The 55,706-nt window shown below is 71.1% G+C and carries 53 protein-coding genes (1 of these 53 running past the window's edge); 29 read left to right on the top strand and 24 right to left on the bottom strand.

Going from position 1 to position 55,706, the window contains the following annotated elements:
- The 3 genes from NGB36_RS17890 to NGB36_RS17880 all read left to right on the top strand — a co-directional run.
- Positions 1 to 500, top strand: the 3' portion of a protein-coding gene (locus tag NGB36_RS17890) for an enoyl-CoA hydratase/isomerase family protein (RefSeq protein ID WP_255921315.1). It extends 289 nt beyond the left edge of the window; the window shows 500 of its 789 coding nt (coding positions 290–789); its start codon lies beyond the left edge, outside the window; the stop codon is at positions 498 to 500.
- 11 nt (positions 501 to 511) lie between these two features.
- Positions 512 to 1,375, top strand: a complete 864-nt coding sequence (locus tag NGB36_RS17885) for an SCO6745 family protein (protein ID WP_255921314.1) — start codon at positions 512 to 514, stop codon at positions 1,373 to 1,375.
- 178 nt (positions 1,376 to 1,553) lie between these two features.
- Positions 1,554 to 3,068, top strand: coding sequence for a glycosyltransferase family 39 protein (locus tag NGB36_RS17880; protein WP_255921313.1), 1,515 nt, complete (start codon positions 1,554 to 1,556; stop codon positions 3,066 to 3,068).
- Here NGB36_RS17880 and NGB36_RS17875 read toward each other — a convergent pair.
- The 3 genes from NGB36_RS17875 to NGB36_RS17865 form a co-directional block, all read right to left on the bottom strand.
- Positions 3,047 to 3,958, bottom strand: coding sequence for a DMT family transporter (locus NGB36_RS17875; RefSeq protein WP_255921312.1), 912 nt, complete (start codon positions 3,956 to 3,958; stop codon positions 3,047 to 3,049). The two genes, NGB36_RS17880 and NGB36_RS17875, sit on opposite strands and share 22 nt — an antisense overlap.
- A gap of 144 nt (positions 3,959 to 4,102) precedes the next feature.
- Complete coding sequence (locus tag NGB36_RS17870; RefSeq protein ID WP_255921311.1) at positions 4,103 to 4,870, bottom strand: TSUP family transporter; 768 nt, start codon at positions 4,868 to 4,870, stop codon at positions 4,103 to 4,105.
- 143 nt (positions 4,871 to 5,013) lie between these two features.
- The gene (locus tag NGB36_RS17865; RefSeq protein WP_255921310.1) at positions 5,014 to 6,651 is read right to left on the bottom strand and encodes an ABC-F family ATP-binding cassette domain-containing protein; all 1,638 of its coding nucleotides are present in this window, start codon (positions 6,649 to 6,651) and stop codon (positions 5,014 to 5,016) included.
- Positions 6,652 to 6,722: 71 nt separating this feature from the next.
- Here NGB36_RS17865 and NGB36_RS17860 point away from each other — a divergent pair, with 71 nt between their 5' ends.
- Positions 6,723 to 6,992, top strand: a complete 270-nt coding sequence (locus NGB36_RS17860) for a DUF6343 family protein (RefSeq protein WP_255921397.1) — start codon at positions 6,723 to 6,725, stop codon at positions 6,990 to 6,992.
- 16 nt (positions 6,993 to 7,008) lie between these two features.
- On the opposite strand, the gene paaK is transcribed toward NGB36_RS17860, so the two are convergent.
- Positions 7,009 to 8,331 carry a phenylacetate--CoA ligase PaaK gene (gene paaK, locus NGB36_RS17855; RefSeq protein ID WP_255921309.1) on the bottom strand — a complete coding sequence of 441 codons (1,323 nt, stop codon included), beginning with the start codon at positions 8,329 to 8,331 and terminating at the stop codon, positions 7,009 to 7,011.
- 202 nt (positions 8,332 to 8,533) lie between these two features.
- Here paaK and NGB36_RS17850 point away from each other — a divergent pair, with 202 nt between their 5' ends.
- The 6 genes from NGB36_RS17850 to paaE all read left to right on the top strand — a co-directional run bounded on the left by NGB36_RS17850 (position 8,534) and on the right by paaE (position 13,427).
- Positions 8,534 to 9,391, top strand: coding sequence for a 3-hydroxyacyl-CoA dehydrogenase family protein (locus NGB36_RS17850; protein ID WP_255921308.1), 858 nt, complete (start codon positions 8,534 to 8,536; stop codon positions 9,389 to 9,391).
- A 184-nt stretch (positions 9,392 to 9,575) separates the two neighbouring features.
- Positions 9,576 to 10,592, top strand: coding sequence for a 1,2-phenylacetyl-CoA epoxidase subunit PaaA (gene paaA / locus NGB36_RS17845; protein ID WP_372509472.1), 1,017 nt, complete (start codon positions 9,576 to 9,578; stop codon positions 10,590 to 10,592).
- Complete coding sequence (gene paaB / locus NGB36_RS17840) at positions 10,589 to 10,882, top strand: 1,2-phenylacetyl-CoA epoxidase subunit PaaB (protein WP_255921306.1); 294 nt, start codon at positions 10,589 to 10,591, stop codon at positions 10,880 to 10,882. Before paaA ends, paaB begins: the two co-directional genes overlap by 4 nt.
- An 8-nt stretch (positions 10,883 to 10,890) precedes the next feature.
- Positions 10,891 to 11,775 (top strand): 1,2-phenylacetyl-CoA epoxidase subunit PaaC, encoded by an 885-nt coding sequence (gene paaC / locus NGB36_RS17835; RefSeq protein WP_255921305.1) that lies wholly within the window; start codon positions 10,891 to 10,893, stop codon positions 11,773 to 11,775.
- The gene (gene paaD, locus NGB36_RS17830) at positions 11,769 to 12,308 is read left to right on the top strand and encodes a 1,2-phenylacetyl-CoA epoxidase subunit PaaD (protein WP_255921304.1); all 540 of its coding nucleotides are present in this window, start codon (positions 11,769 to 11,771) and stop codon (positions 12,306 to 12,308) included. The genes paaC and paaD overlap by 7 nt, the downstream gene beginning before the upstream one ends.
- Positions 12,309 to 13,427 carry a 1,2-phenylacetyl-CoA epoxidase subunit PaaE gene (paaE, locus tag NGB36_RS17825; RefSeq protein WP_255921303.1) on the top strand — a complete coding sequence of 373 codons (1,119 nt, stop codon included), beginning with the start codon at positions 12,309 to 12,311 and terminating at the stop codon, positions 13,425 to 13,427.
- Here the strand turns inward: paaE and NGB36_RS17820 are convergent.
- Positions 13,415 to 14,974: a purple acid phosphatase family protein gene (locus tag NGB36_RS17820; RefSeq protein WP_255921302.1), complete on the bottom strand. Its 1,560-nt coding sequence runs from the start codon at positions 14,972 to 14,974 to the stop codon at positions 13,415 to 13,417. The two genes, paaE and NGB36_RS17820, sit on opposite strands and share 13 nt — an antisense overlap.
- A 204-nt stretch (positions 14,975 to 15,178) precedes the next feature.
- Between NGB36_RS17820 and NGB36_RS17815 the strand changes: the two genes are divergently transcribed.
- Entirely contained in the window at positions 15,179 to 16,660 is a 1,482-nt protein-coding gene (locus NGB36_RS17815) for a purine-cytosine permease family protein (protein WP_255921301.1), read from the top strand.
- Between the two features lie 24 nt (positions 16,661 to 16,684).
- Here NGB36_RS17815 and NGB36_RS17810 read toward each other — a convergent pair whose 3' ends face one another.
- Positions 16,685 to 17,953: a PucR family transcriptional regulator gene (locus NGB36_RS17810; RefSeq protein ID WP_255921300.1), complete on the bottom strand. Its 1,269-nt coding sequence runs from the start codon at positions 17,951 to 17,953 to the stop codon at positions 16,685 to 16,687.
- 120 nt (positions 17,954 to 18,073) lie between these two features.
- On the opposite strand from NGB36_RS17810, the gene NGB36_RS17805 reads away from it, so the two are divergent.
- From NGB36_RS17805 to NGB36_RS17790, 4 genes are all read left to right on the top strand, one after another.
- Positions 18,074 to 18,517, top strand: coding sequence for a nucleoside deaminase (locus NGB36_RS17805; protein WP_255921299.1), 444 nt, complete (start codon positions 18,074 to 18,076; stop codon positions 18,515 to 18,517).
- A 95-nt stretch (positions 18,518 to 18,612) separates the two neighbouring features.
- A complete protein-coding gene (locus NGB36_RS17800) occupies positions 18,613 to 19,596 on the top strand; it encodes an isopenicillin N synthase family dioxygenase (protein WP_255921298.1) in 984 nt (327 codons plus the stop codon).
- A gap of 10 nt (positions 19,597 to 19,606) precedes the next feature.
- On the top strand, positions 19,607 to 20,821 hold the full coding sequence (locus NGB36_RS17795; RefSeq protein WP_255921297.1) for a saccharopine dehydrogenase family protein: 1,215 nt from the start codon (positions 19,607 to 19,609) through the stop codon (positions 20,819 to 20,821).
- Between the two features lie 125 nt (positions 20,822 to 20,946).
- On the top strand, positions 20,947 to 22,839 hold the full coding sequence (locus NGB36_RS17790; protein ID WP_255921296.1) for an ArnT family glycosyltransferase: 1,893 nt from the start codon (positions 20,947 to 20,949) through the stop codon (positions 22,837 to 22,839).
- On the opposite strand, the gene NGB36_RS17785 is transcribed toward NGB36_RS17790, so the two are convergent.
- From NGB36_RS17785 to NGB36_RS17775, 3 genes are all read right to left on the bottom strand, one after another.
- Positions 22,812 to 24,266 carry a sodium:solute symporter family protein gene (locus tag NGB36_RS17785; RefSeq protein WP_255921295.1) on the bottom strand — a complete coding sequence of 485 codons (1,455 nt, stop codon included), beginning with the start codon at positions 24,264 to 24,266 and terminating at the stop codon, positions 22,812 to 22,814. The two genes, NGB36_RS17790 and NGB36_RS17785, sit on opposite strands and share 28 nt — an antisense overlap.
- A complete protein-coding gene (locus NGB36_RS17780; protein ID WP_255921294.1) occupies positions 24,263 to 24,496 on the bottom strand; it encodes a hypothetical protein in 234 nt (77 codons plus the stop codon). The genes NGB36_RS17785 and NGB36_RS17780 overlap by 4 nt, the downstream gene beginning before the upstream one ends.
- A gap of 77 nt (positions 24,497 to 24,573) precedes the next feature.
- Positions 24,574 to 25,761 (bottom strand): M20 metallopeptidase family protein, encoded by a 1,188-nt coding sequence (locus NGB36_RS17775; RefSeq protein ID WP_255921293.1) that lies wholly within the window; start codon positions 25,759 to 25,761, stop codon positions 24,574 to 24,576.
- Positions 25,762 to 25,916: 155 nt separating this feature from the next.
- On the opposite strand from NGB36_RS17775, the gene NGB36_RS17770 reads away from it, so the two are divergent.
- From NGB36_RS17770 to NGB36_RS17740, 7 genes are all read left to right on the top strand, one after another.
- Complete coding sequence (locus NGB36_RS17770) at positions 25,917 to 26,930, top strand: Lrp/AsnC family transcriptional regulator (protein WP_255921292.1); 1,014 nt, start codon at positions 25,917 to 25,919, stop codon at positions 26,928 to 26,930.
- 317 nt (positions 26,931 to 27,247) lie between these two features.
- Complete coding sequence (locus NGB36_RS17765) at positions 27,248 to 27,568, top strand: hypothetical protein (protein ID WP_255921291.1); 321 nt, start codon at positions 27,248 to 27,250, stop codon at positions 27,566 to 27,568.
- A gap of 78 nt (positions 27,569 to 27,646) precedes the next feature.
- Positions 27,647 to 28,399, top strand: coding sequence for a 3-hydroxybutyrate dehydrogenase (locus tag NGB36_RS17760; RefSeq protein WP_255921290.1), 753 nt, complete (start codon positions 27,647 to 27,649; stop codon positions 28,397 to 28,399).
- Between the two features lie 104 nt (positions 28,400 to 28,503).
- Positions 28,504 to 29,901, top strand: coding sequence for an MFS transporter (locus tag NGB36_RS17755; RefSeq protein WP_255921289.1), 1,398 nt, complete (start codon positions 28,504 to 28,506; stop codon positions 29,899 to 29,901).
- Between the two features lie 98 nt (positions 29,902 to 29,999).
- Complete coding sequence (locus NGB36_RS17750; RefSeq protein WP_255921288.1) at positions 30,000 to 31,574, top strand: alpha-amylase family glycosyl hydrolase; 1,575 nt, start codon at positions 30,000 to 30,002, stop codon at positions 31,572 to 31,574.
- 68 nt (positions 31,575 to 31,642) lie between these two features.
- The gene (locus NGB36_RS17745; RefSeq protein ID WP_372509468.1) at positions 31,643 to 31,948 is read left to right on the top strand and encodes a 2Fe-2S iron-sulfur cluster-binding protein; all 306 of its coding nucleotides are present in this window, start codon (positions 31,643 to 31,645) and stop codon (positions 31,946 to 31,948) included.
- 185 nt (positions 31,949 to 32,133) lie between these two features.
- Positions 32,134 to 34,212, top strand: coding sequence for a SpoIIE family protein phosphatase (locus NGB36_RS17740; protein ID WP_255921287.1), 2,079 nt, complete (start codon positions 32,134 to 32,136; stop codon positions 34,210 to 34,212).
- On the opposite strand, the gene NGB36_RS17735 is transcribed toward NGB36_RS17740, so the two are convergent.
- From NGB36_RS17735 to NGB36_RS17720, 4 genes are all read right to left on the bottom strand, one after another.
- Positions 34,196 to 35,533, bottom strand: a complete 1,338-nt coding sequence (locus NGB36_RS17735; RefSeq protein ID WP_255921286.1) for a glycoside hydrolase family 3 N-terminal domain-containing protein — start codon at positions 35,531 to 35,533, stop codon at positions 34,196 to 34,198. The two genes, NGB36_RS17740 and NGB36_RS17735, sit on opposite strands and share 17 nt — an antisense overlap.
- 198 nt (positions 35,534 to 35,731) lie before the next feature.
- Complete coding sequence (locus tag NGB36_RS17730; RefSeq protein ID WP_255921285.1) at positions 35,732 to 36,679, bottom strand: MvdC/MvdD family ATP grasp protein; 948 nt, start codon at positions 36,677 to 36,679, stop codon at positions 35,732 to 35,734.
- The gene (tgmA, locus tag NGB36_RS17725; RefSeq protein WP_255921396.1) at positions 36,679 to 36,867 is read right to left on the bottom strand and encodes a putative ATP-grasp-modified RiPP; all 189 of its coding nucleotides are present in this window, start codon (positions 36,865 to 36,867) and stop codon (positions 36,679 to 36,681) included. The genes NGB36_RS17730 and tgmA overlap by 1 nt, the downstream gene beginning before the upstream one ends.
- Positions 36,868 to 36,935: 68 nt before the next feature.
- Complete coding sequence (locus NGB36_RS17720) at positions 36,936 to 37,364, bottom strand: serine integrase family protein (RefSeq protein ID WP_255921284.1); 429 nt, start codon at positions 37,362 to 37,364, stop codon at positions 36,936 to 36,938.
- A 297-nt stretch (positions 37,365 to 37,661) separates the two neighbouring features.
- Between NGB36_RS17720 and NGB36_RS17715 the strand changes: the two genes are divergently transcribed.
- Both NGB36_RS17715 and NGB36_RS17710 read left to right on the top strand, forming a co-directional pair.
- Positions 37,662 to 38,483 (top strand): ferric reductase-like transmembrane domain-containing protein, encoded by an 822-nt coding sequence (locus NGB36_RS17715; RefSeq protein WP_255921283.1) that lies wholly within the window; start codon positions 37,662 to 37,664, stop codon positions 38,481 to 38,483.
- Complete coding sequence (locus NGB36_RS17710) at positions 38,480 to 39,988, top strand: NADH-ubiquinone oxidoreductase-F iron-sulfur binding region domain-containing protein (protein WP_255921282.1); 1,509 nt, start codon at positions 38,480 to 38,482, stop codon at positions 39,986 to 39,988. The genes NGB36_RS17715 and NGB36_RS17710 overlap by 4 nt, the downstream gene beginning before the upstream one ends.
- A gap of 40 nt (positions 39,989 to 40,028) precedes the next feature.
- Here NGB36_RS17710 and NGB36_RS17705 read toward each other — a convergent pair whose 3' ends face one another.
- Positions 40,029 to 40,592 carry an RICIN domain-containing protein gene (locus NGB36_RS17705; protein WP_255921281.1) on the bottom strand — a complete coding sequence of 188 codons (564 nt, stop codon included), beginning with the start codon at positions 40,590 to 40,592 and terminating at the stop codon, positions 40,029 to 40,031.
- A 167-nt stretch (positions 40,593 to 40,759) separates the two neighbouring features.
- Positions 40,760 to 41,866: a baeRF2 domain-containing protein gene (locus tag NGB36_RS17700; protein WP_255921280.1), complete on the bottom strand. Its 1,107-nt coding sequence runs from the start codon at positions 41,864 to 41,866 to the stop codon at positions 40,760 to 40,762.
- A 225-nt stretch (positions 41,867 to 42,091) separates the two neighbouring features.
- On the opposite strand from NGB36_RS17700, the gene NGB36_RS17695 reads away from it, so the two are divergent.
- Together NGB36_RS17695 and NGB36_RS17690 are read left to right on the top strand one after the other, a co-directional pair.
- A complete protein-coding gene (locus NGB36_RS17695; RefSeq protein WP_255921279.1) occupies positions 42,092 to 42,295 on the top strand; it encodes a hypothetical protein in 204 nt (67 codons plus the stop codon).
- Positions 42,296 to 42,342: 47 nt separating this feature from the next.
- Positions 42,343 to 43,008, top strand: coding sequence for a protein-L-isoaspartate(D-aspartate) O-methyltransferase (locus NGB36_RS17690; protein WP_255921278.1), 666 nt, complete (start codon positions 42,343 to 42,345; stop codon positions 43,006 to 43,008).
- Positions 43,009 to 43,014: 6 nt separating this feature from the next.
- On the opposite strand, the gene NGB36_RS17685 is transcribed toward NGB36_RS17690, so the two are convergent.
- Positions 43,015 to 44,853 carry an AMP-dependent synthetase/ligase gene (locus tag NGB36_RS17685; RefSeq protein WP_255921277.1) on the bottom strand — a complete coding sequence of 613 codons (1,839 nt, stop codon included), beginning with the start codon at positions 44,851 to 44,853 and terminating at the stop codon, positions 43,015 to 43,017.
- Between the two features lie 206 nt (positions 44,854 to 45,059).
- Positions 45,060 to 45,263, bottom strand: coding sequence for a cold-shock protein (locus NGB36_RS17680; RefSeq protein ID WP_255921276.1), 204 nt, complete (start codon positions 45,261 to 45,263; stop codon positions 45,060 to 45,062).
- Between the two features lie 284 nt (positions 45,264 to 45,547).
- Here NGB36_RS17680 and NGB36_RS17675 point away from each other — a divergent pair, with 284 nt between their 5' ends.
- Positions 45,548 to 46,675: a VIT1/CCC1 transporter family protein gene (locus NGB36_RS17675; protein ID WP_255921275.1), complete on the top strand. Its 1,128-nt coding sequence runs from the start codon at positions 45,548 to 45,550 to the stop codon at positions 46,673 to 46,675.
- Positions 46,676 to 46,682: 7 nt separating this feature from the next.
- Here the strand turns inward: NGB36_RS17675 and NGB36_RS17670 are convergent, their stop codons facing one another.
- From NGB36_RS17670 to NGB36_RS17655, 4 genes are all read right to left on the bottom strand, one after another.
- Entirely contained in the window at positions 46,683 to 47,015 is a 333-nt protein-coding gene (locus tag NGB36_RS17670; RefSeq protein ID WP_255921274.1) for a DUF4387 domain-containing protein, read from the bottom strand.
- A complete protein-coding gene (locus NGB36_RS17665) occupies positions 47,012 to 47,416 on the bottom strand; it encodes a hypothetical protein (RefSeq protein WP_255921273.1) in 405 nt (134 codons plus the stop codon). The genes NGB36_RS17670 and NGB36_RS17665 overlap by 4 nt, the downstream gene beginning before the upstream one ends.
- Positions 47,417 to 48,533: 1,117 nt before the next feature.
- Positions 48,534 to 49,181 carry a DedA family protein gene (locus NGB36_RS17660; protein WP_255921272.1) on the bottom strand — a complete coding sequence of 216 codons (648 nt, stop codon included), beginning with the start codon at positions 49,179 to 49,181 and terminating at the stop codon, positions 48,534 to 48,536.
- 324 nt (positions 49,182 to 49,505) lie between these two features.
- On the bottom strand, positions 49,506 to 50,645 hold the full coding sequence (locus NGB36_RS17655; protein ID WP_255921271.1) for an alpha/beta hydrolase: 1,140 nt from the start codon (positions 50,643 to 50,645) through the stop codon (positions 49,506 to 49,508).
- Between the two features lie 300 nt (positions 50,646 to 50,945).
- Between NGB36_RS17655 and NGB36_RS17650 the strand changes: the two genes are divergently transcribed.
- Positions 50,946 to 51,875: a hypothetical protein gene (locus NGB36_RS17650; protein WP_255921270.1), complete on the top strand. Its 930-nt coding sequence runs from the start codon at positions 50,946 to 50,948 to the stop codon at positions 51,873 to 51,875.
- Here NGB36_RS17650 and NGB36_RS17645 read toward each other — a convergent pair.
- Positions 51,865 to 52,278 (bottom strand): (2Fe-2S) ferredoxin domain-containing protein, encoded by a 414-nt coding sequence (locus NGB36_RS17645; RefSeq protein WP_255921269.1) that lies wholly within the window; start codon positions 52,276 to 52,278, stop codon positions 51,865 to 51,867. The genes NGB36_RS17650 and NGB36_RS17645 overlap by 11 nt on opposite strands.
- Complete coding sequence (locus NGB36_RS17640) at positions 52,275 to 54,254, bottom strand: heavy metal translocating P-type ATPase (RefSeq protein WP_255921268.1); 1,980 nt, start codon at positions 54,252 to 54,254, stop codon at positions 52,275 to 52,277. The genes NGB36_RS17645 and NGB36_RS17640 overlap by 4 nt, the downstream gene beginning before the upstream one ends.
- A gap of 111 nt (positions 54,255 to 54,365) precedes the next feature.
- Here NGB36_RS17640 and NGB36_RS17635 point away from each other — a divergent pair, with 111 nt between their 5' ends.
- Entirely contained in the window at positions 54,366 to 54,773 is a 408-nt protein-coding gene (locus tag NGB36_RS17635; protein WP_255921267.1) for an ArsR/SmtB family transcription factor, read from the top strand.
- Between the two features lie 45 nt (positions 54,774 to 54,818).
- Here the strand turns inward: NGB36_RS17635 and NGB36_RS17630 are convergent, their stop codons facing one another.
- A complete protein-coding gene (locus NGB36_RS17630) occupies positions 54,819 to 55,547 on the bottom strand; it encodes an MgtC/SapB family protein (RefSeq protein WP_255921266.1) in 729 nt (242 codons plus the stop codon).
- Between the last annotated feature and the right edge of the window lie 159 nt (positions 55,548 to 55,706).

Genomic DNA, 55,706 nt, shown 5'->3' with positions numbered 1-55,706 from the left:
AGCCGACGATCGCGGCGATCCGGGGTTTCTGCGTGGGCGGCGGCTGCCAGCTGGCGGCGGCATGCGATCTGAGGTTCGCGGCACGGGGTGCACGTTTCGGCGTGACGCCGGCCAAGCTCGGGATCGTCTACCCGGCCACGTCGACGCAGCGACTCGTCGGTCTCGTCGGGCCGTCCGCCGCCAAGTACCTGCTGTTCTCCGGTGAGTTGATCGACGACGAACGAGCCCTGCGCTCCGGGCTCGTCGACGAGTTGCTCGACGACGAGCAGCTCGACGCGCGGGTGACGGCCTTCGCCCGTACCCTGGCCGACCGCTCGCAGCTCACCCAGGCCGCGGCCAAGGAGTTCGCGGGGATGGCCGTCGAAGGCCGCACCGATCCGGCACGGCTGGCCCACTGGGAGCGGCAGGCGCGGCAGAGCGCGGACCGCGCCGAGGGCGTCGCTGCCTTCCTCGAGCGCCGTGCGCCGCGCTTCACATGGACCGTCTCTACCGACCGGTAACGTAAGAGGGTATGACGACCCTCACACTGCGCGCGGCCCGCAACTGCCACCACGCGCTCAATCCGCTGCACTCGGCGATCTACTTCGCGCCCGAGTACGACGAGCAGTTCGCCGCCATCGGCCTGGAGCGCGGTCCCATGGCCTACTTCGCCGGACGGGCGGCGCCGCTCGGCGCCGTGGGCGCCGGCACCGTCATCGCCACCTTCTACAACTTCCATCCCGATCTCGTCGCCCAGCACATCCCGGCGGCATGGAGTTCCGCCTCGCCGCAGCAGGTGCTCGAAACCCGGCTGCTGGTCACCGATGCCTGCATGACCCGCATCCTCGGCCCGGAGGCGATCGCGTCGAAGGAGATGACCGTCGCCGCCGAGCTCGCCCTCCACGCCAGCGAGGCATGCGAACGCCCCGGCCGGGTGCTGTACGCGGCCAACGCCGACCTGCCGGTGCCCGACGCGCCGCATCTGGCGCTGTGGCACGCGGCCACGCTGCTGCGTGAGCACCGCGGCGACGGCCATCTGATCGCGCTCGCCGAAGCGGAGCTCGACGGTCTCGAAGCGCTGGTCACGCACACGGCGACGGGCAAGGGCTTCACGCCGTACTTCGTGCAGACCACGCGCGGCTGGTCGGCGCAGGAGTGGGCCGACGCCCAGAAACGGCTGCGCGAGCGCGGGCTGCTCGACGCGGACGGCGAGCTGACCGAGCGCGGTGCGGAGCTGCGGCGCGCCATCGAGGACGACACCGACAGGCTCGCCTTCGCCCCCTACAAGCACCTCGGCGCGGCGGGCGCGGAGCGGCTCACGGAGCTCGCCGGGGCGTTCACCAAGGCGGTGCTCGACGGCGAGGGGCTCCCGGTCGAGCACATGGGCAAGGGCTGAGCGCCGGGCCGGGCCGCCGAGAGCGGGCAGGCAGCACCGGATGCAGGCAGGCGGCACCGGGCGCGGCTTCCGGCCCCGGGGTGCTGCGTTCCCCTCACAGGATGCGGCCCCATGATTGGCCTGCATAGGTGACAATGCAGGGTCGGCAGGCCGGGTCCGCACCGATGAGGAGACGCCTATGACCACAGCCGGTATAGCGTCGGCCCGCGCCACCCCCCGGGTCGCCGGCGCCGCAGCGCAGCTGCGCGGCCGCGACCTGCGACTGGCCCTGGTCGCCGTTGTCTACACCGTGCTGCAACTGGTGCTCGTCTCGCCCGGGCACCCGCTCGCCTGGGACGAGTCGATCTACTTCTCCCAGGTGGATCCCCGCTCCCCGGCCGCCTTCTTCAGCGCCCCGCGCTCACGCGGCGTGACGCTGCTCGGTGCGCCGGTGGCCCTGTTCACCTCCGACCCGACGGCGATACGGGTCTTCCTGGCCGTGTTGTCGGGGCTTGCGCTGTTCGCCTCGTTCGCAGTGTGGCGGCGGCTCATCGGGGGCGGTACGACGGCGCTCGCCGCGCTGCTCTTCGCGACCCTGTGGGTGAGCCTCGACTACGGTCCGGAGCTGATGCCGAACCTGTGGGTGGCCTTCGCCGCCGTGGCGGCGACAGGCCTGTTCCTTCGGACGGTACGGGAGGGGCCGGACGCGCGCCTGCTGCTGGGGATCGGGTTCGCCGTCGGCTGGGCGACGCTGGTTCGCGCCAATGACGGGGTGTATCTGGCGCTGCCGTTGCTCGTCGCTGCGGCAGCGGTGCGCTCCTGGCGGAGGCCGGCGGTCGCGGCGGCGATCACGGGCGGGCTCGCGGCCGGGCTGGTGGAGTGGGTCATCGAGGCGTATGTGCGCTTCGGCGGGGTGCTGGAGCGGCTCAGCGACGCGGCCGGCGTCGAAGGCGGCATGGGCGTGTCGTGGAACCTCGGACACGTCCTGCGCAGCGCCAACGGCCCTGTGTTGTGCCGCCCGTGCACGACCGGTGAAGGCCCGGCGTGGGCCGACCTGTGGGCGGTGGCGATACCGGTGCTCGCTGCAGTGGCCCTCGTCGTGGCGGCGCGGCTAGGCCGACGGCCACTGGCGACGGCGGCGCTCCCTGCGGTGTGCGCACTGTCGTTGTCCGCCTCGTACCTGTTCATGATCAACTATTCCGCGCCGCGCTTCTTCCTCCCGGCGTTCGCGCTGTTGTCGCTGCCGATAGCGGCGCTGCTGACGCGAGGACTGCGGGCCGCACGAAACGCGCCCACGCCGGCGAGGATCGCCGCCTGCGTGCTGGTCGGCGGCCTGCTGCTGGCGAACATGGCGGAACAGCAGGTGGTGCTGCGGCACCAGGTCGACGCGGCGGTCCGGGACAACGGGCAGTACCGGGCCCTCGGCCTGGCGCTGAACCGTATCGGCATCAAGCCGCCCTGCCTCGTGGCCGGAGAGACCCAGCCCGTCGCCTACAACGCCCGCTGTGCCTCGTCGATCTCCTCGGACGTCCACACCGACGCGTCGGCGGCCTCGGGGCCGGCCGTGATCCGCGCCGCCGAGCACGAGAACGTCGCAATCCTGGTCGGACCGGGCGGCAGCGCCCCCGACTACGCACCGGGCTGGAGGCGCGTCGCACTGCACGGCTCGCCGCTGGTCAAGGGGTGGTCCGCCTACGTGCCGCCGACGCGCTGAGCGTGCGCGCGCTTGGCCTGCATCGGGTCGCGCTGGGCGCACCGGCCCTCCGGCATTGCCGGGTGGCTGCCGAGCAGCACGATCCCCAGCACAATCGCCACGAGCCCGGCTGCTTCCCAGGCGAGGGCGCCGGGTGTGACGCGCAGCCGGTCGCCGAGGATGCCGACGCCGCAGGCGATGCCGGCGAGCGGTTGCGCCGCGGTCAGAGCGGGCAGTGAGGAGCGCAGTGGAGCCGTCTCGAAGGCGCTCTGCACCAGCAGGAGCCCCGTGATGCCGAGCACCACGATGACGTACGGCTGCCAGTGCACGAAGATCACCGCGACGCCGCCGCTGGCCACGAACTGGCCGGTGATCCGGGTGAGCGAGTCCTGCAGCCCGTAGAGCAGGCCGGCGGCGAGCGCGAGCACGGTCGCTTCGAGCGTGGGGTGTATGTGTCTGGCGAGCGCGGTGAGCAGCAGGGCGAGCCCGACGACGATGCCGAAGATCAGCCAGTGTTTCAGCGGTCCCGCCAGGTGACCGCCGCCGGACGGCTGCCCGGCGACGATGAACGACGTCACGCCGAGTGCGAGCAGCACGACGCCGAGCCAGCCGCTCCAGCCGAGTGGCTGGCCGGTCAGCCAGCGCGAAAGGGCCATCGCGAACAGCAGGTTGGTGGCGGTCAGCGGCTCGACCAGGGAGACCTCGCCGTTGGCGAGGGCGATCGCGCCCAGAACGAGACCGGCGATCATGGCCGCGATGCCCAGCAGCCATTCCGGGTAGCGCATCAGGTCGAGCAGCAGCCGGAAGGAGAGGAAGTCGGAGAGCGGGGCGCGCTGGGCTTGGCGTTGCTGCAGGACGAAGCCGACGCCGAGGCAGCATGCGGCGCCGACCCCCAGCAGGAACACGGCCACGACGTCACCCTCTCGACCCTGCGGGCGCGCCACAGGGCGCATTCCGCACTGCGTCTCCGCATTCCCGACGATAGCGCCCCGGCGGGGCCCCAGCGACAGTCTGTGCGGCCGTCGGTGGGGTCTTCGCTTGGCCGTCCCACGGGGTCAGGCCCACTGGTCGTAGCCGAGTTTCACCACCAGAGCGACAACAACGGCCAACAGCGCGTACCGGATGAATGACGTGCCGCGCTTGAGCGCCATCCGCGCGCCGAGCGCGCCGCCTGCGATGTTGCCTGCGGCCATGGCGGGCGCAAGCCCCCACAGGACGTGCCCCTGTGCGACGAAGACGATCACGGCGCCTAGGTTGGTCGCCACGTTGACGATCTTGGCCATCGCCGAGCCGTGGAGGAAGTCGGCGCCGAGGACGAGGAGGAAGGTGATGATGAGGAAGGTGCCGGTCCCGGAGCCGATCATCCCGTCGTAGAAGCCGATCACGGCACCGCTGAGGGTCGCCGCGGTCGCCGCACGGGCGGGGCCGAGCCGCACCGGCGCATGCGTCCCCCCGAAATCGGGACGCAGCGTGACGAAGAGCCCGACGACCAGCAGAGCCACCATGATCACCGGACGGAAGACGTTGCCGGGCAGCGCCGTGGCCACCACCGCCCCGGCGGCCGCGGCCGGCAGCGCGACGCCCGCGGCGACACCGGCGAACCGGCCGTCCACCTCCGTCCGCCGCAGATAGGTGGCCGCGGCCGACGTGGTGCCGGTGACGGCCATGACCTTGTTGGTGCCGAGGAGGGTGGCGGTCGGGACGCCCGGCAGTGCCACCAGCAGCGCGGGGAGCGAGAGCAGGCCGCCACCGCCCACGACGGCGTCGATCCAGCCGGCGGCCATGGCCACGGGTATCAGTTCCAGGACGTCGCTCGCGCTCATCGGGTCCCCCGCGCTCGACCGGCCGGCTCTTCCGGCCTCCGGCCAACGATCATCCCTGACATGGGGCTTCGGCCCGCGGGCGGCCCCTCCATACCGGACACACCGGACGGGCAATGGCGGGCAGGGCCCGGCTCAGACCTGGCTCAGACCTCGGCGACCTGCCCGTCCGTCACCTGCAAGCGGCGCGTGACATGGACGGCGTCCAGCATGCGGCGGTCGTGGGTGACGAGCAGGAGCGTGCCTTTGTAGGCGTCGAGCGCCGATTCCAGCTGCTCGATCGCGGGCAGGTCGAGGTGGTTGGTGGGCTCGTCGAGCACCAGCAGGTTGACCCCGCGCGCCTGCAGCAGTGCCAGCGCGGCACGCGTCCGCTCCCCGGGGGACAAGGTCGCGGCGGGGCGCAGCACATGGGCGGCCTTCAACCCGAACTTGGCCAGAAGCGTACGGACATCGGCGGGCGGCATCTCCGGGACGAGGGCACCGAACGCGACGAGCAGCGCCTCTCCCCCGTGGAAGAGCCGGCGTGCCTGGTCGACCTCGCCTACCACCACTCCGGGGCCGAGGGCCGCGTATCCGCCGTCGAGTGCGACCCGCCCGAGCATCGCCGCAAGCAGCGTGGACTTCCCGGCACCGTTGGCGCCAGTGATCGCAACCCGGTCGGCCCAGTCGATCTGCAGGTCGACCGGTCCGAGGTGGAAGGAACCTCGCCGTACCTCGGCGCCGCGCAGCGTCGACACCACCGCCCCGGAGCGGGCCGCGGCGGCGATCTCCATCCGCAGCTCCCACTCCTTGCGGGGTTCCTCGACGGCGTCGAGGCGCTCGATGAGCCGTTCGGTCTGGCGAGCCTTGCTCGCCTGCTTCTCGGTGGTCTCGGTGCGGAACTTCCGTCCGACCTTGTCGTTGTCACGCGCCTTGCGCCGGGCGTTCTTGACGCCCTTCTCCATCCAGGCGCGCTGCGCCCGGGCGCGTTCCTCCAGGGCGGCCTTCTTCTCCGCGTACTCGTCGTACTCCTCACGGACGTGCCTGCGCGCGATCTCGCGCTCCTCCAGATACGCCTCGTAGCCGCCGCCGTAGGTGTTGACCCGTTGCTGGGCGAGGTCGAGCTCGACGACGCGGGTGACGGTCCTGGCGAGGAACTCCCGGTCGTGGCTGACCACGACGGTGGCCGCCCGCAGCCCGCGGACGAAGGACTCCAGCCGTTCGAGGCCGTCCAGGTCGAGGTCGTTGGTGGGCTCGTCGAGCAGGAAGACGTCGTAGCGGCTGAGCAGCAGCGAAGCGAGGCCCGCGCGGGCCGCCTGGCCGCCGGAGAGCGAGGTCATCGACTGGTCGAGGCCGACGGTGAGGCCGAGCTCGGCGGCCACCTCGTCGGCCCGCTCGTCGAGGTCGGCGCCGCCGAGCGCGAGCCACCGCTCCAGGCCGGCCGCGTACGCGTCGTCGGCGCCGGGCGCGCCGTCCACCAGCGCCTGGGTCGCGGCGTCCAGGGCAGCCTGGGCGGCGGCCACTCCGGTGCGCCGGGCGAGGAAGGCGCGCACGGTCTCGCCGTCGCGGCGCTCGGGCTCCTGCGGCAGATGCCCGACGCTCGCATCGGGCGGGCTGAGCCGCACCAGGCCCTCCTCGGGCGGCTGGAGGCCGGCGAGCATCCGCAGCAGCGTCGACTTTCCGGCGCCGTTGGCGCCCACGAGACCGACGACGTCGCCGGGTGCGGCCACCAGGTCGAGTCCCGAGAACAGGACGCGGTCCCCGTGTCCGGCGGTGAGGTCCTTGGCGACGAGGGTTGCACTCATAAGGGGACAGATCCTAACGGCAGCGCGTGCTGGTGCCGCGCGAGTACGTTGGAATCAGGAGATGCGTGGCAATGCGTACCGGGAGTGAACCGACGCAAGCACGCAGTCCGCTCCGGCTGAGGCTCGGACTGACGGCGTGGGGGCTGCTGTGGGCCGTCGGCGGAATGATCATCTTCCTGTTCGCGGGCCTGCCCGGATGGGCCGCCGCCTTCGGGGCCGTCGCGCTCGTCGCCCTGGTCGACATGGGCGTGGTCATCCGCCACATCCACCAGGGCGCGCACTACCAGCCCGGGCGTGACATTCCGCCGTACTGGCCCGTCGACCGCGGCAGGCGCCGTTGACGGACGCGGTCAGCGGTCAGCCGTCAGCCTTTGGGGAGTTCCGGGAGTCGATGACCCGGCGTATCTTGCCGACTGAGCGCTCCAGGGACTCGGGGTCGACGACAGCCACCTCGACGCTGACCCCTACGCCCTCCTTCACCGCCGCGGCGATCTCGGCGCCGGCCGCCGCGCGGCGCTCGGCCGGTGCATCGGGTCGCGCCTCGACGCGCACGGTCATGTGGTCCATCCGGCCGCGACGGCTCAGGTGTATCTGGAAATGCGGCGCGACGCCGGGGGTCCGCAGCACGACCTCCTCGATCTGGCTGGGGAAGAGGTTCACCCCGCGCAGAATGATCATGTCGTCGCAGCGGCCGGTGATCCTCGCCATCCGGCGGAAGGCGGGACGTGCGGTGCCGGGCATCAGCCGCGTCAGATCGCGGGTGCGGTAGCGGATGACCGGCAGCGCCTCCTTGGTGAGCGAGGTGAACACCAGCTCGCCGTCCGCGCCCTGGGCCATCACCTCGTCGGTGAGCGGGTCGACGACTTCCGGGTAGAAGTGGTCCTCCCAGATGTGCAGGCCGTCCTTGGTCTCCACGCACTCCTGTGCCACACCGGGCCCGATCACCTCCGACAGCCCATAGATGTCCACGGCGTGGATGTCCATGCGCTCTTCTATCTCCCGGCGCATCTCCTCCGTCCACGGCTCGGCGCCGAAGATGCCGACCTCCAGTGATGTGGTGCGCGGGTCCACCCCTTGGCGCTCGAACTCATCGAGGAGGGTGAGCATGTAGGACGGGGTGACCATGATGATCTCGGGCCGCAAGTCCTGAATGATCCGGACCTGGCGCGCCGTCATGCCGCCGGAGGCCGGGATGACGGTGCAGCCGGCCCGCTCGGCGCCGTAGTGCGCCCCCAGGCCGCCGGTGAACAGGCCGTATCCGTAGCTGATGTGCACCTTGTGACCGGGCCTGCCGCCTGCGGCGCGGATGGAGCGTGCGACAACATCCGCCCAGACGGACAAGTCCCGGTCGGTGTAGCCGACGACGGTGGGGAGTCCTGTGGTGCCGCTGGAGGCGTGCAGGCGGCGGACGTCGGACACGGGCACGGCGAACATGCCGAACGGGTAGTGCTCGCGCAGATCGGCCTTGGTGGTGAAAGGGAAGCGGGAGAGGTCGGCGAGGCTGCGGCAGTCCTCGGGGGTGACCCCGGCGGCGTCGAAGGACCGGCGGTAGAAAGGGACGTTGTCGTAGGCCCGCTTCAAGGTGTCCTGGAGGCAGGCGAGCTGATGCTGGGTCAGCTCATCGGGGCTCATGCGTTCCCCGGCGTCCAGTTCACCGGGCGAAGGCGGATCCGCCCTCATCGCGCTCCTCCTCCGCCTCCGCACGCCTCGTGCGCACCCACGTCTCGTGCGCACCCTTGTGCACCGACCGAACATTCGGTTAGCCTCGCGGCGCAATCAAGTAATCCAGCCGCCGGACCGCCTGTCAAGAGGGCCGGAAGGCCGCAGCACACCGGGCGACACAAGACCGCAGGACCGCGGTACGTCGAGGAGGAGTACGGCCATGACCGCAGCAGCGCCGGGATCGGTCGGGGTGATCGGAGGCGGCCGGATGGGGTCCGGCATCGCACAGTCCTTCGCCTCTGCCGGGTCCTCGGTGACGGTGGTGGAGAGCAGTGCCGAGGCCGCCGCTGCCGCGCTGGAGCGGATCGAGTCGGGGCTGCGACGGGCGGCCGAGCGCGGCAGGCTCGCCGAGCCCGCAGAGCAGGTGCTGGCACGGATCAGGACGGCCGACTCGGTGGACGGGCTGCCGCAGGATGCCGATCTGGTGGTGGAGGCGGTGCCGGAGGACGCGGCACTCAAGGCGTCCCTGCTTGCGGCGGCCGAGAAGCGGGTGGGCCGGGAGACGGTTCTCGCCACCAACACCAGCTCGCTGTCGGTGACCGAGCTCGCTGCCGCGCTCTGTCGCCCCGCTCGCTTCCTGGGCATGCATTTCTTCAACCCCGTCCCCGCCTCCGAGCTGATCGAGGTGGTGGTCGCGCCGGACACCTCCGACGAGACCGTGCGGTCGGCCCTTGCCTGGACGCACAGCCTGGGCAAGACCGACGTCATGGTCAAGGACTCGCCCGGGTTCGCCAGTAGCCGGCTCGGCGTCGCGCTCGGCCTGGAGGCGATCCGGATGGTGGAGGAGGGCGTGGCCGCACCCGAGGCGATCGACGACGCGATGCGCCTCGGCTACCGGCATCCCATGGGGCCGCTGCGCCTGACCGATCTGGTGGGGCTCGATGTGCGTCTGGCGATCGCGGAATACCTCCACTCGCGCCTGGGCGAGCGTTTCGCGCCACCGAGGCTGCTGCGCGAGAAGGTGGCCCGTGGCGAGCTGGGGCGCAAGACGGGACAGGGCTTCTACCCCTGGCCGTGACGCGTGCCGTGATGCCCGACCACGACACCCGGCCGCGACGCCTGGCGGTGACGCCCGGCCGCGACGGCGGACGCGGACACCGGAAGGTCACCCGGAAGTGGGGTTGCCAGCGGTGGCACGGTGGGCGAGACTGAAGAGTACCGAACGAATGGTCGGTCGGGTTGGCTAGGGGAGGCCCGCGATGATGCCTGACAACGACGGCGCGCACGAAAGCGCGAATGCGGCGGGGAGCGACGCCGGGGAACAGCAGCTGCAGGAGCACTTCGACCGCACGATCGCGCACGATCAGCGGATCGAGCCGCGCGACTGGATGCCGGAGGCCTACCGCAGGACCCTCGTCCGGCAGATAGCTCAGCACGCCCACTCGGAGATCATCGGCATGCAGCCCGAGGGCGAGTGGATCACACGGGCGCCCTCGCTGCGGCGCAAGGCGATCCTCTTCGCCAAGGTGCAGGACGAGGCGGGGCACGGCCTGTACCTCTACTCGGCCGCCGAGACCCTCGGCGCCGACCGCGCCGATCTGACCGAGCGGCTCATCGAGGGCCGGCAGAAATACTCGTCGATCTTCAACTACCCGACGATGAACTTCGCCGACGTAGGCGTGATCGGCTGGTTCGTGGATGGCGCCGCGATATGCAACCAGGTGCCGCTGTGCCGCAGCTCCTATGGTCCGTACGCACGCGCGATGGTGCGGATCTGCAAGGAGGAGTCGTTCCACCAGCGCCAGGGATACGAGCTGTTGATGACCATGATGCGCGGCACCGAGGCCCAGCGGCGGATGGTGCAGGACGCCGTGGACCGGTGGTGGTGGCCTTCGTTGATGATGTTCGGCCCCCCTGACGGCGACTCTCCCAACACCGCGAAGTCCATGGCCTGGCACATAAAGCGGCACTCCAATGACGAACTGCGGCAGCGCTTCGTGGACATGACGGTGCCGCAGGCCGAGAAGCTCGGCGTCGTCCTCCCCGATCCGCAGCTGCGGTGGAACGAGGAGCGCGGGCACCACGACTTCGGCACCCCCGACTGGTCCGAACTCAAACGCGTCATCAGCGGTGACGGCCCGTGCAACGCACAGCGGATGACCCGCCGCCGCGCGGCCCACGAGGACGGCGCGTGGGTGCGCGAGGCGGCGAGCGCGTACGCGGCCAAGCAGGCGGCCGGTGTGGCCGAGCAGCAACAGCAGGAAGGACGGGCGGCATGAAGGGCGAGAGGCGTGAATGGCCGCTGTACGAGGTCTTCATACGTGGCAAGCGCGGCCTCAACCACGTGCACGTCGGCTCGCTGCACGCAGCCGACGAGCGGATGGCGCTCACCCACGCCCGTGACCTCTACACCCGCAGGAACGAGGGAGTGAGCATCTGGGTGGTGCGCAGCGACGCCATCACCGCGTCGACGCCGGACGAGAAGGACCCGTTCTTCGCTCCCAGCGGCGACAAGGTCTACCGGCATCCCACCTTCTACGACATCCCCGAAGACGTTCCCCACATCTAGGGCTCGCCATGACTGATGACCATGTGTACCTCTCACTGGCCGAGGGCTCCGAGGACGGCGACGCGCGCTGGGCGTTCGGCACCGGCTTCGAGGACCCGCTGCACGGCGTCGACACAGTCGTGCCGGAGGTGGTCGACGGCCGCATACTCGCGGCGTACTGCCTGGCTCTCGGCGACGACGCGCTGGTGTCGGCCCAGCGGCTGGCCGAGTGGTGCACCCGTGCGCCGGAACTGGAGGAGGAGGTGGCGCTCGCCAACATAGGTCTCGATCTGCTCGGGCAGGCCCGGCTGCTGCTCTCCCGGGCAGGGCAGGCGGAGGGCTCGGGCCGTGACGAGGACGCGCTCGCCTACTTCCGCGACGCCGACGCCCTCCGCAATGTCCGGCTCGCCGAACTGCCCAACGGGGACTTCGCCTTCTCGATCGCGCGGCTGCTGGTACTGGCCACGTGGCGGCTCGCGCTCTTCGAGCGGCTCACCGGCTCGACCGACCCGGTGCTTGCGGCGGTCGCCGCCAAGGGCGTCAAGGAGCTGACGTACCACCGCGATTACGCGGCCCAGTGGACGGTACGGCTCGGCGACGGCACGTGCGAGTCCCATCTGCGGATGCAGCGTGGCATCGAGGAGATATGGCCCTATGTCGGCGAACTGTTCGCCACGGGACCGGTCGAGCGCGAGGCGGCGGCGGGGGGCATCGGGGTCGATCCGGCGGCCGTACGGGAGGAGGTCGGGGCGACGCTGCTCCAGGTCGCCGACGCCGCCACCCTCGCCCTTCCTGCCCTGCCGGCCGATCCCCACCCCGGCGGAGGACGTTGGGGCGAGCACACCGACGCCCTGGGCCCGCTGCTCGCCGAGATGCAGAGCGTGGCCCGTGCCCACCCGGAGGCGACGTGGTGACCGCACAGCGGGTGGAAGCCCCTCACCTGGAGTCGATACGCACCCGCGCGCGCCGGGTCGCGGAGGCGGTGCCCGACCCCGAGCTGCCGATGCTCACCCTCGCCGACCTCGGTGTGCTGCGCGGGGTGGAGGTGGACGCCGACGGCACGGTGACCGCCAGCATCACCCCCACCTACTCGGGCTGCCCGGCGATGGCCGAGATGCGGTCGGACGTGGCCGCGCGGCTGCGGGCGGCCGGCTTCCCGGAGGTGCGTATACGCACCGTGCTCGACCCGCCATGGACGAGCGACTGGATCAGCGCCGAAGGCCGCCGCAAGCTCGCCGAGTACGGCATCGCCCCGCCCGGCCCCGCGCCCCGGCGGGCAGTCGGACCTGTGCCGTTGACGCTGTCGCCGACCCGTCGTGCAGTGGCGTGCCCGCGCTGCGGGTCGTCGGAAACCGAGGAGACCTCGCGCTTCTCGGCCACCTCGTGCAAGGCACTGTGGCGCTGCCGCAACTGCCTCGAGCCGTTCGAGCACCTCAAGGAGATCTGAATGGGAGACCTGACGGCTTCCCCCAGCGCCCCGGCCGAGGCCCGGCGGGTGCGGCACCGCCGCCCGGAGTTCCACACCTTGCGGGTCGCCCGTACCGAGCGGCTGTGCGAGGACGCGACGGCCATCACCTTCGACGTGCCCGAAGAGTTCGCCGAGGCGTACGCGTTCGCGCCGGGGCAGTCGCTCACGCTGCGCCGCATCGTCGAGGGGCGGGACGAACGCCGCTCGTACTCCATATGCTCGCCCGTCGGCGGCCCGTTGCGCATAGGTGTGCGCGAGGTGCCGGGCGGGCTGTTCTCCTCATGGCTGGTCCATCGCGTGCGCCCGGGCGAGACGGTCGACGTGCTGCCTCCGCTCGGTGCCTTCACTCCCGATCTCGACGTCCCAGCCCATCACGTCCTGATCGCCGCCGGCTCGGGCATAACCCCGGTGCTGTCAATAGCCGCCTCCGTGCTCGCTGCCCACCCGCGCTCCGAGGTGACGCTCTTCTACGGCAACCGTCGCACCGACACGGTGATGTTCGTCGACGAGTTGGCCGATCTGAAGGATCTGCACCCCAGCCGCTTCCAGCTGGCACACGTCCTCTCCCGCGAGCCGCGCGAGGCCGAGCTCTTCTCGGGGCGGCTCGACGCGCAGCGGCTCTCCGCACTCATCGACGGGCTCGTCGACGTCAACTCGGCGGACCACTGGTGGCTGTGCGGACCTCACGGCATGGTCCAGGGCGCACGCCAGGTCCTCTCCGGGCTCGGCGTCCCCGCCGAGCGCGTCCATCAGGAGCTGTTCTACGCCGACGACGCACCCGTAGAAACGTTCCACCATGCGGACGCCGCGCCCACCGGACCGGTGAGCACCGTCACCGTCGTCCTCGACGGCCGCACCACGGAATCGGTTCTCCCTCGCAACCGCACGGTGCTCGACGGAGCACAGCGCTCCCGCCCGGACCTCCCGTTCGCCTGCAAGGGCGGCGTCTGCGGGACATGCCGCGCCCTGGTCCGGTGCGGCGAGGTCGACATGCGCCGGAACTTCGCCCTCGAACCGGACGAGGTCGCCGCGGGGTACGTCTTGACCTGCCAGTCGTACCCGGTCTCCGACGAACTGACCGTCGACTACGACAGCTGAGGGCCCCTCGGCCGGACGAGCGTGAAGCGGTCGACGGGCACGAGATCACCGTACGGGCCGCTGACGGCGTAGTACGTCACGGCGATCGACGTGGTGCCGCCGCTCGTCCCCGGGTCGACCTCGAAGGCCGCGAAGCCGTACGAGTGGTCGGCGTCGCGCACCGCCGACCACGGCGCGTCCTCGGTGACGTACACCGGAGGACGCTTGCGGGTCGTCGGATCCACCGGGCCCACGGCGGTGATCACCCGGCACCGTGGCGGGTCGAACAGCAGCTGGTTGGAGGGCGCCGACGTGCCCCCGCCTCCGATCACCATGTGCACGGTGCCCTTGGAGGTGTCGATCACGTCATTGTCGGTGGAGACCGGCACCGGGGTGCGCGTGTCGTTGGGCTGCTGGCCCCGGATCGGGTGCGACCGCTCGTAGTGATGTTCATGACCGCAGACGACGAGGTCCACGCCGTAGGCGTCGAAGAGCGGCACCCAGGACTCCCTGATGCCCAGGTCGGCTCCGTTGAACTTGTCAGCAGTGGAGATCACGACCTGGTGCATGCACACCACGATCCAGTCGATCCGCGCATCGGCGCGGGAGGCCGCCAACTCCGCCTCCAGCCAGCGGCGCTGCGCCCCGCCCGAGTACCCGTGCACATAGGAGCTGCCGGCGTCCTGCAGCGCCACGTCGTCGTTGGCGAGGCTGATGACCCGTACCGAGCCCGCCGTGAACGCGTACCACAGCCCGCGCAGTTCGGTGCCAGCGCCGGAATCCGGAACGGTGAAGTAGCTCTGGTAAGCGGCGTACCCGATGGGGCCGTTGCCGAGTTCGTTCTCATGGTTGCCGGCTGCCGGCATCCAGGGGCGGTTACGGGCGGAGCGGGAGTTGCACTCGAACCAGTCCGACCAGGTTCGGATCCGGTCCGTCGACAGATTTGCATAGCACAGATCGCCGTTGACCAGATGGAACAGCGGCGCGATCCGCTCGACGCCCGCCGTGGTGTCGCCGGCGGCCGGGCTGCCGAGGTTGTCGTTGACGTACGCGCCGCCCGAGAGCTTGCCGAGAGTCGGCGTGCCCTGGTCGCCGAAGCTGGTGAAGGTGAATGCCCCGCGCCCGCGGGGAGCGGTGCGCACCGTGCCGAGCTCCGGCGCCGCCCCGTCGTGCACAGCGGCGTAGACGTAGTCGGTGTCGGGCCGCAGCCCTGCGATCCGGGCGTGGTGAACCTGCACCTCCGTACCGGACTTCGCGTCCCGGTACGTGGTGGTGTCGGCCTGCGCGGTACGACCGAAGCCTCCGCTCGCGGTGCCGTAGAGCACCCGTGGCCGCGACACCGAGGCCGTGGTGTGCCAGGAGACCACGACCTCCCGCGACGCGTCGGCCCCGAACTGCAGGTGCAGCCCTGCCACGCGTGGCGCATCGAGCCGCCCCGGATGTTCCCACAGCACCGGGGACGCCGCGGCCGGTGCCGTAACCGCCCCGCTCAGCCCGACCGCCGTCGCACCCGCCAACAGGCCCCGCCTGCTGACCCCTGCCGGATTTTCCCTCCGCACACCGCTCATGGGCGATCATCCTCGGATCGGGGCGACGAACGGCGCACGGCCGGCCGACACCGCAGTGAACAACACCGGAAATCACATGGCAACGTCAGGGAAACGGCAGCGGCCCCCAACACACCCGGTACGTACGGTCCGTACGCAGGGAACCCGCGTAGACACGACGCGCTGCACGTTTACCGTCCCCCGCATCCGCCCCATAGTGGCCACATGACGACCACCCCTCCCTCCGGGGGTGACGGTTCCGCTCCCGCCACCGTCGCCCTCGCCCAGGCCGATCCCTCCGAGATAGCCGCCTACGGCCACCACGTACTCGCCGTCGAACCGACCGGCGCCGAGCCCGTGCCCGACGATGCACGACACGGCAATCCCCTGCAACTGCTGTGGACATGGACCAGCCCCAACATGGAGTTCGCCACCGTCTTCATCGGGGTGCTCGGGGTCGGGATCTTCGGCCTGGGCTTCTGGCCCGCCGTGCTCGCCATCGTGCTGGGCACGGCACTCGGCTCGCTCACACACGCCCTGCTGGGCCTGAGCGGACCGCGTTTCGGCGTGCCGCAAATGGTCGCCGGGCGCTCGGCGTTCGGCTTCTACGGCAATGCGCTGCCAGCCGGCCTCAACGCGCTCACCGCGGGCATCGGGTGGTTCGCCGTCAACAGCGTCAGCGCCGCATACGCCCTCAACACCCTGCTGGGCTGGCCGCTGTTGTTGTGCCTGTTCATCGTCGTCACCCTGCAGATCGCGACGGCGTTCTTCGGGCACAACTTCATCCACACCGCGGAGAAGTACACCTTTCCGGTGCTCACCGTCGTCTTCCTCGCCGCCTCCGGCGTGATTCTGGCCGATTCCCACCCCTCAGCCGCCAACGGCTCACACGCCTTCGCCGGTGCCTTCCTGCTGACCGCCGGCGCCGCCTTCGGCTACGCGGCCGGATGGAACCCCTACGCCTCGGACTACACCCGCTATTTGCCGCGGGCCACCGCCCGTTGGAAGGTCGCGCTCTGGCCCGGCCTCGGCGTCTTCGCCTCCTGCGTGGTGCTGGAATTCGTCGGTGCGGCGTCGGCGACCATCATCGCGCCCAAGGACGCCACCCTCACCGGTGCGTTCATCCACCCGCTCCCCGGCTGGCTGGGTGATCTGACGCTGCTCGCCATCGCGATCGGCGGCATCGCCGCCAATGCGCTCAACATCTACTCCGGGGCGCTCTCCTTCGTCGCCATGGGGATCAAACTGCCCGCCACGATGCGGCGAGCCACCGTCGCCCTCGCCTTCGGTGTCGTAGGCACCGTCGTCGCCTGGACCGGACTGCACGACTCCGGACAGCGGTACGAGAACTTCCTCCTCGTCATCACCTACTGGATCGGTCCCTGGCTGGCCGTCGTCTTCACCGACCGGTATCTGCGCCGCGGTCACGCGGCCGCGCAGACCGCGGGGCTACTGGAGGACGCCGGCTACCGCAACTGGTCGGGGCCGGTGGCGATGGCGGTAGGCACGGTGCTCGGCATCCTGCTCTTCTCCAACCAGACCGACTTCACCGGCCTGGTCGCCAAGCACTGTCCGCAGATCGGGGACATCGCCTTCGCCGCGGGCTTCGTCATCGCCGGGGTGCTCCATCTCGCGCTGCAGAAGGTCCCCGGCCTCGGCCCGTCGGATGCCGGTTCGCCCGCGGAGGCCGCCCCGGCCGGCGCGTGAGCCAGTGCCGCGGCGCCCGGTGCGTCAGGTCGCCGTGTGCAGGACGCGGCGCGCGCAGGTGGCGAGCAGCAGCTCGGCGTGGAGCTCCGGGTCGCCGACCGGTGCGCCGAGCAGCGACTCGATGCGTTCCAGACGCTGATACAGCGACTGGCGGCCGACGTGCAGCAGGGCGGCGGTCCGGGTCGGGCTGCAGCCGTTGCGCAGGTGCACCTCCAGCGTGCGCACCAGGTCGCTGGGGTGGCTGGCCTCCCACTCCAGAAGCGGGCCGAGGGTGCGGCCGACCAGCCGGGCGAGCCGGTCGCGGGACTCGGCGGTGAGCCCGTCGCCGACCAGCTCCCTTTCGAGGGCCAGCGCCCGCGAGGAGGTCACCAGCGCGCCCGCAGGCGCGCTTCCCGCCGGCGTGCCGGGCGGCGGTACGGCGAGGGCGAGCCGCAGCGCGCTTCTGGCCTCCCGCAACGACTCGCCCCAGCGGGTCCACGCGGCGCCCCCGGGGACGGCGTGTCCGAGCGCCGCGGTCAGCCCGGCGGCCCCGAGGCCGTCCGCCGCGGCGCGTACTGCCTCCTGGACGGTGCGCACGGGATCGCGCGGGCAGCCCGTGGGGACGGCGAACAGGCCGGTCACGGCGCCGGCGCGGCCGGCCCGCAGCACCGGTCCGCCCAGCTCACGTGCCGCACGGTCGACCACGGCGACGGCGACGGCGAGTCCCTGCTCCTCCGAGGGGTGCGCAAGCACGGCGACCCCGACCAGCCGGTGCGACGGCTCGGGCCTGAACCCGACCGCACGGGCCCGCGCCGCCACCTCCCCTTGGCTGAGCGCGGTGCCCTCCTCCAGTCCGGCGAGGAGGGCGGCACTGCGCCCCTCCCGATCGGCCGGCTGCCGCCTCTGCTCGGCCATCGCCTGCGTGACGATCGCCGTGTTGGCGGCCTCGGTGATCCGGATGAACGGCACCACGCGGCGCAGCGCGACCAACGGCAGGTCACGCCTGCGGCTCTCGTCGACGATCTCGTACGGCACGTCGGGCAGGGAGCGGCCCACCTCGACGGCGACCCCGGCCACGCCCCGCTCGGCAAGATCCCGTACGTAGTGGCGGCGCGCCCCTGCGTCGGCGCCGGCGAGGCCGAGGCCCGTGGTGAGGAGAAGCTCACTGCCGCACAGCAGCGGGCCGATCTCGTAGATCTCGCTCGAGTGGACCCAGCGGACCGGCCGGTCGAGGCCGTCCTGCCCGGTGAGGACTTCCGGGGCGGCCTCGTCGAGCACATCGAAGGCGAGGATGTCGCGGAGGGTGAGGACCATGGCGACTCCGTGGCGGTTGCGGCGGGGTGCGGGCGCGGGACACCGTGTCCGGCCCGAGGTGCCCGGGAGAGTACTTTCCGTACGTTGCACGAGTGTTTCACCGACGACCACAGTGGAGTCATGACGGATACGGCAGCGATGCTCGCAGTCGCCCTCGACGAGGCGCGGCTCGGCCTCGCGGAGGGCGGCATCCCCATCGGCGCAGCGCTCTTCGGCCCGGACGGGCAGCTGCTCGGGCGCGGCCGCAACCGCAGGGTGCAGGACGACGACCCGTCGATGCATGCGGAGACGGCGGCCTTCAGGGCGGCCGGGCGGCTGCGCGGCTATGGCGCCACGACCATGGTCACCACCCTCTCGCCCTGCTGGTACTGCTCGGGGCTGGTGCGACAGTTCGGCATCGGCCATGTGGTGATCGGGGAGGCGGAGACCTTCCAGGGCGGCCACGAGTGGCTGGCCGGGCACGGCGTGAAGATCACCGTGCTCGACGACGCCGAATGCGCCGCCATGATGCGCGACTTCATCGCCGCGCGGCCCGATCTGTGGAACGAGGACATCGGCCGGTGAGGCAGCGCACCGGGAATCCCCCTTCATGCACGGACCAGGCACGGACCAGGCACGGACCAGGAACGGACCATGAACCTCCAGGAACGAGGAGCGCCATGACCGGCTCACCGCGCATACCCGTGATCGATCTCGGCCCCTGGCTCTCGGGCGACCCTCAGGCCCGCGCCCGTACCGCACAGCAGGTGGACGCGGCGCTCTCCCGCGCGGGCTTCCTCCTGGTCACCGGGCACGGCATCAGCCGGCAGACGCGGGAGGGGGTCCGCGCGGCGGCGAGGCGGTTCTTCGCCCTGCCCGCCGAGGTCAAGGAGCGGTACGCGGTGAGCGTCGGCGGGCGCGGCTGGCTGGGTCAGGGGGCGGAGGCCAACGGCCATGCCGAGGGCACAAAGACACCGCCGGACTTGAAGGAGTCGTGGTCGGTGGGTGCGGACCGGCCGACCGGCGACGAGGCGGTCGACGCGTTCTGGTTCCAGCCCAACGTCTGGCCCGATGCGGAGGTGCCGGTGCTGCGCGAGGTCGTAGAGGCGTACATGACGCAGATGCGCACCCTCGCCGACGAGTTGTTGCGGCTGCTCGCCGCCGCGCTCGGCCAGACCGAGGAGTTCTTCACTCGGCACACCACGCACCCCACCTACACGCTCAACATCAACTGGTACCCGGGCACGGGGGTCCTCGGCGAGCCGCAGCCGGGTCAGTACCGGATCGGCCCGCACACCGACTTCGGCACGGTGACGCTGCTCGACCGCCAGCAGGGCAGGGGCGGCCTGCAGGTCTACACCGACCCGGCCGACAAAGGCGTGGGGTGGGAGGACGCTCCGTACGATCCGGAGGCGCTCACCGTCAACATCGGTGATCTGATGGCGCGGTGGACCGGTGACCGCTGGCGGTCGGGGCGCCACCGTGTCCTGCCGCCGTCTCCGCAGGAACCGGAGGAGGATCTGATGTCGCTGGTCTACTTCTACGAGTGCGATCCGCACACCCCGGTGATCCCGCTCCCCGCACCGATCGGCAGGATGGCCCATGAACCGGTGGACTCCTCCACCTATCTCAAGGCCAAGCTGGATGCCATCACCGTGAGTTGAGGACGCCGCCATGATCTCTCCGCCCACCGTACGCCCGCACGACGTCGTCCTGTTCGGCGCCACCGGCTACACCGGAGCGCTCACCGCCGAATATCTGGTCCGGCACGCCCCCGCGGAGTGCCGCATCGCGCTCGCCGGCCGCAACCGTGCCAGGCTGGAGACGCTGAGGGAACGACTCGCCAAGATCGCTTCCGAGCGGGCCGAACTACCGCTGCTGATCGCGGACTCGGCGGACCGGGAGGCGCTGCGGGCGGTGGCGGCCTCGACGCGGGTGGTGATCTCCACCGTCGGCCCCTATCTGCGGCACGGGGAACCACTGGTCGCCGCCTGTGCCGAGGAGGGCACCGATTACTGCGACCTCACCGGCGAACCGGAGTTCGTGGACCTGATGTATCTGCGCCACCACGAGCGCGCCGTCGCCAGTGGGGCGCGGATCGTGCACTCGTGCGGCTTCGACTCCGTACCGCACGACCTCGGTGTGCTCTTCACCGTCGGACAGTTGCCGCCGGAAGCGCCGAAGAGCGTCGAGGGATTCGTCCGGGCCGGGGGCACCGTGTCGGGCGGCACGCTCGACTCCGCGCTCACCGCGCTCTCGCGGCCGCTGGCGATGGCACGGACCGCCGCTCGGCGGCGGGCCGTGGAGCCCAGGCCCTCCGGGCGGCGGATCCGCATCGTCACCGGCCGTCCCGGCTGGTCCCGCGCCGCGCATGCCTGGGTGGTGCCGCTGCCGACGATCGATCCGCAGGTGGTGGCGCGTTCGGCAGCCGCGCTCCCCTCCTACGGCCCGGAGTTCCGCTATGCGCACTATGCGGCCGTCAAACGACTGCCCGTCGCTGTCACCGGGATCCTGGGCATCGCCATGGTCGTCGCCGCCTCCCAGGTGGCGCCGTTGCGCAGGGCGCTCACCGGGATCCGCTCGTCCGGCGAGGGCCCGAGCCCTCAGCAGCGCGCAAAGGGCTGGTTCGCCGTCAGGTTCACCGGCGAGGGCGGCGGCAAGCGTGTGATCACCGAGGTCAGCGGAGGCGATCCCGGCTATACGGAGACCGCCAAGATCATCGCCGAGACGGCAATGTCCCTCGCCTTCGACGAACTGCCCCGGACGGCGGGCCAGGTGACGACGGCCGTCGCGATGGGCAGCGCCCTCATCGACCGCCTGTCCGCGGCAGGGATCCGCTTCACCGTGCTCGAACGCCCGCCGTCGGGGCCACCGGGACGCAGCCGCTGAGCACCGCCGGCAATCCGGCAGCGTCGCCGCACCGCCCACGACGGGAAGCCCGCTGTTCACACCGCGTTCAGCTTCTTCGCCCAAGACTGGTCCGGCCCACCTCCACCGCTGCCGAAGGCCCGTTCATGGCTGTCACCGCCTCCACGCCGGCGAGCGCCGCCGTCACCACCACGCCCGGCGGCAGGCGACGCCCGGACGAACCCGCGTACGCGCGCCCCGTGCTGCTGCTCATCGCCGCCGTCGCCGCGACGCTGTGCACGTGGGGCATCGACCACAGCGTCTACCACGACTTCTACGCGACGGCCGTGCGCAGCATGGCCGGGGGCCCGCGGGCGTTCTTCTTCGGCGCCTTCGACCCCCGCAGTGCGATCACCCTCGACAAGCTGCCGGGATTCCTGTGGCCGCAGGCGGTGTCGGCGGAGCTCTTCGGATTCCGTCCGTGGGCGCTGGTGCTCCCGCAGGCGGCCGAGTGCGTCGCCGCCGTGCTCGTGCTGTATGTGGTGGTCCGCAGGTGGTCGGGTGCCCCCGCCGCACTGTTCGCCGCCGCCGTCTTCACCCTCACGCCGGTGACGGTGGGTCTCGGGCGCTCCATCGTCGAGGACGCGCCGTTCATGCTGCTGCTTCTGCTGGCCGCGGAGGCGACCCAGCGGGCGGTCGGGGCGCAACGCCCGCACCGGCTCAGGCCGCTGCTGACGGCCGCTGTCTGGGCGGGGCTGGCTTTCCAGTGCAAGATGCTGGAGGCCTGGGCGATCCTCCCCACGCTCGCCGCCGTCTATGTGCTGGGCGCACCCGTCCCGGTCCGCCGCAGGCTGCGCCATCTCGCGCTCGCGGGCTGCGTGACGCTGGCGGTCTCCTCGTCGTGGGTTCTCGCCGTCGCCCTGACACCGGCTCAGGACCGTCCGTACATCGACGGCACCACGGACAACTCCGCCGTGAGCCTGGTCGTCGGGTACAACTTCCTCAACAGGCTCGGCGCGGTCGGTCTCGACGCCGGCGCTACCGGGAGCGTCACCGCGACGCAGAGCAACGGCCTCGCCCAGCTCGCCAAGATGGTCTCCCCCGGTATCGTCTCGCAGACCGGATGGCTGTATCCGCTGGCGGCGACCGGGCTGGTCTGGGGGATCGCCGCCGTCTGGAAACGGCGCGTGCCCCGCACCGGCCGGACCGCGCTGAGCACGGTGCTGTGGGGCGGGTGGCTGCTCACCTTCTTCGCGGCCTTCAGCGTCGGAAGCGTGACGGGACACACGTACTACATGGGGGTCGTCGCCGTTCCGGTCGCGGCGCTCGCGGGGATCGGTCTGGTGCGCTGCCTGCGGGCGTTCCGGGCCGGCGGGCGGCGGGCCGCGGTCTTCCCTGCGGTGGTGGCAGTGAACGTCGTGTGGTGTCTGGTCCCGGCGTGGCGCTATCCCGCGTTCCTGCCGTGGCTGGCTCCCGCCTGCGTCGGACTGTGCGTTCTCGCGCTGTGTGCACTGGCGCTGGTGCGGCGGCGCGCGAGCGTCACCGCCCGTCCGGCGGCCGCCGCCGTGGCGGCGGCCGTGGTCTCGGTGCTGCTCTCCCCCGCCGCGTGGTCGTTCTCCGCGCTCGACCTGCGTTACAACCAGCCGGGGGCGATGGCACGCGTAGGCCCCACCAACCGGCCGGGCGGGGGCGGACCCCGGACGCTCGCCCCCTCGCAACAGCGCCTGCTCTCCTACCTGCGGGCGCATCGGGACGGCGCCACATACCTGGCCGCCGTCCCGATGTGGAGTGACGCGACGCCGTACATCATCAACGCGGGAGCCCCGCTGCTCCCGATGGGCGGCTTCACCGGGCAGGTGCCCTTCCCCACGCTCGCGCAGTTCCGCGCCATGGTGGCATCCGGCAAGGTGCGCTACGTGATCCCGCACACGGGGCTCCCGGACCGCTCGGGCTCGCCCGCCGACCGGGTGCTGGTCTGGGTCGCCGCCCACTGCACGCGCGTACCGGCGTCCGCGTCCCTGCCGCAGCCGCTCTACCGCTGCGGCAGCGGCTCGGGCTGACGCCGCCCGCCCTGCTCGTGGCGGGACCGGCCCGTCGCCCGTTCGGCGACGTGGACGAGAGCCGCCACCACCACATTGACGCCGAGGCCGACGATCCCGGCATTGATGTGCGCGACGTCCACATGGGCGAAGGTGAGCCAGACGACGACCGCTTCGCCCACCACCATGCCGAGCAGTACGGGGATCCGGCCGAGCAGAGGGCGCCGGGCGAGCCCCGCTACCAGTCCGGGGGCGAACTGCACCAGGCCGCTGTAGGTGAGCAACAGCAGATCGGTGAGCGCGTTCGGCCGCACCAGCGCGAGCACCAGCGCCAGCGCCAGAATCGCCACCACCGCACCGTGGTTGGTGAGGAACTGCAGTCGCGGGCTGCGCGACCGTACGACGTTGCGGGCGATCAGCGTCGACATGGCGAGCACCATCACCGCCGCCGGGACCATCGCGGCCGCCGCCCCGGCGACGGCGATGAACCCGGTGGCCCAGCCGGGCAGGGCACGCCCGGTGAGCGTCAGCAGCACACCGTTGGCGTTGGTGTTCGGCGGCAGCGCGAGGACGGCGACGAAACCGATCGTCATGGGCAGGATCAGAGCGATCTGATACAGCGGCAGGAAGACCCAGTTGCGGCGCAGTCCTCGCTCGCTGCGCGCCGACAGCAAGGCGGGCCAGGAGTGCGGAAAGGTCAGGAATCCCGCGCCGATCGCGCTCGCCAGCATGCTGGTGGTCCACCAGACGCGGTCGTTGGGGCCGGTGTGGACGGTGAGCAACTGCGTATGCCGGTGGGCGATCTCGGTGAAGGCATGACCGATGCCGCCGGTGAAGTGCAGCGGTACCACCACGATGATCACCGCCACCGCGACGATCATCAGCACGTCCTTCAGGTACGACGTGGCGGCGACGCCGCGGATTCCGGCCCACAGCACGAAGGTGGCGGTGAGCGAGGTGCCGATCACCATGCCGAGGGTGCTGGAGGCGCCGTCACCGGTGACCAGCTTGACGATCAGCCCGAGCCCGGTGATCTGCAGCTGCAGGTACGGCAGCATGAAGATCACGCCCAGCAGGGCCACCAGCGTCCCCAACGCCCGGCTGCCGAAGCGCTGCTCGTAGAAGTCGGCCTGGGTGAGATAGCCGTGCTCCCGTCCCAGGCGCCACACGCGCGGCCCGAGGAAGTACAGCACGATGACGGCGAGCGGGACGTAGGGGATGGAGTAGGTGGCCGCGACGCCTCCGGTGAAGGCGAGCCCGGCCACCCCGAGGAAGGTGAAGGTCGTGAAGGTCTCTCCGGCCTGCAGGAACCACATGGTCGCCGAGCCGAAGCGCCGGCCGCCGACCGACCACTGCGCCAGGTCCGCTGACGGGCGCCGCCGTCCAAGGAGCCCGACGGCCGCGATGACCGCCATCCCCACAAGCGTGACGACGAGCACCGTGCTCATGCGCCGACCTCACTTCGCTCGGGGGCGGTGTCACGATGCCGTTGCCTGCCCCACTCCACGGCAGCGAGCGCGGGCACGATGGCGAGCACCCAGGCGCTCGTCCACACGAACATCGACGGCAGTCCGGCCCACAGACGCGCTGAGTTGACGAACGGCAGCCACGGCGTGGCCAGCAGGGCGACAGCGGGGACGAGCGGCAGGAGCAGCAGGATGGTGCGATGGCGTTGCATAGGGCATCCCTGGCTGGTGTGGAGCGGGGGTATGGGGCGGGCGATCGGACAATCGGTGGCCGGTCGGGCGGGATCGGTCAGGCGGTGAGCCGGCGCACCGCCAACTCGGCGTAGAGCGCGGCCCCGTCGCCGAGCACGCCGTCGTCGAACTCCGCGTACGGAGAGTGGTTGTAGGCAGCGCGCTCCGGGTCGGATCCGTCCGGGCAGGCGCCGAGCATCACGAAGGATCCGGGCACTTCGTTCAGGACGCGCGAGAAATCCTCGGAGCCGGTGAGCGGGTTGGGCATCCGGTGGAACCGGTCCTCGCCGAACACCTCGTTCACGGTGGTCTCCAGGAATCCGGTCTCGGCGTCGTCGGTCGCGGTGAGCGGGTATTCGGGCTCGTAGGCCACATCCGCTTCGAGGCCGTGCGCGGTGGCGATGTCACGGACCAGGCCGACCACGGCGTCGGCGATGCGGGCCTGCGCCTGCGCGGAGAAGGTGCGTACCGTGGCCTCGAACTCGGCGGTCTCGGGGATCACGTTGCGCCGGCTCCCGGCGCGCAGCACGCCCACGGTGACCACGACCGGGTCGAAGACATCGAAGCGCCGGGTGACCATGGTCTGCAGCGCGATGACCATCTCGCAGGCGGCCGGGACCGGGTCCTTGGCGCGGTGCGGGGCCGAGCCGTGGCCGCCCGCACCGCGCACGGTGACCGCCAGCGCTCCGGAGGCGGCGAGCAGCGGGCCGGGGCGGGAGGCGAAGACTCCACGCGGGATGCTCGCCGACGACACGTGCATCCCGAAGGCGGCGACCGGGCGCCGTCCCGCGGCGTCGAGCACGCCCTCGGCCACCATGGCACCGGCTCCGTCCCAGCCCTCCTCGCCGGGCTGGAACATGAAGACGACGTCACCGGCGAGTTCCTTGCGCCGCCCGGACAGCAGGTGCGCCGCCCCCACCAGCATGGAGGTGTGCAGGTCGTGCCCGCAGGCGTGCATCGCGCCGTTGCGCGACGCATACGGGACCGGGACCTTCTCGCTCACCGGCAGCGCGTCCATATCGCCCCGCAGCAGTACCGCCGGGCCCGGGCGGCCGCCCCGCAGCACCGCGGTGACCGAGGTGAGCCCGGAGCCGTGGCTCACCTCCAGCGGCAGTCCGTCGATCGCCGCCAGCACGCGTTCCTGGGTGCGCGGCAGGTCGAGGCCCACCTCGGGTTGGCGGTGCAACTCGCGTCGCAGCTGGACCAGTTCGGGTGACATAGCTGTCGCGTCGTCGCGCAGTGACATTCACGCCCTCCGCATCGTGTCGGCATCGGGTTGCATATCTGCCCAGTGCCGCTTGTGCGGCACGGGATTGTGCAGGATGGTGAAGGCTTCCTTGGTCATCGCCGTGAAAGTGCACGATCCCACCACGAGGGGGCTGTCTGCTGAAGGAATCCGCCATGCTCGACGAGCTGGATCTCGCCCTGGTGAACGCCATGCAGATGCGTCCCCGGGCGCCGTGGTCACTGCTCGGCGAGACACTCGGCGTCAGCCCGGTCACCGCCGCCCGCCGCTGGCAGCGGCTGTCGGAGGCCGGGATCGCCTGGGTCACCGCGTACGGCGGGCCGTTCACCTGGGAGCGGTGGTGCACGGCATTCCTGCAACTGGACTGCAGCACGGGCCGTACCGCCCGGATCGCCGCAATCGTCGCCGAGGACCCCCATGTGCTGACCGTCGAGCACGTGGCCGACGGCTGCGACCTGTACCTCGTCACCGTCTTCACGGATGTCACCCAGCTCCACCGCTACATCCATCAGCGGCTCGGCCGCATCGAGGGGATCAACGCGGTCCGCAGCCACCTGGCCACCCACATCTACAGCGAGGCGAATGGCTGGCGCCTGGGCTCGCTCGACGCCTCCCAGCGCCGGCACCTGCGCGACGGGACTCCGCCCGCGGCCGGCCCTGCCGCGGAAATACGGCCCGAGGAACGGGAGTTGCTCGTGCGGCTGAGCACCGACGGACGAATGGAGCAGGCGGCACTGGCGTCCGCGACGGGGCTCAGCGCCTCCACGGTGCGCCGCCGCCTCGACCGCATGATCGCGAGCGACACCATCCGCTTCCGCTGCGAGATCGCCGCGCCGCACGCCGCGCGGCCCGTCCTGGTCACCTACCGGGCCACCGTCCCCGCGGACCGGCTCGACCTGGTGGGCCACGCCGTCGCCAGGCTCCCCGAGGTGCGGCTGGCCACGGCGGTCACCGGCGCGCGGAACCTGGTGGTCGTGGTCTGGCTGCGCAGCGTCGCCGACAGCCAGCGGTTCGAGTCGCTGCTGCTCCACAAGTTCCCCGAACTCGGCGTCCGTGAACGGGCGGTGACCTTGCACACGAGCAAGCGGATGGGCCGCATTCTCGACGAGCAGGGGCGGGCGGTGCGCGCCGTTCCCATGGACCTGTGGCGCGATCCCGTGAGCCCGTGAGCCCGTGACCTATTAGTAGCATAATGTCCATATATATTGAGATTGTGGCACTCGGGACAGACTCAGGACACGGTTCCAACGTCGCATCCGGCACCTGGAGGCCGACGTGAAAGACCGCCACGGCTCCGATTACGCTCCGCGACACGCGGGCGGGTGCTGTGACGGCGGCGCCGGGCCCCGGGACACGAGCGAGGAACTGCAGCACCTCGCGGAGCAGGCCGCGCTCAGGGCCGAGCGGCAGCGCGAGACCGACCTCGTCGAGGCGCTCACCGCAGCCCTCGCCCAGGCCCTCAGCGTCGAGGACGTCACCGCCCGCCGTGACCGGCGAGACGACGCGCGCGAACCTCGACGCCACGGCGATCGCACTCGGCGTCGTCGAGCACGGCCGCGCCCGGCTGATCGCCGCGGCCTGGCTGCCCGAGGCGCTCACCCGCAACCACCGCGTCTCCCGCCTGCACGAACCGATGCCGTTCGCAGAGGCCGTCCGCACCGGAGACTGCGTGCGGGACCCGCCGCGCCCGAGCACCTCGCCGACCACATCATCGGCACCGTCGAGGCGCGCTCGGGGCTCGACGACGTGGCCCTCCTCGTCGAGCTCGGAGAGGGGCGATGACAGCCGCCGGCCGCAGGCATGGTGAGCGGTGCCACATCCCCGCCCGGCACTGTGGCAGCGCGGCACATGGGGCACATCGCGGCAGGTCCCTAGCGTGAGCCGCATGGAGAGCACTTTCCTCACCGGACGCACAGCCCTGGTCACCGGTGCGGCCGGCGGGATCGGCCGGGCCTGCGCACTGGCCCTCGCCGAGGCGGGGGCGCATGTGTACGTGGTGGACCGGGCCGCCGAGGCTGCCAGGGAGGTGGCCGCCAAGTGCGGCGGCACCGCCCACGTCGTCGACATGTCCGACATGTCCGCCGTGGACGCGCTACCCGACGACGCCGACATCGTGGTCAACAACGCCGGGCTACAGCACATCGCCCCCGTCCACGAGTTCCCGCCCGAGCAGTTCGCGCTGATCCAACGGGTCATGGTCGAGGCGCCGTTCCGCATCCTGCGCCGCACACTGCCGCACATGTACGCGCAGGAGTGGGGGCGGGTCGTCAACATCTCCTCGGTGCACGGGCTGCGCGCGAGCGCCTTCAAGTGCGCTTACGTCACCGCCAAGCACGCCCTGGAGGGGCTGAGCAAGACGGTGGCGCTGGAGGGCGCGCCGCACGGCGTGACGAGCAATTGCATCAACCCCGCTTACGTCCGTACCCCGCTGGTGGAGGGTCAGATCGCCGATCAGGCGCGCGCTCACGGCATCCCCGAGAGGGACGTCGTCGAACAGGTCCTGCTGGAGCGGTCGGCCATCAAGCGGCTGATCGAACCGGAGGAGGTCGCGCAGGCCGCGCTGTGGCTGTGCTCTCCGGCCGCGGGCTACCTCACCGGCGCGTCGATCCCCCTCGACGGCGGCTGGACCGCCCACTGACCCACTGATCACTCAGTGACCCACTGACCCACTGGCCCGGTGAGCCATCGCCTCGCCGGCAGCACCCCGCCCGATCCCCGCCCCCTCCCCAAGACGGTGACACCATGGCCAGCGCTCCCACCGCTGTGAACGCTTCCGCCGCACCGAGCGGCCTCGCACGCGTCGTCGGCGCGAGTCTGATCGGCACCACCATCGAGTGGTACGACTACTTCCTCTACGGCTCCGCCGCCGCTCTCGTCTTCGACAAGGTCTTCTTCCCCACCACCGATCCGCTCACCGGCACCCTGCTGTCGTTTCTGACCTACGCCATCGGCTTCGCCGCCCGGCCGCTCGGAGCGCTGGTCTTCGGCCACTTCGGTGACCGCATAGGCCGCAAGAAACTGCTGGTGGTCAGCCTGTTGATGATGGGGATCGCGACCGCGCTCATCGGCTGTGTCCCCGGCTACTCGACGATCGGTGTCGCGGCGCCGGTTCTGCTGACGACGCTGCGGCTCGTGCAGGGCTTCGCCCTCGGTGGCGAGTGGGGCGGCGCCGTCCTGCTCGTCTCCGAGCACGGCGATCCCAAGCGGCGCGGTTTCTGGGCGTCGTGGCCGCAGGGCGGCGCCCCGGCCGGCAATCTGCTCGCCGTCGGCATCCTGTCGCTGATGACCTCGGTGCAGTCCAACGCGAGCTTTGTGGCCTGGGGCTGGCGGATCCCGTTCCTGCTCTCGGCCGTCCTGGTCGGCATCGGCCTGTGGATCCGGCTCTCGGTGGACGAGTCGCCGCTGTTCAAGGAGGCGCAGGCGCGCGCGGAGGCCCGCGAAGCGACGGAGCGCCACGAGCAGCCCCCGCTGCTCGCTGTGTTGCGCCACCACTGGCGGGACGTGCTGGTCGCCATAGGCGCCCGGATGGCCGAGAACATCTCGTACTACGTCATCACCACCTTCGTCCTCGCCTACTGCGTCGACCACTTGAAGCTGAAGGAGCAGACGGCCCTCAACGCCGTGCTGATCGGCTCCGCGATCCAGTTCTGCCTGATCCCGGTCTTCGGGGCGCTCTCCGACCGGGTCGGGCGCAAGCCGGTCTACCTCGTCGGGGCGGTCGGCGTCGGGGCGTGGGCGTGGGCGTTCTTCGGGCTGCTGGACACCAAGTCCTTCCCCGCCCTGGTCCTCGCCGTGACCGTCGGGCTGGTCTTCCACAGCGCCATGTACGCACCGCAGGCGGCGTTCTTCTCGGAGCTGTTCGGCACCCGCATGCGCTACTCCGGTGCCTCCATCGGCGCCCAGTTCGCGTCGGTCGCGGCCGGTGCGCCGGCCCCGCTGATCGCGGTCGCCCTGCTGAAGGCGTACGGCAATGCGACGCCCATCTCGGTGTACGTCATGCTCGCCGCCGTCGTCACGGTGGTCGCGCTGCTCGCCGCGCGCGAGACCCGCGAGCGGGATCTGTCGGACGTCGCCCCCACCTCGGGCGGTGCCGTGGGCGAGCCGGCGTCCGGTCACGCCGCGTCGGGCGCCCAGGCCTGACCGGCCTTCCAGCGGCCCGGCCCCGCCCGGCCTCGCCCCGCTGACGGGGCGGGGCCGGACCCTGTCCCGCCCGCGGTCACCACGGCACAATCGGGGACATGACCCGACGCCGCCCCGCCCCGAGTTGGCTCTCCGACGCCGTCATCTACCAGATCTATCCGGCCAGTTTCGCCGATGCCGACGGCGACGGGATCGGTGACCTTCCCGGTGTCACCGCGCACCTGGACCACCTCGCCTGGCTGGGCGTCAACACGATCTGGATCAGCCCCTGCTTCGCCTCCGAGTTCGGAGACGGCGGCTACGACGTCAGCGACTACCTCACCATCGCGCCCCGCTACGGCACCAACGACGACGCGCTCGCGCTGATCGAGGCGGCGCGCGAGCACGGCATCCGCGTCATGTTCGACCTCGTGCCCGGCCACACCTCGCACCGCCACCCGTGGTTCCAGAAGTCGGCGCACACCCCGGGCGACGACCGCTACATCTGGTCGGAGCGGCTCGGCGCCCCGGTATGCAACTGGATACCCAACCAGGGCGCGCGCGGCGGCTTCTACCTCGCCAACTTCTATCCCATCCAGCCCGCGCTCAACTTCGGCTATGCCCGTATGGACCCCGAGGAGCCATGGCGGCAGCCCGTCGACGCCCCCGGCCCCCGGGCCAACCGGGCCGCGCTGCGCGAGATCATGGCGTACTGGTTCGACCGCGGCGTCGCCGGCTTCCGCGTCGACATGGCCGCCTCGCTCGTCAAGGACGACCCGGACCATGCCGAGACCGGCAAGCTGTGGCGCGAGATGCGCGACTGGATGGACACCGCTTACCCCGACCGGGCGCTGCTGTCGGAGTGGGGCGACCCCAAGACCTCCGTCCCGGCCGGCATCCACGCCGACTTCTTCCTCCACTTCAACGGGCGCGCGCTGCGCTCACTGTGGGACAACGGCACCGGCAGCCAGGGGCCCTGGGGCCTCGGCGAGCCGTGCTACTTCGACCCCGACGGCAAGGGCTCGATGGAGGAGTTCCTCGCCGCGTGGAAGGAAGCCGACGACGCCATCGACGGACGCGGGCTCGTCGCCCTGCCGACCGCCAACCACGACTTCTCCCGGCTCACCTGCGGCCCCCGCACCCGCGAGATGGTCGCACCCGCCTTCGCCTTCCAGCTCACCTGGCCCGCGCTGCCCGTCATCTACTACGGCGACGAGATCGGCATGCGCTACGTTCCCGGGCTGCCCGACAAGGAGGGCAGCCAGCTCGGCACCGAGGCCCGCCAGGGGTCCCGCACGCCCATGCAGTGGGACGACAGCCCCGGCGCCGGCTTCTCCACCGCCCCCGCCGAGGCGTACTACCTGCCTCTCGACCCCGGCCCCGACCGTCCCAGCGTCGCCGCCGCCCGTGCCGACGAGCGGTCGCTCCTGCACCACGTGCGGCGTCTGATCGCGCTGCGCCGAAGCGTCCCCGCGCTCGGCACCACGGCCCCCGTCGAGGTGCTCAGCTCCGGCTACCCCTTCGTCTACCTGCGGGACTCCAGCCACCTCGTCGTCATCAACCCGCGCCGCGAGCCCGCCGCGTTCGAAGTGAGCGGGGTCGCGGACGCGCAGGCGCTTGACGTCTCGGGCGTCACCCTCACCGCGGACGGCGTGCGCGCGGAGGGCTTCGCCCACGGGGTCTTCCGGCTCTGAGCCCCCGGCCGCCACTCGCCCGTCCCCCGAGTGGCGGCCCGCCCACCTCCGGTCCGGGCTGAAAAGTGATGGTTGGAGGCGGGGATGCGTACGACGACGCCCAGGCCGCGGGCGCGAAAGTACCGGAGCGCGGACCGGGGTCGGTCGAGGTCACGCTGTCCGTCAACGGCGTCGAGCAGGCAGTGGAGATCGAGCCACGGGTCAGCCTGCTGGATGCGCTGTGTGAGCGTCTGAATCTCACCGGAGCCAAGAAGGGCTGCGACCAAGGAACGTGCGGCGCCTGCACGGTGGGGGTCGACGGGCGGCGCGTCCTGGCATGCCTCACCCTGGCGAACGCCGCTCCCGCCCGGATGATCTTTCCCTGGTCGGTGTAGCTCGTACCTCAGCGCTGCGCCGGCGCGACGCAGCCGTTCGCCGCTCGGCTGCGTCTCCTCGCGGGCCTGATCGCCGTCGGCGCAGTAGCGGGGGAAGCGGTACGGGCAAGACCGGGAGAGTATGGAAGCACCGCAGCCCCTGCGGCGACCACATGTCGTGCCGGCAAGCGGAGGGAGCGCCTGGCATGAGCACAGCCGAACCCTTCCCGGACCGCACCGGCCGACCGGCTGACCAGGCGTCCCAGCCCAGCGGCCTGTTCGATCTGCTCGGTGTCGCGGCGGTGCTGCTCGATTCCGAGGGCCGGATCGTGCTGTGGAGCCCGCAGGCGGAAGACCTGTTCGGCTACACCGCGGAAGAGGCGCTCGGCCAGTACGCCGGCCCTCTGCTCGTTGACGAGCAGAACCTGGAAATGATTATGAAGCTGTTCGCCGACGTGATGGCGAGCGGTGAGATCTGGGCCGGCGCCTTCCCCGTCCGGTGCAAGGGCGGCGCCTCCCGGATGGTGGAGTTCCGCAACATGCGGCTCCTGGACGACCGCGGCGACTTCTTCGCCCTGGGCCTGGCCAGCGACCGGGCCACCCTGCGCGAGGTGGAGCGTGACGTCGCGCTCTCCACCCGCCTTGTCTCCCAGTCGCCGATCGGACTCGCGGTGGTGGACACCGATCTGCGGTACGTGGCGGTCAACCCGGCGCTGGAGAAGATCAACGGCATATCGGCCGCTGACCACCTCGGCCGCACCGTCCGTGAAGCGCTCCCGTTCCTCGACGTCGACACGATCGACCGGTCGATGCGCCAGGTGCTGGAGTCCGGATGTCCCCTGGTCGACCAGTACACCGTCGGCCGCACCCCGGCCGACCCCGATCACGATCACGTCTGGTCGGTCTCGTACTACCGCCTGGAGGACCCCAACAAGCAGGTGATAGGGGTCGCCCTGTCGCTGGTGGACGTCACCGACCGGCACCGCGCCGCCACCGAGGCCGCCCGCGCCCGGCGCCGTCTCGCTCTCATCGCCGACGCCTCCGCCCGTATCGGCACCACCCTGGAGGTCGAGCGCACCGCCCACGAGCTCGCCGAGGTCACCGTGCCGGAGCTCGCGGACATCGCCGCCGTGGACGTCCTCGACGCCGTCCTGGCCGAGTGCCGGCCGGCCGGGTCCGCGGGAGGGCCGGCGATCTTCCGGGCCCTCGCCGTGAAGGCCGCCTACACCACCGAGGCCGTCCGCGCCTCCGACCCGCCCGGCCACCTCACCAGCTACGACGAGGACCGCCTGGTCACCCAGTGCGTGCGCACCGGCCGCCCGATCCTGGTGCCGCACATCGACGGGCCGACGATGTCACGGATCGCCCGCGATCCCGAGGCCGCCGCCCTGCTGACCCGGGAGGGCGTCCACTCGTACCTGGGGGTGCCGCTGACCGCGCGCGGCGAGGTCCTCGGCGCCCTCGGGCTGACCCGGGCGCGCAATCCGCTGCCCTTCGACGACGACGACCTCGCCCTCGCCGGTGAGCTGGCCGCCCGCGCCGCGGTCTGGATCGACAACGCCCGCTGGTACCAGAGCGTGCGCAACACCGCCGTGACCCTCCAGCGCAGCCTGCTGCCCGACCACCCGCCGCACCGCACCGGCCTGGAGGTCGCCTCCCGGTACCAGCCGGCGGGCACCACGATCGAGGTCGGCGGGGACTGGTTCGACGTCATCCCGCTCGCCGACGACAAGACCGCCCTGGTCGTGGGCGATGTGATGGGCAGCGGCATCGACGCGGCGGCCACCATGGGACGGCTGCGCACCGCCACCTGCACCCTCGCCGACCTGGACCTCTCCCCCGCCGAGGTGCTCCACCACCTGGACAAGATCACCAGCGGTCTGGAGCACTACATCGCCACGTGCGTCTACGCCGTCTACGACCCCCACAGCGCCCGGTGCCACATCGCCACCGCCGGACATCTGCCCCCTGCCCTGGTACGCACCGGCGAGCCCCCCGAACTGCTCGATCTGCCGACCGGTGTGCCCCTCGGAGTCGGCGGCGTCGGCTTCGATCCGGTCACGCTGACGCTTGGTGCAGGCGACCGGCTCGTCCTCTACACCGACGGCCTGGTCGAGACCCGCCACCATCCCATCGACGAGCGCCTCGACCTCCTGCTGCGTGAGCTGGCGCTCTGCGACCGCTCCCTGGAGCGCACCTGCGACCGGCTCCTCGCCACGCTGCGCCCTCCGGACGCCCATGACGACGTCGCCCTGCTCATGGCCAAGGTCACCCCTGGCAGGTGAGCAGGCCCGCGTTCTGCTTGGCGGTCAGGATGCGCCGGACGCTCGCGTCCACGTCGGCCCTGAGCGCGGCGTTCTTCGGCAGCTGCGCGAGGACGGCGGAGGTCATCGGGCCGATGGCGCCCGGGTCGTCGGTGAGCACCATGTCGCCGCCCGCGCCGAGGAACCGCAGCGCCCGCTGACCGGCCGGGATGCTCTTGACGGCGACGGCGTTGCCGAGGTCGTCCGAGATCACCACGCCCCGGAACCCGAGGGTGCCGCGGAGCACGCCGCGCAGGACGGTGGAGGAGAAGGCGGCCTGATGGGCCGGGTCGATGCGGGTGTAGGTGGCCAGCGACGCCATGACAAACGGGGCGCCGGCCTGGATGCCGTTGCGGAAGGGCTGCAGGTAGGGGTCGTTGCGCGTGGTCTGGTTGTCGGTGACGTTCGCGGTGAGGTCGGTGTTGCCGCGCACTCGCCCCAGGCCGGGGAAGTGCTTGAGCGTCGCGAGGACGCCGGCGTCGGTCATCCCGCGGAGGAACGCGGTGCTGTGGCCCGCCACCGTGGCCGGGTTGCTGCCGTACTCGCGCGAGAGGGCGCCTATAGGGGCGTTGACGGCGGCACCGCCGGGCGGGACGGTGTCGGCCACCGGCGCGAGGTTCATGGTGACCCCGGCTGCGCGCAACTGCCGTCCCCAGTCGGCCGCTTGCGACTGCACCCGCGCGTCCGGCCACTGTCCCTGCACCACGGCGCTCGGGATGGCGGAGAACCCGGGGCCGCGGAGCACCTGGACGTTGCCGCCCTCCTGGTCGGTGGCGACCAGCAGCCGGGCGGTCGCGCCGCGCAGCGGTGTGGCCAGGGCCTGGAGCCGGTCGGTGAGCGACCTGATGGCCTTGGTCCCGGCCGTGCTGCGGCCGGTGAGCTGAACCGCGCCCACGTCCGCGCGGCGCAGGGCGGCGGCCTGCGCCGCGCTGATCCCGGAGGAGCTCACCCCGACCATGAAGAGCTGACCGACGCGCTGGGCCTCCGGCATGCCCGCCAGGGCGGTGTTGATACAGGCCTGGGCAGGCGGCGTGCCGGGGTGCCCGATGCCTGCCTGGGGTGACCTGTTGTGCGGGGTGGTCGAGGTGGACGTGACCGCCGTCGAGGCCGTGCCGGCGAGGCTGGACGTGCCGGGGCCCACGGGATGTGACGGTGTCGAGGTGGCGGGGTGGGTCTGCCCGCCCCCGCAGCCGGTGAGCGCGGTGAGAAGTCCGAGGGCGGCAGCCGTCGTGCCGAGGCGCGTCACGCGCGGTCGTATGGCACCCGGGTTGCGGTCGGACGAGGAAGGCTTCGGCGCGCACATGGGAATCGCCACCTCATTGGTCGTTCGGCGGTGAACGCGGCGTCACCCATCCAGCGCATCACACAACCCTCTGCTCCGCACGCGGACCCTTGCGCCCCACGGATCACGCGCTCAAGTGTTGACATGTCCCACCGGCGCAACGCTGAGAGCGCTCCCAGCCGTCCCGGGCCTACCGGTCCTCCCGGATTGCGGACCGGTTCAACCGGCCGCCAGCCAGTCGGCGATGGACTGGGAGACCGGGAGCCCTGTGGCCAGTTCGATGAAGCCGAACTGGCCGGAAGTATTGCATTCCAGGAAGTACCAGGTGCCGTCCTCGGCGACCGCGAAGTCGAATGCACCGTATGCCAGTCCGGTGGCGTTCATGAAGGCGTCGATCTTCGGCCGGATGTGTGACGGCACGTGGGTCGCGCGCCAGCGCACGCTCCGCGGATCCGCGTAGCGCCAGTCCACCTCCCGGTGTCCTGCCCGATCCGTGGCGGCATCATCGGTGCGGGCGCAGAAGATGTCGGAGCCGACGACGGTCACGCGGACGTCGGCCTGTTTGTCGATGCGGGTCTGGAGGCAGGTGGGCGCCGCGGCGACGGGAGCGAAGTCCGCATCGCCGGGTACCGGCGTGGTGGGCAGGGCCAGTGGCGGGTCGTTGGGTGCCCGGCCGGAAACCGACTTGCACACCAGCGGGCCGTGGTCGTCGGCGAATCCCCTCGCATCGGCGGGCACGGTGGTGAACACCGTTGCGGGCACGGTGAATCCGGCGGACTCGGCGAGGACGAGCTGCCGCATCTTGTAGCGGCACGCCGCCGTCGCCTCCGGGTGGTTCATCCACCGCACACCGGGCAGTGCTCGCAGCGTCCCGTACCAGGCGTGGTCCGATTCCACCGCCACCCATCCCGGCTGCACCTGTCCACCGGAGCCCGGCGCCCCGGGCCGCCGCACCCAGATCGAGCGGATCTCCCGCAGATCGGCGGTGCGGTGTCCGGCGGTGACCCTGCCGGTGAGGGTGCCCGACGCGTACCTGGCCGTCAGTGTCACCTGTTGCGGGAACCCGGCCGGGTCGACGCGCAGCACCTGCACATCCATCGCCGCCAGGCGGTCGACGACCATGTCCGCGGTCACGTCCTCGGCAGATGTCAGGATCAGGACCGTCATCAGTCGTCGAAGTGCGTCTTCGATCCGGCGGTCGAGGTGGTCGCACCGCAGGCGAGCAGCACCGCACGGTCCCGCACGGCCACGCTGCCGTCGGCGAGAACGTTCAACTGCCGCTCCGGATCGTATGCATACGGAGTTTCCGGCTCCGGTATAGGAGGCCGGGCGTACGTCAGGGCAAAAGGCTGCATCATCTTCCCACGGGTGTCGAAGTGGTGGCGTACGGTCGGGAACGGTGGAATGATCCGGCGGGCTCGGCTCAGCCGATTCCGCCGGGGGATGGGTCCGGGGGTGGTGGTGATCCTGCCGTTCCGGTTCCGGTCACCGCGACAAGGACCGTCCCGCCGGCCCGGAACGTCGCCTGCAGGGTCTGGAAGTCACCCGGTCCGGAAGCCACCGATGCCGGATCCCAGGTGACCACGATGCCAACGGAGCCTTCGGCAAGCGCCCCGATGACCTGTTTCCATCCCTCGCGCGCGTCCAGGGGCGTGAGCGGGGAGTTGTCGATGACGGTGTCAACAACGCGCCAGGCCCGTTGCTCCGCATGGCCGCGGCACTGCCCTGCGAGCCGCTCGGCGATCGCGGTATCCCGTTCGCAGATGTAGATAATCGTGGGAATGGGACCATGTATCGGGCCATGCCCGGACGAATGGCCATCTGTCAGCCGCGAATAGCCGGCGGTCGCCATCAGCCACCAACTCCTTACATTACGTTGCGCGCCCGTTGTCGTTTTCCCGACCACGCCGCGCACATTCAAAGGACTACACGAAAGACATCGGAAACGGGTTCCCCCAAATCAAGTCATGTCTTTCGCGGTCACGTTCCGTGCGCAATCGTCACCGCCGAGGTGGGGCGGCGATGACAACAGCCACGAATGAACCGTCAAGGTCTCCACTCCGTTAAGAAAGCCATACGGAATGGCATCGACTGATCCACCGTGCGTCGCGTCGGGAGCGTGGGAGGCCGGAGCGGGATGGGACGAGCTATGACCAAGCCGTCTGCCAAAACGTGGCTGGGCACGGCACTCATCGCGGTCGTCTGCGCCGTGGGGCTGGGGCTGGTGCTGAGCGCCGGCGCCGGAGTGCGCGCATTCCTCGACTACTTCGCCGGTGTCATCTCGCTGGTGTCCCTCACCGGAGCGGTGCTGTGGGGAGTCATCAGCACGGACACGGCCGTCCTCGGCCCGACGAGCCGGCTGTGGGCGCAGGGCGTCCACCGCGGTCTGGCCGTGATCTCGCTCGGCTTCCTTGTACTCCACGTCGCCATCAAGGTCTCCGAGCAGCATGCCTCGCTCATCGAGGCGTTCGTGCCGGTCGGCTTCACGGCACGCGGGGTGCTGATCGCGCTCGGCGTCGTCGCCGGCTACCTGCTGGTGCTCGCCGTGGGATCGGGGGTGGCGCGCCGGGCGTTCGCCGCCCGCGGCCATCCGGTGCGCTGGCGCATGCTGCACGCGTCCTCGTACGTGTCCTGGCTGGCGGCGCTCGTGCACGGGCTCAAGGCGGGACGGCCGGCGGCGTGGTGGGTCACCGCGTCGTACGTGGCCTGCCTGATCGCCGTGAGCGTCGCCGTGGTGATACGACTGCGCTCCCCCGCGCGGCGGAAGTTGGCACCCTCGGTGCGGCGGCCGTCCTCGGCCATCTCGCCGACTGGCCGGCGGCGCGCGCGAGGACGGCGCAGGCGTCACGTCCGCACCCTCGCGCAACCGATGCCGGCCCATTCATCCGATCCGCCTCCGCAGCCCCTACGGCCCGAATACACGGGTCGGCCGGGATACGGCGGCCAGCCGGGAATTGAGGACCGTCGATGAACAACCTGCCGGTGAGAAGCCTCGCGAGCGACCTGCCGGATGTGCGCACCCTTGGACTCGCCCGTCTGACGGCCGGAATGGGCGTGGCGTACCGGCTCGACTGGACGACGCATCTGTCCGTGCACGGGCCCCTGCCCGACCTCGGCCTCTCCCACCTCACCGCGCTGGCCGAGGAGATCGGCCTGTGCGGTCGGGGAGGCGCCGGCTTCCCGTTCGCACGCAAACTGCGCGCCGTCGCGACGTCGTCCCGGGCGCGCCGGTCCACCGCCGCGGTCGTGGTCAACGGCTGTGAGGGTGAACCCGCCTGCCGCAAGGACACCGTCCTGCTGGCCCGCGCCCCGCATCTGGTACTGGATGGCGCGCTGCTGGCCGCGGAGGCGCTGGGTGCGGAGCAGCTGGTGGTCGGCGTCACCCGGGCGCCGCTGGAGGAGTCGGTGCGCCGGGCGATGGCCGAGCGCGGGCTGTCGGAGCGGCGCGGACGGCGCTTGCGGGCCCGCGTGTTCAGGATGCCGGAGCGTTTCGTCTCCGGTGAGGCCACGGCGCTGCTGCGGGCGGCCGGCGGCGGTCCGGCGCTCCCGCCGGGACGTCGGGTGCGGTCCGCCGAACGCGGCCTGTCGGGCCTGCCCACGCTGGTCTCCAACGCCGAGACGTTCGCCCAACTGGCAGTGGCCGCACGGATGGGCGCCGGGACATACGCCTCGACGGGCACGCGCGAGGAGCCGGGTACCGTCCTGCTCACTCTCGGCGGCTGCGTGCCGCGGCGCACCGTGCTGGAAACCCCGACCGGCGTACCGCTCGCCCACATCCTGGAGCGTTGCGGCAGCGGCACCGGCCAGGGTGTGCTGGTCGGCGGCTACCACGGCACCTGGCTCGACCCCGATTCCGCCTCGATGGCCGCCGTCTCCCGCGCGAGCATGGCGGCGCACCGCGCCACCCTCGGGGCGGGCGCGGTGCTGCCGCTGTCGTGGGACGTGTGCCCGCTGGGTGAGACCCTCCGCGTTGCCCAGTGGCTTGCGGCCGAGACCGCCGGCCAGTGCGGGCCGTGCCGTCTGGGGCTGCCCGCCCTCGCCGGAGCACTGGCCGACGTCCTGGGCGGCGGTGGCCGCGCTGCACTGGACACCCTGCGCCAGTACGCCGGTTCGGTACGCGGGCGTGGCGCGTGCAAACACCCCGACGGCTCGGCCCGTTTCGTCCTGTCGTCGGTCAACACCTTCACCGACGACTTGGCCGCCCATGTGCTGGGCAACGGCTGCGGGCGGCCGGTCGCCGGGGTGCTGCCGCTGCCGGACGAGGCGGGCCCGACCGGTGGCGAACGGCTGGCGGTCGACTGGACGCTCTGCGCGGGGCACGGGCTCTGCGCCGACCTGCTGCCCGAGGCGATACGGCTGGACCGCGATGGCTACCCGGTCCTCAGCGACGCCCCGCTACCGGAGTACCTCCGTCCGCGAGCCCGCCGGGCCCTCGCCCGCTGCCCCGCGCTCGCGCTTCGTCTGGAGAACAGCTGACGTGGCAGCATCACGATGGCCTCGCCATCGCCTCACCCGATCACGGAACGTCCGTCTGCCAGTTGAAGTCGGGGTTGTCAGGGTTGCGGTAGGCGAGTTGGAGGCTCGAGCCGTTCCAGGAGCGGTTCTGCAGCGTGATGCCGAGGCTGGTCCGTTTGACGGGCGCGATCTGGAAGGAGCCGAAGTCCGAGGATTCCGGCAGGATCCACTGCTGGGCCTGACTGCTGGTGCTGCAGTCGTACAGCACGAGCAGGGCGTCCGCTTGGACCGCGCGGTCCTTCGGCTGCAGGCAGCGGTCGCTCTTGACGTTGACGATCTGATACATCGGCCACATGCGCCCGTACGGGTCGGTGTACGTGCCGGCGTAGCGGAAGTTCCACACATCGCCCGTGTAGCGATACGGCCAGACGCGCACCACCGTGTCGTTGGCGGTTCCGCCCCACCACGGGACCATGGTGGCGTTGGTCTTGACGTGCCGCAGCAGCACGTCCTGCTCGATCGGAGTCTGCGCCCGGGCCGCGGGCGCCATCAGCGCGAGCGCCGCGACGGCCACCGCCGCCACGGCCGCGGCCACCCGGTTGCGCTTCCTACGACAAACCGTCATGTTCCCCTCCTGGCTGGGCAGTTGACTGCGAAGGCATATGCCTCCACCTCCCCACGCCACGCACCGTATGCGATCGACGACCGAGAGCGACAGAGGGGTGCGGGGGCATGCCCGCAGATCCGCATGACGCGCACGGCCGCGGCTGCGCCGCGTGAGCGGCGTGATCGCTACTGCTGCGGTCCGCGCACGTCCGTGTAGCGCAGCAGTGCTCCCATTCCGTCCTCCAGCCGGAGGCCAGTGCGCGGCAGGGCCACCAACTCGGCGGCGGTGCCGACCAGTGCGCGGATCAAGGCGGTGCCGGCGGGCACCGTCTGGAACTCACGGACGCCGAACGAGTCCAGGTCGGCGGCGGACAGTGCGATATGCGTCGGTTCCGGCCCGGCCCACAGGGGACAGGGGAACCGCACCGGCGTGTTGAGCAACAGCGTGCACGCCTGGCCGCGTTGCAGCGTCGCGACGACAGCCGGCATGCCCTCGACGGCACGCTCGCGCCGGGCCCGCTGCGCCACGAACGTCTCCACCCGGGCCTGGTCCCGTACGCTCATCGCTCCGTGCAGCCAGTCGTTCAGCCCGTCCTCCAGCAGCGCCCGGCCCTCGCCGCCGCCATGGCCGTCACCCGCGACCGCCACGACCCGGCTGCTGAGCCGCCGAGGCAGATGGTGGGCGAGGACACCGCGCGCCCACGCGTCCCCGCACAGCACGATCACCTCGGCACCGCTGCGGTCCACCAGGCACTGCAACTCCCCCGCGACCTCGTCCGCACCGTGCGGCCAGTCCTCCGCCAGGCTGCGCCGGTGGTGGCACGGACCCGGCGCGACGGAGCTGACCGGCCACCTCCCGGCCTGGAAGTCGACCTCGAGCTCCGGGTCCTCGCCGCCGGCGCCCCGCTGGTCGGCGCGGTGCACCACGACCGCGGCGTACGGGATGTCCGGCGCGTGCTGGACAGCCAGCGGCATCGCGTCGGGCAGCACGGCGAACCGGGCGCTGTCGCGTACCGGCGGCTGCGGCAGCTCCTCCTCCAGCACGACGCGCCCATGGCTGGCGAAGATCGCCTGACCGTGCCGCCCGGACACCTCGCAGTCATCGCCCACGGCAGCGGCGAGGGCCGCCACCGTGGCCTCGTCCGCGCCCTGCGCGATCAGGTCCTCGCCCATATGCCGCCACCGCACCTCGATCGCCTTGTCGGGATCGTCGATGTCACGGGAGGTGTCGACGTACACGCAGGCGTACGGGCCCGGCGCGGCGTACAGCGGCTCCAGAAAGCTCAGCTTCACGGTGACTCCTTGCGGCTCGCTGCTTCCACGGTGACCCGTGCGGGTCAAGCCGCGCGGGGGCCGCTGCGCCCACGTTGCAGGGCCGGACGGCCCATGGACACCGCCACACGTCGACGCCGGCCAGGTCCCAGCGACCGGCATCGGACCCCCTGACGTCCTCTCAGGGGCGGACGGAGGGACTCGTCAGGGGCATCCCCGACGACGGGACAGGCAGCGCTCGGCAGGTTGACCGATGACGTCGTCGATCTCGTCAACGAACACGCACTTGGGGGAACCATGAACCGCATCCGCAGGCTGACCACGGCAGTTGTCACGGCCATGACGGTGAGCACCGCGGCGGCCGGCCAGGCGCTCGCCTCCGGTGACACCGCCGCCGGCCGGCCGGTGCCGCCCGACGGCGGGACGGCGCACAGCCGCGACGACCGGTAGTGTCGCCGCTGTCGCGGCGGGTCGTGGAGACCGGGAGGGCGGTTCGGGTGAGTGGCTCCTCTGGCGCGTCCTCTCCGGAGGATCTGGTCCGGGCGGTGCGGGCTGCGGGAGTGACGGACGAGCCCGTTCTGGAGGCCATCCGTTCCACCCCGCGCGCGGTCTTCGTGCCCGCTGCCCACCGCGCCGCCGCGTACCGGGACACGCCGATCCCGATCACCCACGGCCAGGTGACGACGCAGCCGTCCCTGAGCGCCATGATGATCGCGGCTGTCGGCCTGACCGGGCGGGAACGGGTCCTGGAGGTCGGTACCGGCTTCGGCTTCCAGACGGCGCTGCTCGCCCGCCTCGCGGCACACGTCGTCAGCGTCGAGCGGTGGTCCGACATGGCCGAGCAGGCGCGACGCGGGCTGGCCGAGCAGTGCATCGGGAACGTCGAGATCGTCGTCGGCGACGGGACCCACGGCATGGCTGCCCGCGCCCCGTACGACGCCGTCGTCGTCTCCGCCGCCTTCCCCCGGGTGCCACCACCGCTGGTGGACCAGCTGCGGACCGGCGGGCGCCTCGTCCAGCCGATCGGGCCCGGCGGTGAGGAGGAGGTCGAGCTGTACGAGCGGGGAGCCCATGGCCTGGTCCACCGCAGGACCATCACATCGGCCTGCTTCGTCCGTCTGTACGGGGAGTACGGCTATCCCGCCGACCGCTCGGGGACGTAGCACGGCTCACCAGCCGTCGCCATCGCCGCCGTACAGCGCCTCGATCTCCTTGGCGTAGGCGTCCTCGATCGCGCGGCGCCTGAGCTTGCGCGAGGGAGTGACCAGGCCGCGCTCCTCGGTGAACGGAGTCGGCACGATGCGGAAGGTGCGGATCGACTCGGCCTTGGACACCAGGGTGTTGGCCGCGCTCACCGCTCTGCGCACCTCCGCGTGCAGCGCGGCGTCGCGCACCAGATCCTGGGGGCCGAGTGGCGGCTTTCCGCGCATCGCAAGCCAGTGCGCCGTGGCATCCGGGTCCAAGGTCACCAGAGCAGCCACATAGGGCCGGTCGTTCCCCACCACCAGGCACTGCTCGATCAGGGGGTGATCCTGCACCCGCTGCTCCAGGATCGCGGGGAGCAGGTTCTTTCCGCTGGCAGTGACGATGATCTCCTTCTTGCGTCCGGTGATGGTGAGGTACCCGTCGTCGTCGAGGACGCCGAGGTCCCCGGTGCGGAGCCAGCCGTCCTGCAGGGCCTCCGCCGTGCCCTCGGCGTCGCCCAGGTAGCCGGAGAAGACCGTCCCGCCGCGCAGGATGATCTCGCCGTCGTCGGTAAGGTGCACCGTGGTGCCGGGGACGGGACGGCCCACGGTGCCGAAGCGGACCCGGCCGGGCGGATTGGCGGTGGCCGCCGCGGTGGACTCCGTCAGGCCGTAGCCCTCGTAGATCGTCACTCCTGCGCCGTCGAAGAAGAGCCCGACCCGGCGGCCCATCGTCGAACCTCCGCTCACCGCGTTCTGCACCTTGCCGCCCATCGCCTGGCGGACCTTGCGGTAGACGAGCGCGTCGAAGAACCGGTGTTGTACCCGCAGCGCGGCGGTGGGCCCGGGGCCGGTGCCGAATGCCCGCCGCTCGCACGCCTCGGCGAAGCGCACGGCCACCTCCGCCGCCTGGTCGAACACCGTCAGGTTTCCGGCTTGTTGGGCCTTGCGCCGCGCAGCCTTGAAGATCTTCTCGAAGACGTAGGGGACGGCGAGGACGAAGGTCGGGCGGAAGGCAGCGAAGTCCGGCAGCAGCGCCTCCGCCGACATGTCGGGCTGATGTCCCAGCCGGCCGCCGGCGCGGATCGCGGCGACCTCGACCATGCGGCCGAAGACGTGGGCGAGCGGCAGAAAGAGCAGGGTGGACGGCTGTTCGCCGCCTCCGGGCTCGAAGATCGGGCGCCAGCGCGCGATGAGGTTGTCGCACTCGGCCATGAAGTTGGAATGGGTGAGCACGCAGCCCCGCGGGCGCCCCGTGGTGCCGGAGGTGTAGATCACCGTGGCCACGGCGTCCGGGGTGACCGCCAGCCGGTGACGGTGCACGACCTCCTCGCCGATCCGCTCGCCGTCCGCGGTCAGCTGCTCGACGGCCCCGGCGTCGAGCTGCCACACCCGCGCCAGCTCGGGGAGTCCATCGACAACCGAACCGAGCGTCATGGCATGCCCGTCGTGTTCGAGCACGCACCCGACCGCCGCCGTCTCCTGCAGGATCCAGCCCAGTTGCTCGCTCGACGAGGTCGGGTACACCGGGACCGGCTGGGCGCCGATGGTCCACAGCGCGAAGTCGAAGAGCGTCCACTCGTACCGGGTGCGCGACATGATGGCCACCCGGTCCCCGAAACGGACGCCCTGCGCAAGCAGCCCTCTGGCCAGGGCCATCACCTGATCGCGGAACTCGGCCGTCGTCACGTCTGCCCACCGGCCGTCGAGTTTGCGTCCGAACTGCACCGTGTCCGGCCGCTTCACGGCGTTCTCGAAGAGCGTGTCGGCAAGTCCGCCGACCTGAGGTGTTGTCACCAGCACCGGCTCGGTGATCTCACGCACGAGAGTTCCTATGGGACACGGGACAGGGCGGGCCGCAAGCTATCCCCTCTCCCGGACGCCGCGCCAACGCCGTAACGATCTGCACGAAAGCTCCCCTTCGTCCGCAGCCGAAGCTCAACTCTTCATCAGTGGCCGACGGCCGACGGGGAACGCACAAGGCCGGACCCGCGTGATGCAGGTCCGGCCTCCGTCTGCCTGGAGTGTGACTACGCGGGGCGGATCCTCTCCGCCTGCGGGCCCTTCTGGCCCTGGACGACGTCGAACGTCACCTTCTGCCCCTCCTCGAGGGAGCGGAAGCCCGCGGCGTCGATGTTCGAGTAGTGCGCGAACACATCGGGGCCGCCGCCGTCCTGCTCGATGAAGCCGAAGCCCTTTTCTGCGTTAAACCACTTCACGGTTCCGCTGGCCATGCCTGTTCCCTTCGTAGGGGTACCGTTCCCCGCACCGTGCGGAGGACGGAGGTGGTCGCCCTGGTCCGGAGAGGCGCTGGAAAGCAGGAACGCCCGCGACGCGTGTCACGGGCGAACGGTACTTCGGAACCACGACTACTGATCACGACGCTACACCGAGCGGTACCGGGCCGCCACAACTAACGTCCGGAGAGGTGAACCGTCGAGTTGACATGAGCTCGACCTATTCCGAGGCCGGATACGGAGTATATTTGGACATTGTCCAACCTATGGAGATCGGCACCATGCACACTGACAACCACGCCGCACACTTCCGCGCCGCCCTGGACTCGGAGCGGCAGAGTGCGGCCCTCTACCGTGGTCTGGCCGCGGGAGCCACCGGCGAGCGCCGGCAGATCTTCCTGGAGCTGGCCGCCGTCGAGGAACGGCACGCCGCGCACTGGGCTCAGAAGCTCACAGCCCTCGGCGAGCGGGTGCCGGAGCCCGGATCACCGGGGATGCGCACCCGGCTGCTGTCCTGGCTGGCCCATCGGTTCTCGGTCGACGCCGTGTTGCCGATGGTCGAGCGCGCCGAGCACGCCGACGCCGGCTCGTACGACGCCGACCCTCACGCCGCGCCGGGGATGGCCGCCGACGAGCGGTCGCACGCCCGCGTACTCACCCGGCTGCGCGAGGAGTCGCCGGCCGCTGCGGCGGAGGGCGCCCGCGGGATCGCGCGACGTGAGCGCTGGCACCGCAGCGACCGCTCCGGCGCCCTGCGAGCGGCCGTCTTCGGCGTCAACGACGGCCTGGTCTCCAACACCTCCCTGGTCATGGGGTTCGCCGGATCCGGCGCCGCCGCCACGACCATCGTGTTCGCAGGGGTCGCCGGACTGCTGGCGGGCGCGTTCTCGATGGCGGCCGGCGAGTACATCTCCATGCGCAGCCAGCGGGAAGCCTACGAACGTGAGATCGCCCTCGAGGCCGACGAGCTCCGCGACGACCCGGAAGCCGAGGCCGAGGAGCTGGCGCTCATCCACCGGGCCAAGGGCCTGGATGCCGAGGAGGCCGAGCGGGTCGCCATGACGATCATGAAGGACCACGACACGGCCCTGGAGACCATGGCCCGCGAGGAGCTAGGGCTCGATCCCGAGGAGCTGGGTTCGCCGTGGTCCGCGGCCGCATCCAGCCTCATCGCCTTCGCGCTCGGCGCGGTCGTCGTCATCGTCCCCTTCCTGTTCGGTTCCGGTGCGCCCGCGCTGATCGCCGCGATCATGCTGGCGGGCGCCGCCCTGTTCACCGTGGGCGCCACCCTCGGGCTGCTCAACGGCCGGGCGTTGCTGCGCTCCGGAGCGCGCCAGCTTCTCATCGGCGGGCTCGCCGCCCTCGTCGTCTTTGCGATCGGGCACGCGATCGGCACCGGCGCCGTCTGACCGCGGGCTACGCCCTGGGCAGCCGCAGCGACAGCAGCGGCGCGTGCTGCTGCGCACCGTAGACGTCGGTGTCGCCGACGTCACCGGAGACGAGCGGGCGGCGCATGGTGATCTTCACCGCCCTGGCGGGGTCGTAGAAGACCGGTTCCGCGACGTCGTCGGGCGGCACGCCGTACAGCTCGGCCACACGCCCACGGGTCAGCAGCGATTCCCGCTTCACCAGCTCGTACTGGGCATGTTCGGTGAAGACGACGTCCAGGGTCAGCTCGAAGGGACCGGCGTTCTTGCTGCGGATGACGTCGGTCAGTTCGGTGATCGGAACGGTCACGGTCACGGTCACGGGCGCTCTCCCGGGTAGTCGGTGTACTCGACGGGGAAGAGCGCGCACGGATCGTCCACCGACATCAGGTGATGGATGCTCCACCGGTAGACCGCCCCGCCGTGCAGGTCGGACGGGGAGTGAGGGAAGGCCAGGTTGCCCGCGGTGGACAGCCGTCCCGGGTATCCGTAGTGCAGCATCGTCGAGCGGGCGAAGCTGCAGACGGTATCCGCGAGGTGTTGGCTGTCCGCCACGGCTTCGATCACGACGCCGATCTCATGGCCGAGCGCCTTCGGCTCCGGCTCCAGCGGTCCCATGCAGCCGTCGGCGCCATAGACCCGGATGATCAGTTCGTAGGACTCCGCCGGGACATCGGGGAACGTCCACCCGTCGGCCAAGCGGAAGGCAGTACGTCCCCGCATCGGACTGACTCGGACTGCCCGAGGCATGCGGCAGCACGGCGGCGGGCAGTGCCCGGCAGGAGGGCGCGGCACGACGTTCCTCCTGCGGCGCTTCCCGGCGCCCTCCGGCGCCATGGCCGCCGCTGCTCCGGGGCGTGGTCACGGAGCAGCGGCGGAACCTCACCGGGGCAACGACACCCGGGTCAGCCTTGGTTGCCGGCGCTGGTGTGGTGGGTCACACAACCGCCGCTGTCGCTGCCGAAGTTGTTGCTCCACCGGTGGACGCGCCCTGGCCACCCAACCGCTGCTCGGTGCGGGGTCGGTGACCGTCTCCGCGTACTCGTGACCGCCGACGATGGTCACGCCCTCCGTCGAACCGTTCACGCGGCCGAAGCGCCGGCAGGGGCGGCCAGCGCACCGCCGAACAGCAGCGCCGTGGCGGCAGCGGCCACAAGCCCGGGGCGGTGACGGGAGGTCAGGTGTCTGGTGCCAGGTGTTCGCAGCAACGTGGTGCCCTTCCATCAGGGGGTGACGACGGGGGCGAGCTGGGGACGTCCGGTGTCCGAGGTGTTTCTTCGGGCAGGCCGGACCGGCCCCGCAACGCCGCAAGGGGGTGGTGCGGCGCTGTGGCGCTGAGCTTCCAGAGGTGCCGAACAGGCGCGGTTCACCAGCGCGAACTGTGCCACCACGAAGCGTGGTGTCGCCCGAGACCGTACCGAGTTGACACCGGGCGGTCAATACTTCAATAACAACGCACGTCGATGAACGGCGAGTTGATGAACTTGACGTTTCGTGCCCTCTTTGGCCGGAGGCCGGCGCGGAGGCTGCGACGCGGCGCAGTGGTAGCCGGGCTCCATGGCGACGACGTGATCGCCCGGGCCCACGAGGCTGGAGACGGTGATGGCGTTGGCTTCGGCGGCGCCCGCAGTGACCAGGGCATTGCCCGGTGCGGCGCCGTGCCAGGCGGCGATCAGGTCAGGTCACGCAGGGCATCGGTGCCGCCGACCGGAGGGTAGTGCAGGTCGGTGGCGAGCAGGCGCCGGACCGCGTCGGGATCGTCGCCGAGACGTCCAGAAGCTAAGCCCTGCGGTTCCGGCCGCCCCACGAAGGCGGCCGCCTCTCCGCCGGTCCGCCGGTGTCAGCGGGACTTCGCCGCGTGACGACGGCTGCGGTCCGCCGGCGGCGCGTCGTCCTCGGCCTTGTGACGTCGGATGTAGACGATGACACCGACGACTGCCGCGACGGCGACGATGCCTGCGATGACATAGGTGGGGCCGTGGAAGTCGTCGGCGATGGTCTGCCAGTTGCGGCCGACCGCGTAACCGGCCCATGCGAGCAGGGCGGTCCAGGGGATGCAGCCGATGGTGGTGTAGATCCCGAAGCGCACCGGACTCATGGCCGCGATTCCGGCGGGCAGGGAAATGAACGTGCGGATCACCGGCAGTACGCGTCCGAGGCCCACTGCCGCGGGCCCGTACTTGTTGAACCAGGCGTTGGCCTTGTCCAGGTCGTGCTCCCGCAGCCTCAGCCGACGGCCCCACCGATGCAGCGCAGCCTGCCCGCCGTAGCGGCCCACGGCCCACGCCAGATAGCTGCCGACCAGGTTTCCGGCCACCCCGGCCACGATGACCAGGACCAGGTTCAGGTGGGTACCGGCCACCGCCCCGGCGGCGAGCGCACCGCCAAACAGCATGATCAGTTCGGACGGGATCGGGATGCACGCCGACTCCGCCAGCATCAACAGGAACACTGCGAGGTAGCCATAGCTGGCGATGAAGTTCTGCACGGTTTCACTTTCAAGAGACGGGACCGGTCGGGGCTCGGTTCAGGACGTGGCGCGACAGGTGTCACTGGATGTAGCTTGCCCGACCTGCTGCCGACGAGGCGGGCCGCCCTGCCACATCGCCGCCGGCCGCACCATGCTTTTACAGGGCTGTAGAAGCATGACTCCCTTCGGAGTCTGCCACGTTCACGTTTCTTTCGCACTGCATGCCGATCGGCGGCATGCGGTGCCGGCTGCCGGGGCGCTCGGCCGGCGGGCAACGGCGTTGCCCGAAGTATGGCTACCCTTCGCCTGATACGGGAAAGTGAGGAGGGACTCGATTGCGTCCTAGCGCTGGGCAGGCCAGCTTTGTCCGGCGTTCCGCGCGCCGGCAAGCATGGTCGCCGGATGCTGCGGTGTGTCGAGCCAATCGCTGAGCCAGCCGAACGCGGCCGGATACAGGCTCGTCCACGTGTTGTAGTTGTGGCCGCCGGTCGGCAGCACCGTTGTCTGCACACGCACCCCACTGCCCGAGGCGGCGGCGGCCTGAGCGAACTGCGCGAGGTAGCGGGGCGGGCTGTCCGGGTCCTGCCGGGAGGTGGCGAGGAAGAGATCGACGTCGGCCTTGGTGTGCTGCACAAGCCAGGTAGGGCTGTTGCGCCGGCGCAGCTGCGGGTCGCTGATGACGTCCGGGTCCCCGGTCAGCGGATCGGGGTCGAGCGCGGCTCCGGCGCCGAAGACGTGGGGATACTGCAACGGAAGCTTGGCGGCACAGTATCCGCCGGTGGAGAAGCCCATCACGCCCCAGCCCCTGGGGCCGGTGATGGTCCGGAACTTCTGGCTGATCAGCTCGGGTACGTCGGCGGCGAGCCAGGTGGCGACCTTGCGGTTGGGCACGTCGCTGCAGTCGGTGTCGACGCTGCCCGGGTTGACGACGGGCATGACGAGGATGAACGGGTGCGCGTGGTTCTGGGCGACGAGGTTCTTGAAGTCGTCCGGCATGCCTCCGTGTTCAAGCCAGGACTGCGGGGATCCCGGCACGCCGTGCAGCAGCATCAGCACGGGAAAGCGCGCGGTGGCGTACCCGGGCTCGTCGTACTGGGGTGGGGTCCAGACGATGACCTGTCCTGACAGCTGGGAGTGCGGGCCGTGAAAGTAGGTGTCGAGCAACCCGCCCGCCGGCGTGCCGCCTTGGGCGTGTGTGAACTGGGCGCGGGTCGGCGGCGGGCCCGGCATGGCGGCGCTGTCGGGGTTGGTGTTGGTGCCGAACAGGTCGCTCCACGAGGAGTACAGGCCATAGCTGGTGTTGATCCATGTCGCGACGACGGCGATCGCGGTCAGCTGGCACAGCAGGATCATGACCAGCCGGGCCAGCCCGCGCATCAGCCTCGGCCCGGGGACTATCGACCAGAACACGAGAGTGCCGGCGATCACCACCACCGTGACGGCGATCAGCACGACGAAGAACGGCGTTCCGGTCAGACTCACCCGCTGCTCTCCTGCTCTCGATCGGCTCGGCACTTCATGGGCGCCCGCTGTGTGGTCACGGCTCTCAAATGTAGGTGGCCGGGAGGGGCGCTTGGGCACGCGAGGCGCCCCCGAGCAGGAAGGCGGATGAACTGTAACGAAGTCGCGGCCTGGTGATCGGCAAATTGCAACACGGATCGTGGAACCGCTTCGCGCCTGGCCCGGCATTCCGCCACATGGGTTGATAACACCGCAATTCGGAAAATTCATGAGCCTCGCACCACCTGCGAGGCTCTGGCGCCACGACGTTAGGCTCAGCTGATGGCCGGAACTGACGAGCAAACTGACGAGCGAACCGAAGAGCGGGCCGAAGAGCGGACCGAAGGCGCAGGGCCGTTCACCACACGTATCACTCGACCGCTCGACGAGGGCGGAACGGCGGTGTGGGAGTCCCGCCTCGCGCGCAAGCGCGGTGCGGTCATGGTCAGCTCGGCGGAGAATCCGCAAGGTGTCCCCCGCCACGCGGACCTCGCGGCACGGAGCCGTCTGCGCAGGCTCAACGCGATCGCGTCCTGGGCGTTTGCGATCGGTGGAGCCCTCTTCGTACTCGGTGCCGCGGTGGCCGAGTTCGGGTCGGGCGACGCGAGCACGTGCGCTGTCATCTACTTCGTGGGCGGGCTGTTCTTCAACACCGGCGGCTATGCCTCCCTGCTCCAGGTGATCAATTCCCCCCGTCCGGAGAACGGACCCCATGAGCTGGTCACGCCTCGCTGGCGGTGGTGGAGCTACGAGCCGAGACGCATCGACTGGCTCAGCACCTTCCTGCTCTTCACCGGCACCCTCGTCTTCGGGGTCAACCTGGTGGACTCGTTTTTCCATGGCCTCTCGGCGCAGCGGACGAACGAGCTGGTCTGGGGCCCCGACATGATCGGTTGCGTACTGTTCCTGGTCTCCGGGCACCTCGCGCTGGTCGAGGTGTGCCACGGCCGACTCGGCATCCGGGTGCAGGACCTGGGCTGGTGGGTCGTCGCGGCCAACCAGCTCGGGTCCGTCCTGTTCCTCGTGTCGGCTTTTGCGGCCTACACCCGCCCGGCGAATGGGGTCATGGTCGATGTGACCGCGGCGAACTGGGGCACTCTCGCCGGGGCGTTGTGCTTTGTGCTGGGTGGAGTGCTCCAGGGCTTCGAACGGCCTGTCACATCCCCGGCATCGGTTGCCGACGTGGTGGGAGCGGGCCTGTTCAGTCCCTGAGGGTCTGCCGGATACGGCGGGAAGGGCTGAAGGCGTAGAGGTCGAGGATGTCGGGCGGGTCGGCGATGCCGGGGCCGCCGGCCTGGACCCATGCCGTGATGTCGCGGGCGGCTTCCGCATCGTTGACCAGACCGAGCCAGACCGGGCGCCCTCCGGCCTTACGGCCTTCCGCCGATGGCTGGACGGCGATGACGTTGGCGTGCTCGCAGGCGTCGAGGCAGTCGGCGACCCTCAACCGGGCCTCGTCTGCGATGGCTTGGCGCAGGCCGGCGAGCTGGGCGGCGTGGTCGAGTCCGGGGATCTTGGGTGTGCCGCAGCAGCACCCCCGGCAGACGGTGACGGTGACGGTGCAGCGGGCCGGCCCCGAGCCGGTGGGAGCGGCCTTGCGGTGGCGGCGGTTCACGACGCCTGGCCGGTGCGAGCACGGCGCCAGGCGGCATCGGCCAGCAGGCGCAGGCCGTTGAGGCCGACGATGACGGTGGAGCCCTCATGGCCCGCGACACCGAGCGGCAGCGGGAGGGTTCCGGCCAGGTCCCAGATGACCAGCCCGGTGATGAACACCGAGGCGATGATCAGGTTCTGGACGACCAGCCTGCGGGCCCGGCGGGAGAGCGCCACGACCGTGGGGATGGTGGCGAGTTCGTCGCGCACCACGACGGCATCGGCAGTCTCCAACGCGAGGTCAGATCCGGCCCGGCCCATGGCGATGCCCGTGTGGGCGGCTGCGAGCGCGGGGGCGTCGTTGACGCCGTCTCCGACCACGAGCACCTTGCGGCCCGCCTGCTCCAGCTCGTGCACGGCATGGACCTTGTCCTGCGGCAGCAGACCGGCCCGCACATCCGTGATGCCGACCTCGTCCGCGAGTCGGGCTGCGGCGCGCGGGTTGTCCCCGGTAACCAGGACCGGGCCGGTACCGGTGAGGCTGGAGAGCGCGCTGACGGTGTCAGCGGCCTCGTCTCGCAGCCGGTCGGCGATGCCGAGTACCCCGACGGGGGTGTCGTCCACCTCGACCACCATGGCGGTGCGGCCGTCCTGCTCCAGCTGCGCGGCGAGCGCGACGGCCGGGTGGTCGTCGCGGCCGCTCAACAGCCGGGCGGGGCTGCCGACCGCGACCGCGCGGCCGCCCACGGTCGCGGTGACACCGGTGCCGGGGGCGGAGTGGAAATCCTCCACCAGCGGGATCTGCAGGCCTCGGGCATGGGCGGCGTCCACGACGGCGCGGGCCAGCGGGTGCTCACTGGGGTGCTCGGCCGCCGCGGCCAGCGCCAGCAGATCGTCCTCGGCCAGACCCGAGTCGGCCAGCGGTCGTACGTCGGTCACCTTGGGAGTGCCCTCGGTCAGGGTGCCGGTCTTGTCCAGAGCCACCTGGTCGACCTGACCGAGCCGTTCCATGACCACGGCCGACTTGACCAGCACGCCATGGCGCCCAGCGTTGGCGATCGCGGACAGCAGCGGGGGCATGGTCGCCAGCACCACCGCGCACGGGGATGCGACGATCATGAACGTCATCGCCCGCAGCAGAGTCGACTGTAGGGCTGCGCCGAAGGCCAGTGGCAGCACGAACAACGCCACCGTGGCAGCGACCATGCCCATCGAGTACCGCTGCTCGACCCTCTCGATGAACAGCTGGGTCGGTGCCTTGGTCTCGGAGGCTTCCTCGACCATGGCCACGATCCGTGCGATCACCGAGTCGGACGGGTCGCGCTCGACCTTCACCCGTAGTGCGCCGGTGCCGTTCAGGGTGCCGGCGAACACCTCGTCCCCGGCGTGTTTGGCCACCGGCAGCGGTTCCCCCGTGATGGTGGCCTGGTCGAGCTCGCTCGCCCCGTCCAGCACCCGTCCGTCGGCGCCGACCCGCTCCCCGGGCCGCACCAGAATGGTGTCGCCGACGCCGAGCTGCCCGGTCGCCACCGTCTCCTCGGTCCCGTCGTCCAGCAGGCGGGTCGCGGTGGCGGGCGCCAGGTCGAGCAGACCGCGCACCGAGTCCGCGGTCCGCGCCGTGGCGATCGCCTCCAGGGCGCCAGAGGTGGCGAAGATGACGATCAGCAGGGCTCCGTCCAGCACCTGCCCGATCGCCGCCGCGCCGAGCGCCGCGACGACCATCAGCAGGTCCACGTCGAGGGTCTTGTCCTTGAGCGCCTGCAGGCCCGCCCAGCCCGGCTCCCAGCCGCCGGTCGCATAGACCAGCGCGAACAGCGGCCCCCATGCCCACGCCGGGGCGTCCAGCAGATACAGCGGCAACGCGATCAGGAACAGCACCAGCGACGCTGCCGCCCAGCGCGCCTCGGGGAGGGCGAGGATCCGGGTGCGGCGCCTCGGCGCCACCACGTCACGGACGGCATCGGCGGGCAACGCCGGACGGGTGAGGGTGGAAGACATCGCTGCGGTGGTCCTTGGGTACGGAGGGGCGGAACTACTCCAGCCCCTCCACCATACAGGAACGCATGAACACTCCTTCATGGATTCATGTCCGACCGGTAGCATGGAGCCATGGGCCATGGAGTCGCTGCTGCCGCCGAGAACGCCGTCCCACGCACCCCCCTGGACGCGGCCGATGCCGCCAGGGTGGCCACGACACTTCAGGCGCTGGCCACGCCGTCCCGGCTGCTGATCCTCGCCCGGCTGCGCGAAGGCCCGCTGCCGGCCACCGAACTCGCCGCCGAGGTCGGCATGGAGCAGTCCTCCTGCTCCCACCAGCTACGCCTGCTGCGCAATCTCGGCCTGGTCACCGGTACCCGCCGGGGCCGCTCCGTGATCTATGCCCTGTACGACAACCACGTCGCCGAACTCCTCGACCAGGCCCTCTACCACGTCGAACATCTGCGGCTCGGGTTGAGCGACGCCGATGTTCCGGCGACCACCGCAGAGCGTGACGAGGTCACCGCACCGGCGCACTGACCACGGAGCGGGGCTCCGCCGTACTTGACCGGTGACGGTGGCGGATCAGGCCAGGACCGGCTCGCGTTCGGCGTCCTCCTCGTCGAGATGCCAGTGCAGTTCCTGGACGCCCGGTTCCAGGGAGAGCCGTGAGATGACCTGCTCCAGGGCAGGGGCGACGTCGCCGTTGATTTCAACGGCGGCTTGGATGCTGGAGGTTTCCTCGTCCTTGCGGTGGGCGCGCAGTCCGGTGGGGGTGAGCCCGGAGACGGCGAGGGACTGCAGGAGCAGGGCTCGGATGTGCGTCTCCTCACGGCGTTCGCAGACCAGGTACAAGGTTGCGCGTACGGGGGCGTCGGGGTCGGACCCGGCGGCGGGGGCCCGGTCGAGCAGGCGCCCGGCCGGTCGCAGCAGCAGGTGGACGGCGAGGATCGTGAGGGTGCCGAGGACGGCGAAGGCGAGCTTGCCGGAGGCGGCCAGCACACCGACGGCGGCCGAACACCACAAGGTGGCCGCCGTGTTGAGGCCGCGCACGCCGCCGCCGTTGCGCAGGATCACTCCGCCGCCGAGGAAGCCGACGCCAGAGACGACGTAGGAGGCGACCCTGGTCGCGCTGCCGGTGTCGTCGACGGCGACGCTGTACAGCACGAACAGCGTGGCACCGGTCGCCACGAGGGCGTTGGTGCGCAGGCCGGCCATCCGGGCACGCCATTGCCGTTCGACGCCGATCAGCGCGCCGCAGGCCACGCCGGTGGCGAGCCGGACGAGGAAGTCAACGGTGGTCAGGGCGTGCACGGGGCACCTCTTTCATCGCCAGGCATATCGGGATAGCGGGATCGGGCATAGAGGGGCCGACCTCCGCCGCACATCGGTCGGCCGGAGGGTGAATCAGACCGTCAGGTGTTCAGTGGTTGAGGGCGACTTGGGCGATTTTGATGACTACGAGGATGGTGG

It is taken from the genome of Streptomyces humicola (assembly GCF_024436035.1).
Taxonomy (GTDB): Bacteria; Actinomycetota; Actinomycetes; order Streptomycetales; family Streptomycetaceae; genus Streptantibioticus_B; species Streptantibioticus_B humicola.
The sequence above is the reverse complement of the archived record's forward strand: the minus strand, read 5'-3'. Positions and strand labels throughout refer to the sequence as shown.

Bases quoted from the DNA above. Each gene is read 5' to 3' on its own strand.
- NGB36_RS17745 (WP_372509468.1), top strand. From the start codon at position 31,643: ATGGTTGGAGGCGGGGATGCGTACGACGACGCCCAGGCCGCGGGCGCG.
- NGB36_RS17735 (WP_255921286.1), bottom strand. From the start codon at position 35,533: ATGTGCGCGCCGAAGCCTTCCTCGTCCGACCGCAACCCGGGTGCCATA.
- NGB36_RS17640 (WP_255921268.1), bottom strand. From the start codon at position 54,254: ATGTCTTCCACCCTCACCCGTCCGGCGTTGCCCGCCGATGCCGTCCGT.
- NGB36_RS17815 (WP_255921301.1), top strand. From the start codon at position 15,179: ATGACGACCACCCCTCCCTCCGGGGGTGACGGTTCCGCTCCCGCCACC.
- NGB36_RS17810 (WP_255921300.1), bottom strand. From the start codon at position 17,953: ATGGTCCTCACCCTCCGCGACATCCTCGCCTTCGATGTGCTCGACGAG.
- NGB36_RS17680 (WP_255921276.1), bottom strand. From the start codon at position 45,263: ATGGCCAGCGGAACCGTGAAGTGGTTTAACGCAGAAAAGGGCTTCGGC.
- NGB36_RS17775 (WP_255921293.1), bottom strand. From the start codon at position 25,761: ATGTCACTGCGCGACGACGCGACAGCTATGTCACCCGAACTGGTCCAG.
- NGB36_RS17770 (WP_255921292.1), top strand. From the start codon at position 25,917: ATGCTCGACGAGCTGGATCTCGCCCTGGTGAACGCCATGCAGATGCGT.
- paaK (WP_255921309.1), bottom strand. From the start codon at position 8,331: ATGAGGGCGGATCCGCCTTCGCCCGGTGAACTGGACGCCGGGGAACGC.
- paaB (WP_255921306.1), top strand. From the start codon at position 10,589: ATGAAGGGCGAGAGGCGTGAATGGCCGCTGTACGAGGTCTTCATACGT.
- NGB36_RS17850 (WP_255921308.1), top strand. From the start codon at position 8,534: ATGACCGCAGCAGCGCCGGGATCGGTCGGGGTGATCGGAGGCGGCCGG.
- paaC (WP_255921305.1), top strand. From the start codon at position 10,891: ATGACTGATGACCATGTGTACCTCTCACTGGCCGAGGGCTCCGAGGAC.
- NGB36_RS17665 (WP_255921273.1), bottom strand. From the start codon at position 47,416: ATGCGGGGACGTACTGCCTTCCGCTTGGCCGACGGGTGGACGTTCCCC.
- NGB36_RS17785 (WP_255921295.1), bottom strand. From the start codon at position 24,266: ATGAGCACGGTGCTCGTCGTCACGCTTGTGGGGATGGCGGTCATCGCG.
- NGB36_RS17740 (WP_255921287.1), top strand. From the start codon at position 32,134: ATGAGCACAGCCGAACCCTTCCCGGACCGCACCGGCCGACCGGCTGAC.
- NGB36_RS17760 (WP_255921290.1), top strand. From the start codon at position 27,647: ATGGAGAGCACTTTCCTCACCGGACGCACAGCCCTGGTCACCGGTGCG.
- NGB36_RS17730 (WP_255921285.1), bottom strand. From the start codon at position 36,679: ATGACGGTCCTGATCCTGACATCTGCCGAGGACGTGACCGCGGACATG.
- paaA (WP_372509472.1), top strand. From the start codon at position 9,576: ATGCCTGACAACGACGGCGCGCACGAAAGCGCGAATGCGGCGGGGAGC.
- NGB36_RS17880 (WP_255921313.1), top strand. From the start codon at position 1,554: ATGACCACAGCCGGTATAGCGTCGGCCCGCGCCACCCCCCGGGTCGCC.
- NGB36_RS17705 (WP_255921281.1), bottom strand. From the start codon at position 40,592: ATGACGGTTTGTCGTAGGAAGCGCAACCGGGTGGCCGCGGCCGTGGCG.
- NGB36_RS17795 (WP_255921297.1), top strand. From the start codon at position 19,607: ATGATCTCTCCGCCCACCGTACGCCCGCACGACGTCGTCCTGTTCGGC.
- NGB36_RS17650 (WP_255921270.1), top strand. From the start codon at position 50,946: ATGGCCGGAACTGACGAGCAAACTGACGAGCGAACCGAAGAGCGGGCC.
- NGB36_RS17870 (WP_255921311.1), bottom strand. From the start codon at position 4,870: ATGAGCGCGAGCGACGTCCTGGAACTGATACCCGTGGCCATGGCCGCC.
- NGB36_RS17865 (WP_255921310.1), bottom strand. From the start codon at position 6,651: ATGAGTGCAACCCTCGTCGCCAAGGACCTCACCGCCGGACACGGGGAC.
- NGB36_RS17710 (WP_255921282.1), top strand. From the start codon at position 38,480: ATGAACAACCTGCCGGTGAGAAGCCTCGCGAGCGACCTGCCGGATGTG.
- NGB36_RS17800 (WP_255921298.1), top strand. From the start codon at position 18,613: ATGACCGGCTCACCGCGCATACCCGTGATCGATCTCGGCCCCTGGCTC.
- NGB36_RS17805 (WP_255921299.1), top strand. From the start codon at position 18,074: ATGACGGATACGGCAGCGATGCTCGCAGTCGCCCTCGACGAGGCGCGG.
- NGB36_RS17750 (WP_255921288.1), top strand. From the start codon at position 30,000: ATGACCCGACGCCGCCCCGCCCCGAGTTGGCTCTCCGACGCCGTCATC.
- NGB36_RS17860 (WP_255921397.1), top strand. From the start codon at position 6,723: ATGCGTACCGGGAGTGAACCGACGCAAGCACGCAGTCCGCTCCGGCTG.
- NGB36_RS17820 (WP_255921302.1), bottom strand. From the start codon at position 14,974: ATGAGCGGTGTGCGGAGGGAAAATCCGGCAGGGGTCAGCAGGCGGGGC.
- NGB36_RS17635 (WP_255921267.1), top strand. From the start codon at position 54,366: ATGGGCCATGGAGTCGCTGCTGCCGCCGAGAACGCCGTCCCACGCACC.
- NGB36_RS17720 (WP_255921284.1), bottom strand. From the start codon at position 37,364: ATGGCGACCGCCGGCTATTCGCGGCTGACAGATGGCCATTCGTCCGGG.
- NGB36_RS17790 (WP_255921296.1), top strand. From the start codon at position 20,947: ATGGCTGTCACCGCCTCCACGCCGGCGAGCGCCGCCGTCACCACCACG.
- NGB36_RS17715 (WP_255921283.1), top strand. From the start codon at position 37,662: ATGACCAAGCCGTCTGCCAAAACGTGGCTGGGCACGGCACTCATCGCG.
- NGB36_RS17885 (WP_255921314.1), top strand. From the start codon at position 512: ATGACGACCCTCACACTGCGCGCGGCCCGCAACTGCCACCACGCGCTC.
- NGB36_RS17755 (WP_255921289.1), top strand. From the start codon at position 28,504: ATGGCCAGCGCTCCCACCGCTGTGAACGCTTCCGCCGCACCGAGCGGC.
- NGB36_RS17780 (WP_255921294.1), bottom strand. From the start codon at position 24,496: ATGCAACGCCATCGCACCATCCTGCTGCTCCTGCCGCTCGTCCCCGCT.
- tgmA (WP_255921396.1), bottom strand. From the start codon at position 36,867: ATGCAGCCTTTTGCCCTGACGTACGCCCGGCCTCCTATACCGGAGCCG.
- paaE (WP_255921303.1), top strand. From the start codon at position 12,309: ATGGGAGACCTGACGGCTTCCCCCAGCGCCCCGGCCGAGGCCCGGCGG.
- NGB36_RS17675 (WP_255921275.1), top strand. From the start codon at position 45,548: ATGCACACTGACAACCACGCCGCACACTTCCGCGCCGCCCTGGACTCG.